Annotated in this window: 54 protein-coding genes, 3 tRNA genes and 1 other RNA gene; 38 read left to right on the top strand and 20 right to left on the bottom strand. The window is 66.0% G+C overall.

Annotated elements, in window-relative coordinates:
* Positions 1-111: 111 nt before the first annotated feature.
* Both Q0053_RS05350 and Q0053_RS05345 read right to left on the bottom strand, forming a co-directional pair.
* Positions 112-1,479 carry a DUF6538 domain-containing protein gene (locus Q0053_RS05350; RefSeq protein ID WP_298097058.1) on the bottom strand — a complete coding sequence of 456 codons (1,368 nt, stop codon included), beginning with the start codon at positions 1,477-1,479 and terminating at the stop codon, positions 112-114.
* 82 nt (positions 1,480-1,561) lie between these two features.
* Positions 1,562-1,635: transfer RNA gene (locus Q0053_RS05345), tRNA-Gln, on the bottom strand.
* A 156-nt stretch (positions 1,636-1,791) separates the two neighbouring features.
* On the opposite strand from Q0053_RS05345, the gene Q0053_RS05340 reads away from it, so the two are divergent.
* From Q0053_RS05340 to Q0053_RS05325, 4 genes are all read left to right on the top strand, one after another.
* A tRNA-Pro gene (locus Q0053_RS05340) sits at positions 1,792-1,868 on the top strand.
* 126 nt (positions 1,869-1,994) lie between these two features.
* Positions 1,995-3,041, top strand: coding sequence for an extracellular solute-binding protein (locus Q0053_RS05335; RefSeq protein ID WP_298097056.1), 1,047 nt, complete (start codon positions 1,995-1,997; stop codon positions 3,039-3,041).
* A gap of 26 nt (positions 3,042-3,067) precedes the next feature.
* The gene (locus Q0053_RS05330; protein WP_298097054.1) at positions 3,068-4,639 is read left to right on the top strand and encodes an iron ABC transporter permease; all 1,572 of its coding nucleotides are present in this window, start codon (positions 3,068-3,070) and stop codon (positions 4,637-4,639) included.
* Positions 4,636-5,670, top strand: coding sequence for an ABC transporter ATP-binding protein (locus Q0053_RS05325; protein ID WP_298097052.1), 1,035 nt, complete (start codon positions 4,636-4,638; stop codon positions 5,668-5,670). The genes Q0053_RS05330 and Q0053_RS05325 overlap by 4 nt, the downstream gene beginning before the upstream one ends.
* Here the strand turns inward: Q0053_RS05325 and ilvC are convergent.
* On the bottom strand, positions 5,667-6,692 hold the full coding sequence (gene ilvC, locus Q0053_RS05320) for a ketol-acid reductoisomerase (protein ID WP_298097049.1): 1,026 nt from the start codon (positions 6,690-6,692) through the stop codon (positions 5,667-5,669). The two genes, Q0053_RS05325 and ilvC, sit on opposite strands and share 4 nt — an antisense overlap.
* Between ilvC and Q0053_RS05315 the strand changes: the two genes are divergently transcribed.
* From Q0053_RS05315 to Q0053_RS05290, 6 genes are all read left to right on the top strand, one after another.
* Positions 6,691-7,242, top strand: a complete 552-nt coding sequence (locus tag Q0053_RS05315; RefSeq protein ID WP_298097047.1) for a DUF924 family protein — start codon at positions 6,691-6,693, stop codon at positions 7,240-7,242. The two genes, ilvC and Q0053_RS05315, sit on opposite strands and share 2 nt — an antisense overlap.
* A gap of 104 nt (positions 7,243-7,346) precedes the next feature.
* The gene (locus Q0053_RS05310; protein ID WP_298097044.1) at positions 7,347-8,204 is read left to right on the top strand and encodes a thymidylate synthase; all 858 of its coding nucleotides are present in this window, start codon (positions 7,347-7,349) and stop codon (positions 8,202-8,204) included.
* Positions 8,204-8,524 carry a phosphoribosyl-ATP pyrophosphohydrolase gene (locus Q0053_RS05305; protein WP_298097042.1) on the top strand — a complete coding sequence of 107 codons (321 nt, stop codon included), beginning with the start codon at positions 8,204-8,206 and terminating at the stop codon, positions 8,522-8,524. The genes Q0053_RS05310 and Q0053_RS05305 overlap by 1 nt, the downstream gene beginning before the upstream one ends.
* A 297-nt stretch (positions 8,525-8,821) precedes the next feature.
* The gene (locus Q0053_RS05300) at positions 8,822-9,094 is read left to right on the top strand and encodes a hypothetical protein (protein ID WP_298097040.1); all 273 of its coding nucleotides are present in this window, start codon (positions 8,822-8,824) and stop codon (positions 9,092-9,094) included.
* 358 nt (positions 9,095-9,452) lie between these two features.
* Entirely contained in the window at positions 9,453-9,968 is a 516-nt protein-coding gene (locus Q0053_RS05295) for a dihydrofolate reductase (RefSeq protein ID WP_298097037.1), read from the top strand.
* 2 nt (positions 9,969-9,970) lie between these two features.
* Complete coding sequence (locus Q0053_RS05290; RefSeq protein ID WP_298097034.1) at positions 9,971-10,291, top strand: YbjQ family protein; 321 nt, start codon at positions 9,971-9,973, stop codon at positions 10,289-10,291.
* Positions 10,292-10,362: 71 nt separating this feature from the next.
* Here the strand turns inward: Q0053_RS05290 and Q0053_RS05285 are convergent, their stop codons facing one another.
* Positions 10,363-11,460 carry an NADH:flavin oxidoreductase gene (locus tag Q0053_RS05285; protein ID WP_298097031.1) on the bottom strand — a complete coding sequence of 366 codons (1,098 nt, stop codon included), beginning with the start codon at positions 11,458-11,460 and terminating at the stop codon, positions 10,363-10,365.
* Between the two features lie 38 nt (positions 11,461-11,498).
* A complete protein-coding gene (locus Q0053_RS05280) occupies positions 11,499-12,602 on the bottom strand; it encodes an Mrp/NBP35 family ATP-binding protein (RefSeq protein WP_298097028.1) in 1,104 nt (367 codons plus the stop codon).
* A gap of 89 nt (positions 12,603-12,691) precedes the next feature.
* Here Q0053_RS05280 and miaA point away from each other — a divergent pair, with 89 nt between their 5' ends.
* From miaA to Q0053_RS05255, 5 genes are all read left to right on the top strand, one after another.
* The gene (gene miaA / locus Q0053_RS05275) at positions 12,692-13,561 is read left to right on the top strand and encodes a tRNA (adenosine(37)-N6)-dimethylallyltransferase MiaA (protein ID WP_298097025.1); all 870 of its coding nucleotides are present in this window, start codon (positions 12,692-12,694) and stop codon (positions 13,559-13,561) included.
* A 135-nt stretch (positions 13,562-13,696) separates the two neighbouring features.
* On the top strand, positions 13,697-14,290 hold the full coding sequence (locus Q0053_RS05270; RefSeq protein WP_298097022.1) for a hypothetical protein: 594 nt from the start codon (positions 13,697-13,699) through the stop codon (positions 14,288-14,290).
* Between the two features lie 21 nt (positions 14,291-14,311).
* Positions 14,312-14,679, top strand: a transfer-messenger RNA (tmRNA) gene (gene ssrA / locus Q0053_RS05265).
* A gap of 86 nt (positions 14,680-14,765) precedes the next feature.
* Positions 14,766-15,257 (top strand): SspB family protein, encoded by a 492-nt coding sequence (locus tag Q0053_RS05260; protein ID WP_298097019.1) that lies wholly within the window; start codon positions 14,766-14,768, stop codon positions 15,255-15,257.
* A gap of 61 nt (positions 15,258-15,318) precedes the next feature.
* Positions 15,319-16,080 (top strand): C13 family peptidase, encoded by a 762-nt coding sequence (locus tag Q0053_RS05255; RefSeq protein ID WP_298097016.1) that lies wholly within the window; start codon positions 15,319-15,321, stop codon positions 16,078-16,080.
* 10 nt (positions 16,081-16,090) lie between these two features.
* On the opposite strand, the gene Q0053_RS05250 is transcribed toward Q0053_RS05255, so the two are convergent.
* Entirely contained in the window at positions 16,091-16,459 is a 369-nt protein-coding gene (locus tag Q0053_RS05250) for a RusA family crossover junction endodeoxyribonuclease (protein WP_298097014.1), read from the bottom strand.
* 91 nt (positions 16,460-16,550) lie between these two features.
* On the opposite strand from Q0053_RS05250, the gene fumC reads away from it, so the two are divergent.
* A complete protein-coding gene (gene fumC / locus Q0053_RS05245; RefSeq protein WP_298097011.1) occupies positions 16,551-17,942 on the top strand; it encodes a class II fumarate hydratase in 1,392 nt (463 codons plus the stop codon).
* A 56-nt stretch (positions 17,943-17,998) separates the two neighbouring features.
* Here the strand turns inward: fumC and Q0053_RS05240 are convergent, their stop codons facing one another.
* Complete coding sequence (locus Q0053_RS05240; RefSeq protein ID WP_298097064.1) at positions 17,999-18,397, bottom strand: YccF domain-containing protein; 399 nt, start codon at positions 18,395-18,397, stop codon at positions 17,999-18,001.
* Between the two features lie 222 nt (positions 18,398-18,619).
* Between Q0053_RS05240 and Q0053_RS05235 the strand changes: the two genes are divergently transcribed.
* Both Q0053_RS05235 and Q0053_RS05230 read left to right on the top strand, forming a co-directional pair.
* Positions 18,620-18,796: a DUF4169 family protein gene (locus Q0053_RS05235; protein ID WP_298097008.1), complete on the top strand. Its 177-nt coding sequence runs from the start codon at positions 18,620-18,622 to the stop codon at positions 18,794-18,796.
* A gap of 2 nt (positions 18,797-18,798) precedes the next feature.
* Positions 18,799-18,963, top strand: a complete 165-nt coding sequence (locus Q0053_RS05230) for a hypothetical protein (protein ID WP_298097005.1) — start codon at positions 18,799-18,801, stop codon at positions 18,961-18,963.
* Here the strand turns inward: Q0053_RS05230 and Q0053_RS05225 are convergent.
* Entirely contained in the window at positions 18,960-19,898 is a 939-nt protein-coding gene (locus Q0053_RS05225) for an EamA family transporter (RefSeq protein WP_298097003.1), read from the bottom strand. The genes Q0053_RS05230 and Q0053_RS05225 overlap by 4 nt on opposite strands.
* Before the next feature lie 93 nt (positions 19,899-19,991).
* Entirely contained in the window at positions 19,992-20,747 is a 756-nt protein-coding gene (locus tag Q0053_RS05220) for a Coq4 family protein (RefSeq protein WP_298097001.1), read from the bottom strand.
* A gap of 112 nt (positions 20,748-20,859) precedes the next feature.
* Here Q0053_RS05220 and Q0053_RS05215 point away from each other — a divergent pair, with 112 nt between their 5' ends.
* Entirely contained in the window at positions 20,860-21,096 is a 237-nt protein-coding gene (locus Q0053_RS05215) for a ribbon-helix-helix domain-containing protein (protein WP_298096999.1), read from the top strand.
* Here Q0053_RS05215 and Q0053_RS05210 read toward each other — a convergent pair.
* Positions 21,071-21,427: a hypothetical protein gene (locus Q0053_RS05210; protein ID WP_298096997.1), complete on the bottom strand. Its 357-nt coding sequence runs from the start codon at positions 21,425-21,427 to the stop codon at positions 21,071-21,073. The two genes, Q0053_RS05215 and Q0053_RS05210, sit on opposite strands and share 26 nt — an antisense overlap.
* 41 nt (positions 21,428-21,468) lie before the next feature.
* Here Q0053_RS05210 and Q0053_RS05205 point away from each other — a divergent pair, with 41 nt between their 5' ends.
* The 4 genes from Q0053_RS05205 (at position 21,469) to Q0053_RS05190 (ending at position 27,687) form a co-directional block, all read left to right on the top strand.
* On the top strand, positions 21,469-23,814 hold the full coding sequence (locus tag Q0053_RS05205) for an ATP-dependent helicase (protein ID WP_298096996.1): 2,346 nt from the start codon (positions 21,469-21,471) through the stop codon (positions 23,812-23,814).
* Positions 23,815-23,863: 49 nt separating this feature from the next.
* On the top strand, positions 23,864-25,216 hold the full coding sequence (locus Q0053_RS05200; protein ID WP_298096994.1) for an O-antigen ligase: 1,353 nt from the start codon (positions 23,864-23,866) through the stop codon (positions 25,214-25,216).
* Between the two features lie 130 nt (positions 25,217-25,346).
* Entirely contained in the window at positions 25,347-27,281 is a 1,935-nt protein-coding gene (parE, locus tag Q0053_RS05195; RefSeq protein ID WP_298096992.1) for a DNA topoisomerase IV subunit B, read from the top strand.
* Between the two features lie 25 nt (positions 27,282-27,306).
* Positions 27,307-27,687 carry a GFA family protein gene (locus tag Q0053_RS05190; protein ID WP_298096991.1) on the top strand — a complete coding sequence of 127 codons (381 nt, stop codon included), beginning with the start codon at positions 27,307-27,309 and terminating at the stop codon, positions 27,685-27,687.
* Between the two features lie 7 nt (positions 27,688-27,694).
* On the opposite strand, the gene Q0053_RS05185 is transcribed toward Q0053_RS05190, so the two are convergent.
* The 4 genes from Q0053_RS05185 to Q0053_RS05170 form a co-directional block, all read right to left on the bottom strand.
* Positions 27,695-28,207, bottom strand: a complete 513-nt coding sequence (locus Q0053_RS05185) for a histidine phosphatase family protein (protein WP_298096989.1) — start codon at positions 28,205-28,207, stop codon at positions 27,695-27,697.
* Between the two features lie 56 nt (positions 28,208-28,263).
* Entirely contained in the window at positions 28,264-29,511 is a 1,248-nt protein-coding gene (locus tag Q0053_RS05180) for a glycosyltransferase (protein ID WP_298097061.1), read from the bottom strand.
* Positions 29,512-29,644: 133 nt separating this feature from the next.
* Positions 29,645-29,800 carry a hypothetical protein gene (locus tag Q0053_RS05175; protein WP_298096987.1) on the bottom strand — a complete coding sequence of 52 codons (156 nt, stop codon included), beginning with the start codon at positions 29,798-29,800 and terminating at the stop codon, positions 29,645-29,647.
* Between the two features lie 28 nt (positions 29,801-29,828).
* A complete protein-coding gene (locus Q0053_RS05170; protein WP_298096984.1) occupies positions 29,829-30,719 on the bottom strand; it encodes an SPFH domain-containing protein in 891 nt (296 codons plus the stop codon).
* A 200-nt stretch (positions 30,720-30,919) separates the two neighbouring features.
* On the opposite strand from Q0053_RS05170, the gene Q0053_RS05165 reads away from it, so the two are divergent.
* The 3 genes from Q0053_RS05165 to Q0053_RS05155 all read left to right on the top strand — a co-directional run bounded on the left by Q0053_RS05165 (position 30,920) and on the right by Q0053_RS05155 (position 34,555).
* A complete protein-coding gene (locus Q0053_RS05165; protein ID WP_298096982.1) occupies positions 30,920-34,105 on the top strand; it encodes an autotransporter outer membrane beta-barrel domain-containing protein in 3,186 nt (1,061 codons plus the stop codon).
* 31 nt (positions 34,106-34,136) lie between these two features.
* A tRNA-Val gene (locus Q0053_RS05160) sits at positions 34,137-34,213 on the top strand.
* 90 nt (positions 34,214-34,303) lie between these two features.
* Positions 34,304-34,555, top strand: a complete 252-nt coding sequence (locus Q0053_RS05155) for a hypothetical protein (protein ID WP_298096979.1) — start codon at positions 34,304-34,306, stop codon at positions 34,553-34,555.
* Between the two features lies 1 nt (position 34,556).
* Here the strand turns inward: Q0053_RS05155 and Q0053_RS05150 are convergent, their stop codons facing one another.
* Genes Q0053_RS05150 through queC form a run of 3 tightly spaced genes read right to left on the bottom strand, consistent with a single transcriptional unit; the run spans position 34,557 to position 36,270 of the window.
* Entirely contained in the window at positions 34,557-34,925 is a 369-nt protein-coding gene (locus Q0053_RS05150; protein WP_298096977.1) for a 6-carboxytetrahydropterin synthase, read from the bottom strand.
* Positions 34,922-35,557 carry a 7-carboxy-7-deazaguanine synthase gene (gene queE / locus Q0053_RS05145; RefSeq protein ID WP_298096974.1) on the bottom strand — a complete coding sequence of 212 codons (636 nt, stop codon included), beginning with the start codon at positions 35,555-35,557 and terminating at the stop codon, positions 34,922-34,924. Before queE ends, Q0053_RS05150 begins: the two co-directional genes overlap by 4 nt.
* The gene (gene queC / locus Q0053_RS05140) at positions 35,554-36,270 is read right to left on the bottom strand and encodes a 7-cyano-7-deazaguanine synthase QueC (RefSeq protein ID WP_298096971.1); all 717 of its coding nucleotides are present in this window, start codon (positions 36,268-36,270) and stop codon (positions 35,554-35,556) included. The genes queE and queC overlap by 4 nt, the downstream gene beginning before the upstream one ends.
* 191 nt (positions 36,271-36,461) lie before the next feature.
* Between queC and Q0053_RS05135 the strand changes: the two genes are divergently transcribed.
* From Q0053_RS05135 to Q0053_RS05105, 7 genes are all read left to right on the top strand, one after another.
* Complete coding sequence (locus Q0053_RS05135) at positions 36,462-38,090, top strand: response regulator (RefSeq protein WP_298096966.1); 1,629 nt, start codon at positions 36,462-36,464, stop codon at positions 38,088-38,090.
* Positions 38,091-38,150: 60 nt separating this feature from the next.
* A complete protein-coding gene (locus Q0053_RS05130; protein ID WP_298096963.1) occupies positions 38,151-38,624 on the top strand; it encodes a PaaI family thioesterase in 474 nt (157 codons plus the stop codon).
* Positions 38,621-39,019: a PaaI family thioesterase gene (locus tag Q0053_RS05125; protein ID WP_298096961.1), complete on the top strand. Its 399-nt coding sequence runs from the start codon at positions 38,621-38,623 to the stop codon at positions 39,017-39,019. The genes Q0053_RS05130 and Q0053_RS05125 overlap by 4 nt, the downstream gene beginning before the upstream one ends.
* A 64-nt stretch (positions 39,020-39,083) precedes the next feature.
* Complete coding sequence (locus Q0053_RS05120; protein WP_298096958.1) at positions 39,084-39,473, top strand: hypothetical protein; 390 nt, start codon at positions 39,084-39,086, stop codon at positions 39,471-39,473.
* Positions 39,474-39,505: 32 nt separating this feature from the next.
* Positions 39,506-39,859 carry a hypothetical protein gene (locus tag Q0053_RS05115; RefSeq protein ID WP_298096956.1) on the top strand — a complete coding sequence of 118 codons (354 nt, stop codon included), beginning with the start codon at positions 39,506-39,508 and terminating at the stop codon, positions 39,857-39,859.
* Between the two features lie 88 nt (positions 39,860-39,947).
* Complete coding sequence (locus tag Q0053_RS05110; protein ID WP_298096954.1) at positions 39,948-40,376, top strand: hypothetical protein; 429 nt, start codon at positions 39,948-39,950, stop codon at positions 40,374-40,376.
* Positions 40,377-40,454: 78 nt separating this feature from the next.
* Positions 40,455-41,090 (top strand): helix-turn-helix transcriptional regulator, encoded by a 636-nt coding sequence (locus tag Q0053_RS05105; protein ID WP_298096951.1) that lies wholly within the window; start codon positions 40,455-40,457, stop codon positions 41,088-41,090.
* 28 nt (positions 41,091-41,118) lie between these two features.
* On the opposite strand, the gene Q0053_RS05100 is transcribed toward Q0053_RS05105, so the two are convergent.
* On the bottom strand, positions 41,119-42,792 hold the full coding sequence (locus Q0053_RS05100; RefSeq protein WP_298096948.1) for a lysine--tRNA ligase: 1,674 nt from the start codon (positions 42,790-42,792) through the stop codon (positions 41,119-41,121).
* Between the two features lie 112 nt (positions 42,793-42,904).
* On the opposite strand from Q0053_RS05100, the gene Q0053_RS05095 reads away from it, so the two are divergent.
* The 3 genes from Q0053_RS05095 to tgt all read left to right on the top strand — a co-directional run bounded on the left by Q0053_RS05095 (position 42,905) and on the right by tgt (position 45,906).
* Positions 42,905-43,471: a hypothetical protein gene (locus Q0053_RS05095; RefSeq protein WP_298096946.1), complete on the top strand. Its 567-nt coding sequence runs from the start codon at positions 42,905-42,907 to the stop codon at positions 43,469-43,471.
* 83 nt (positions 43,472-43,554) lie between these two features.
* Positions 43,555-44,610: a tRNA preQ1(34) S-adenosylmethionine ribosyltransferase-isomerase QueA gene (gene queA, locus Q0053_RS05090; protein WP_298096943.1), complete on the top strand. Its 1,056-nt coding sequence runs from the start codon at positions 43,555-43,557 to the stop codon at positions 44,608-44,610.
* A 180-nt stretch (positions 44,611-44,790) separates the two neighbouring features.
* On the top strand, positions 44,791-45,906 hold the full coding sequence (gene tgt, locus Q0053_RS05085; protein ID WP_298096940.1) for a tRNA guanosine(34) transglycosylase Tgt: 1,116 nt from the start codon (positions 44,791-44,793) through the stop codon (positions 45,904-45,906).
* 172 nt (positions 45,907-46,078) lie between these two features.
* Here tgt and Q0053_RS05080 read toward each other — a convergent pair whose 3' ends face one another.
* Positions 46,079-46,627 (bottom strand): hypothetical protein, encoded by a 549-nt coding sequence (locus Q0053_RS05080; protein ID WP_298096937.1) that lies wholly within the window; start codon positions 46,625-46,627, stop codon positions 46,079-46,081.
* A 280-nt stretch (positions 46,628-46,907) separates the two neighbouring features.
* Here Q0053_RS05080 and Q0053_RS05075 point away from each other — a divergent pair, with 280 nt between their 5' ends.
* The gene (locus Q0053_RS05075; RefSeq protein ID WP_298096934.1) at positions 46,908-47,114 is read left to right on the top strand and encodes a hypothetical protein; all 207 of its coding nucleotides are present in this window, start codon (positions 46,908-46,910) and stop codon (positions 47,112-47,114) included.
* 141 nt (positions 47,115-47,255) lie between these two features.
* On the opposite strand, the gene Q0053_RS05070 is transcribed toward Q0053_RS05075, so the two are convergent.
* Positions 47,256-47,720, bottom strand: a complete 465-nt coding sequence (locus Q0053_RS05070; protein WP_298096932.1) for a hypothetical protein — start codon at positions 47,718-47,720, stop codon at positions 47,256-47,258.
* Positions 47,721-48,323: 603 nt separating this feature from the next.
* On the opposite strand from Q0053_RS05070, the gene Q0053_RS05065 reads away from it, so the two are divergent.
* Positions 48,324-48,968 (top strand): hypothetical protein (locus tag Q0053_RS05065; RefSeq protein ID WP_298097067.1); only part of this gene is annotated, 645 nt, incomplete at its 3' end.

Genomic DNA, 48,968 nt, shown 5'->3' with positions numbered 1-48,968 from the left:
CCTGCTCCCGCAGGATCCCGATGATCTGCTCTTCCGTGAACCTTGATCGCTTCATTCTGTCCGTCCTTTCGAGGGGCGGACTCTAGCTATTCTTGGAGGAGTTTCAGGGGGTCACGTCACCTCGCCTGACTCCACCCAGGCGAGGAAGCCGGTATTCTCCAAAGCGGTCGATATTGGGATGAGCCGCTTGGCTGCTCGGTTCTTTACGCGGTTGGCTCCGGTGAGAGGACGATCCCTGAGGTCGAAGGCCACTATCCCGTTCTCGCGGACGATCTCGGTCCGTTTAAGCGAGGCGAGTTCCTCCAAACGCATACCCGTAAAAAGGGCGGCGATCGGAAGCCAGTAGTGATCGTCGCGGATTACGACGTCGCCCGGTTGATCTCGATTACCGGCCAGCCGTCCCGAATGGCCGCGATAGAGCGGGGTGGCGAACATGACTTTGAGATCGGCTTCGTCGAACGCCACCCGCTCGCTCGCGATCTCGATTGATGGTTTCCTCATCATCGCTTCCGCCGGGTTATGGCTCAGAACTCGGCGGCTTACGGCGAAGGCGAACATCGCTTTGTAGACAGTCGTCCAAAGGTAGACAGTCCGCTCGTTGAGCAGCTTATGGGATTGCCCCTCATACTTTGCGATCAATGCCCCGAACCCGAGCTTGTCGTCCTCAGGCCGCTTCGAAAGCGGGAACCGCCGCAACTCGATCAGAAACCGGTCCAGTTGGAGGGGTTGAACGGACGCAATATCGACATCGCCCAGGAACTCGATCAGGCGGCGAATATAGCCCTTTTGCTTGGGCTCCAGGGGCTTCACCGCGTCCCAAGCGTCTCGAAGCTGGCTGATCGTCATCCCTGCTGTCGTTGTCGCCTGTGGGACCGGATTGGATTCAGGGGTGCCAAAGTGGTCAGGCCAACCGTCGATCAGCCCAAGTCCAAACCGCTCCCGCCAGTGATCGACGCTGAGGGCTGCGAGCGCGAACGGTTGGGCGAGGAAAGCTAAGGCGGGATGTTCGACGTCAGCAACGATCCCCTGCGAGCCCAAAGCCTGAACAAGGATCGCCCTCCAGCCATCCGCGTCCTCGAAGCGATTGGTCTGGAGGGCGGCTCGCTCTTGGCCGGAGAACAGGCGCGATGGGAGGTCGAGGCCGTTGATGGTCGCGTGGAAGTCTGCGTCGATTGTAGTGGTCCGCCAGCGTTCCAATGCCGCCATCGCATGGGCACGGCTGATCGGAACCCGCGCCGTCGAGACGATCTGCGGCGGTGCCATGGCCCTCCCGGCGGATAGTGCCGCGCTGATCCGGCCCTCAAGGTCTGCCAGGATGGGAACGGCCTTGGATCGAGCCTCAGAGCGATCAGTGGTGCGAAGGCTGATCCAGACTTGGGCCTTGCCCTCAAACGCAGAGCGGGCGCCCATGGGGACGTTCTGAACCACGTAAAAGGTCCCCTTGGACCCGCGCTGGCGGACGTTTTGCATCAGAGCCATGATTAGCAGTTTCCATAGCAGAGTGACCGAAAAACCCCGTGGGGTCAGTCAGATCACCGTGCTGGCTGAAACTGCTAATGGATGGCTGGGGAACTAGGACTCGAACCTAGAATGACGGTACCAAAAACCGGAGTGTTACCATTACACCATTCCCCAGCAGGTCCGGCGCGTCCGGGGCCGAGGCACCGGAAGGCGGTCGAGATACGCGAAGGCCGCAGGGGATGCAAGAACCGCCTTTGAGACTATTTTCGCAGACCTTGAAACGTTGCTTGCGGGCGGGAAAGGCCGTCGCTATAAGCCCCCTCCTCAAGTCGGAGTGTGGCTCAGCCTGGTAGAGCACTGCGTTCGGGACGCAGGGGTCGGAGGTTCGAATCCTCTCACTCCGACCATTTTCCCCAGACCCTCGTCAATGTGAGTAGCCAGCCCTTTCGGGCCGGGTGCGGCATTGCTACGCGCCCCTCTTGCGATTGCTTCGCAAGATCGTTAGGCCGAGGTCCGTTTCCGGGAGAAAACCCATGTCCCTGCGTCGTCCACTGCTGGCCGCAACCCTGATCGCCCTTGTCGTATCCGCCTGTGGCGAACCCAACCGGCAGACTCCCGGGGAACCGGCCGGAGAGCTGAATCTCTATACCGCCCGCCACTATGACGCGGACCTGCAGCTGTACCGGATGTTCGAGGAAAAGACGGGTATCCGCATCAACCGGATCGACGGCAAGCCGGACCAGCTGATGGCGCGGATGCAGACCGAGGGCAGCACCAGCCCGACCGATGTCTTCGTTGCGGCGGATGCCGGGGCGCTCTGGCGGGCCCAGGAAGCCGGTCTGCTCCAGCCCGTGACCTCCACCGCCCTGACGGCCGCCATCCCGGCCAATCTGCGTGATCCGCAGGGTCACTGGTTCGGACTGGCGCGGCGTGCCCGGGTCGTCGCCTATGACACGACAAAGGTCCGTCCGGACGAGGTCGATACCTATGAGGAGATCGTCTCGCCCCGTTTCCGCGGCAAGCTGTGCATCCGCTCGTCGGACAGCGTCTACAACCTGTCACTGGTCGGAGCCCTGATCGAGAGCTGGGGGCCCCAAAAGGCCGGCGATTGGGTCCGGGGTGTGGTGGCCAATATGGCCCGTCCGCCCGAGGGTGGCGACCGTGACCAGATCCGGGCCGTGGCGGCCGGGGTGTGCGAGATCACCGTCACCAACACCTACTACTATATCCGCATGGCCCATGGAGAGGATGCGGCCGACCGGGCCGTGACCCAACGGGTCAAGCTGGCCTTCCCGTCCTTGGGTGGAGCCGGGACCCATGTGAATGTCTCGGGCGGCGGGGTGGCGAAGCATGCGCCGAACCGGGCCAATGCCATCCGCTTCCTCGAATTCCTTGCGACGCCTGAGGCGCAGGCCATCTTCGCCACAGCCAACAATGAATTCACCGCGGCCAATGGTGTGGCCAATCCCGCACCGGTCGATGCCTATGCCGGCTTCCGGGCCAATCCCATGTCGGTCACCGTCTATGGCCGGCGGCAGGCGGAGGCGCAGTCGCTGATGACGACCGCCGGCTGGCGCTGACGAAGGGCTCAGTTCCGGTCAGGGCGATGCGGCGGGGAGCCCCCTCGCCGCTTGCCGTCCTGGGCCTGATGGCGGCCCTGATTGCCATCCTGCCCCTGGCCGGGGTGGTGGCGGTCTCGGCCTCCGGGGCGACCGCCGACATCGCAGGCCCGGACCTGGTCCGCTATGCCCTGACCTCGGCGGCCTTGGCCGGACTCGTGGCCGTGGTCACGGGGTTTGCCGGCACGCTCGCGGCCTGGCTGGTGGTGATGTACCGGTTTCCCGGGCACGGCATCCTGGCCTGGGCCCTTGCTCTGCCCTTTGCCATGCCGGCCTTTGCGATGGCCTATGCCTATGCCGATCTGTTTGACGTGGCGGGGCATCTCCGCGTCTGGATGCGGGCCACGGCCGGATTTGACCTGGCGATCGACCTGCGCAGCCTGCCCGGCGCGGCCTTTGTCCTGTCCTGTGCCTTCTACCCCTATGTCTATCTCGCCATGAGGGCGGCCTTTGTGACCCTGCCGCGTGAGGCGTTTGAGTCCGCCCGGCTTATGGGCTGTACGGCCCGGCAGGCCCTGATGCGGGTCGCCGTCCCCATGGCGCGTCCCGCCCTGGCTGCCGGGGTCGCGCTGGCGGTCATGGAGACGCTGGCGGACTATGGCGCGGTTCAGTTTCTGGACGTCCAGACCCTGACGACCGGCGTGGTCCGGGCCTGGTTCGTCTATGGCTCCCTCGCGTCGGCCGCCCTCTTCGCCCTGCCTCTGCTGGGGGTTGCGGCCTTGCTGCTCTGGATCGAACGCCGCAGCCGCCGGGGACGATCCTATAACGACGGCCGCGGGCGGGGGGCGTCCCTGCCGGTCACCCGACTGACGGGCGCGAGAGCGGTCGCTGCCACCGTCTATTGTCTGATGCTGGTGGGTCTCGGCCTGCTCCTGCCGATGGGTTGGCTGGTCTGGACCTCGCTGGATGTGGTTCCGGACTGGCCCCGCCTTGCCGCCGCCACGCGCAACAGTCTTGGGCTCGCCGTGGCTGGCGCGGTTGTGACCGTCATCCTGGCGTCCAGCCTGGCCCTGTCCGGACAACGGTTCCCGATCGCCACGCGGATGGCCAGCCTCGGCTATGCCACGCCCGGTGCCGTGATGGCGATCGGCCTGCTGATCCCGGCGGGATGGCTCTGGTCCGTGGTCCCGGGTGGCTCGGCCAATGTCGCCGCGGGGCTTTTGCTGCTGATCTATGCCTATGCCGCACGTCTGATGGCGGCGGCGCTCGAGCCGGTTGAGGCCGGACTGGCGCGGGTCACGCCTTCCATGACCCAGGCGGCCCGGACCCTCGGCGCTGATGCCATGGCCGCGGCCCTGCGGGTGCAGCTGCCGGTCGCGGCCCCCGCCCTGTTCACCGCAGGCCTGATTGTCCTGATCGATATCCTGAAGGAATTGCCGGCGACCCTGATCCTTCGACCGTTCAACTTCGACACCCTGGCGGTGATCTCTGACAACTATGCCCGGGATGAGCGACTGGCCAGTGCCGGCTGGCCCGCCCTGTTGCTGATTGCCCTCGCCCTTCCCGGCGTGATGTGGCTCAGCGGGCGGATCGCGCCGACCCGACCCGAGGCATCATGAACCGGACCCCTGAAACCCCTGTCCTGAGCGTCCAGTCCGTATCGCGGGCCTATGGGGCGCGTCAGGCTGTAGCCGAGGCCAGCTTGACCCTGCGGGCCGGGGAGATAACCGCCCTGCTGGGCGCGTCCGGCAGCGGCAAGAGCACCCTGCTGCGCCTGATCGCCGGTCTGGAGCCGGTCGACAGCGGTGAAATCCGGCTGGGCGAAACCCTGCTCTCGGGAACGGGCCGGACCCTTGCGCCGGAGCAGCGCGGGATCGGCCTCGTGTTCCAGGACTATGCCCTGTTTCCGCATCTGTCGGTGCTGGACAATGTCTGTTTCGGCCTCAAGGGCCTGCCCCGGGGCGAACAGCGGTCCCGCGCCGGAGCGGCCCTGGGTCGGGTCGAACTGGGGGAGCGCGCCTCGGCCTGGCCGCACTGGCTGTCCGGCGGTGAGCAGCAGCGCGTGGCCCTCGCCCGGGCCCTCGTCCGGGAACCCGAGGCCCTGCTGCTGGACGAGCCCTTCTCGGGCCTCGACGCCCACCTCAAGGCCGGGGTCCGCCGGGATCTCACACAGACCCTGCGGGCCGCCGGGACCGCCACCCTGATCGTCACTCACGACGCCGGCGAGGCGCTGATGATGGCGGACCAGCTGGTGCTGATGGAGGCCGGCCGGGTGATCCAGTCCGGCACCCCGGTCGACTGCTATCGGGACCCCGTCTCCGTGGCTGCGGCCCGGCTGCTGGGTGAGGTCAATGTGATCCCGGTCACGGTTGAAGGCGGGGCCGCCCGGACGCCCTGGGGTCCGCGTGTCGCCACGACTCTTGAAGACGGCCCGGCGAAGCTGCTGCTGCGGCCCCATGATCTGGGTCTTGCCGGCGGAGGGATACCGGCGCGGGTCATTGGCCGGGGCTTTGCCGGGGCGTACAGCCAGGTCGAGGTCCTGCTCGGCGAGCAGGTGCTGCAGCTTCATCTTTCAGGCCCGGCGCCCTCGGTCGGCGAGATGGTGTCGGTCCGTGCCGACATGGACCGGGCAAGGCTGGTCGCCCTCTAGTCCGCGCCATCGGCGGCGCGGGCCGCGACCGCGCCCAGATGCGCGCCGACCGCCTCGATCGTGCGAGCGGCCAAGGCCTTGCGCCGGGCCAGAAGGTCGGGCGAACCGGCGTCATAGTCGGCCATCAGCTTGCGCACGAAGTCACCGGACTGGACCTCCTCCAGCACCGTGTCCATGGCGGCCTGCGAGGCCTCTCCGATAATCCGCGGTCCGGTCAGATAGGCCCCGTATTCGGCGGTGTTGGAGATGCGGGTGAAGGCCCCGGCGACACCGCGCTCATACATCAGGTCGGTGACCAGCTTGACCTCATAGAAGCATTCGAACCAGGCCACCTCCGGCGGATAGCCGGCCTTGACCAGTTTCATGAAGGCCGCATCGACCAGTTCGGCCACGCCGCCGCAGAGCACCACCTGTTCGCCGAACAGGTCGCTCTCGCATTCGGCGGCGAAGGTGGTCTCGAGGATGCCCTTGCGACCACAGCCAAGGGCCGCCGCATAGGACAGGCCGAGGGCATGGGCTGTGCCGGTCGCATCCTGATGCACGCCGAACAGGCAGAAGACCCCCTCCCCGGCCTCATAGAGGTCCCGGATGCGCGGCCCGATGCCCTTGGGCGAGGCGAGGATGACATCGAGATCGGCGCGGGGCTCGACCAGGCCGAAGCGGACCGACAGGCCGTGGGCGAAGATCAGGGCGGCACCCGGTTTCATCGCCGGGGCCAGTTCGTTGGCCCAGAGGTCGCGGTGGGCCTCGTCCGAGACCATGACGGCGACCACATCAGCCGAGGCGGCGGCTTCGCCGGCGGTCAACACGGGAAAGCCGTCGGCCTCGGCCCTGGCGCGGGTGGCCGAGCCGGTCTTGAGACCGATCACGATATCGGAGACGCCGGAGTCGCGCAGGTTCAGCGCATGGGTCCGGCCCTGACTGCCGTAGCCTATGACGGCGACGCGCTTGCCGCGAATGATGGAAAGATCGCAGTCGCGGTCATGGAAGACGGGGAGCGGGGCGCTTAGGTTCTGACTCATGCACACAGACATAACGCCTTCCGACGTCATCGCCTTCTGGAAAGAAGCCGGACCATCGAAGTGGTTCGCCAGGGACGAGGCTTTCGATGCCCGGTTCCGCGAGCGGTTCGAGGCGGCGCACCATGCTGCTGCCCGGCGGGCGCTGGATTCCTGGGCGGAGACGGCGGAGGGCTCGCTGGCCCTGCTGATCCTGCTGGACCAGTTTCCGCGCAACGCCTTCCGCGGCACGGGCCATGCCTTCGCGACGGATCCGTTGGCACGGCTTTTCGCAGAGCGGGCGCTGGAGGCCGGGCACGACCTGCAGGTCGAGGGCGACATCCGGCGGTTCTTCTACCTGCCCCTCCAGCATTCGGAGGACCGCGCCGATCAGGCCCGGCAGGTCGAACTGTTCCAGACCCGGATGGAGCGTAAACCCGACGATCGCTGGGCCGAGCATCACCACGACATCATCGCCCGTTTCGGGCGCTTTCCGCATCGGAACCGGGCGCTGGGCCGGGAGACGACGCCGGAGGAGCAGGTATTTCTGGAGGCCGACGGGTTCAGGGGATGAGATCGCGCTCCTTGTCTCCCATTTCGGGGGAAGGAAGCGGAAAGGCTGTGGGCAAGCGAATCACCCGGCTGCCCGGACCTCCGAATCAGAGGCATTCTGGTCGGATGAACGCCGTCGCTTCCCTTGCTGACCTCCACGCCCGCACCGGAGCCGTCGCGGCCGATCATCCGGAGTGGCAGTATCTCAACCTGCTGCGCGACATCCTCGACAACGGCAGCCGGCGCGACGACCGGACGGGCACGGGCACGCTGGGCGTGTTCGGGCGGCAAATGCGGTTTGATCTGTCGAAGGGCTTCCCGGTCCTGACGACCAAGAAGCTGCACCTGCGGTCGATCATCGTCGAACTGCTGTGGTTCCTGCGCGGCGAGACCAATATCGGCTGGCTGAAGGACAACGGCGTCAGCATCTGGAACGAATGGGCCGACGCCGAGGGCGAGCTGGGGCCTGTCTATGGCAAACAGTGGCGCTCCTGGGCGGCACCGGACGGCCGGGTGATCGACCAGATCACGAAGCTGGTCGAGGGGCTGAAGACCAATCCCAACAGCCGCCGCCATATCGTGAGCGCCTGGAACCCCGCCGATGTCGATGACATGGCCCTGCCGCCCTGCCACTGCCTGTTCCAGTTCTTCGTCGCCGACGGGAAACTGAGCTGCCAGCTGTACCAGCGGTCGGCGGATGTGTTTCTGGGCGTGCCGTTCAACATCGCCTCCTATGCCCTGCTGACGATGATGGTGGCCCAGGTCTGCGGGCTGAAGCCGGGCGAGTTCGTCCACACCTTCGGCGACGCCCACCTGTATCTGAACCACATCGAACAGGCCGAGACCCAGCTGGCCCGCGCGCCCCTGCCCGCCCCGACCATGACGATCACGCCGAAGGACGACCTGTTCGCCTATACGCTCGAGGACTTCGTGCTTGAAGGGTATGAGCCTTGGCCGCATATCAAGGCGCCGGTCGCGGTTTGATGACCCTCGACCTCAAGGCCCTGCAGGCCGACGTCCTGCGCATCTCCGACATCTATGCGCGCGAGCATGGCATCGACCGCTCCGGCGACTGGGCCATCCTCAAGCTGCAGGAGGAGCTGGGCGAGCTGACCGCGGAACATCTGCGCATGAGCGGCCGGGCGCGGGGTGCGGCCGACGCCGGCAAGCTGGGCGATGAGGCGGCGGACGTGCTGGGCATGCTACTGATCTATTGCGACCGGGCGGGGATCGATCTTGAACAGGCCATGCAGCGGAAATGGCTGCACTGGCTGAAGACGGAGACCGCCGTTCCCCAAACTTGATTCAGCATCGCCTTAGACCCATTCTCGAATGGGCTAGGGGTGGCCTTAGCAAACGGGAGGGTGCCATGCTGAACAGGTTTTCGGTCGGGCTTATCGGCACAATGGTTCTGGCAGTTTGCGGTGCGGCGGTGCTGGGCCCGGCATCCTTCGGCCAGCCGGCGCAGGCCGCTGTCCTGATACCATCACCCGCAACTGGACAAGCCAGTCCTGCAAGCGTTTCCTCGCAACGAACCGCTGCGCAGTTGGTAGCCTTGTTTGATCGCTGGCGGACAGAGGAGCAGGCCGGTCGCATGACTCGTGACCAAATCCGACAGGCGATTCAGGCTCTACCTGCAGATGAGCAGCAGCAGATGCGAGATGCAGTGGCTAGGCGAGATGCAGAGCGTACGGCAACAGCAACGGCAGCCGCTCGCCGTTCAGAGGAAGATGCTGCTACAGCTTCGGCAGCCGCTCGCCGTGCAGAGGAAGAGCTTCGCCGTGCAGAGGAAGATGCTGCTACAGCTTCGGCAGCCGCTCGCCGTGCAGAGGAAGAGCTTCGCCGTGCATGGGAGCGTGCTGAAAGAGCTTTAGGCGGCCCTCGTCATTGAGGGGGTAGGTACGGCTATCGTCGTCATCGCCATACAGGGAGTGACAGGGCCACGGGTCAAGGAGCCTTTACGAGCATGGGAATCTATCCGATCCTTGCATTGATCCGCATCGGCAGGATCCATCTGACCTGAGTGTCGGGCAATCCGGACGGCAGCTTCGGCCCGTCCGGATTGCACGGCGGCAAGACCCTGAGCCAGGTCTGATTGTCCTTCGCAGCTGCCGCCTCGAGCTCGGTGCTCGGGCCGCTGCTGTTCCGGATCAAGATGCTGGAACCCGACGCCTGAGGCTGTAAGAACGGTCGGCGGTCGACCGGGCCGCCGCCTGTTTTTCCGAGGTCCGCTTGCCCCTGCCCCAACTCGTTCTGGTCGTCGCCCGCGCCCGCAATGGTGTCATCGGGTGTGACGGCGACCTGCCATGGCGGCTGCGCAGCGACCTGCAGCGGTTCAAGGCCATCACCCTGGGCAAGCCCTGCATCATGGGCCGCAAGACGTGGGAGAGCCTGCCGCTCAAGCCCCTGCCGGGCCGGCTGAACCTGGTGCTGTCGCGCGATGAATCCTTCACCGCGCGCGGGGCCGTGGTCTGCACGACGCTGGACGAAGCCGTCGAGATCGCGCGCGAGACCGCCGAGGAGGACGGGGTCGGGGAGATCTGCGTCATCGGCGGCGTGGCCCTGTTCGAAAAGGCCCTGCCGCGGGCGAAGCGGCTCTATCTAACCGAGGTCGAGGCGGCCCCTGACGGGGATGTGATGTTTCCGGCGTTCGACGAGGGGGCGTGGACGGAGGTATCCTCCGAGGCTCATCCGGCCGGCGAGAAGGACGACCACGGATTCGTCTTCCGGGTTCTCGAAAGGAAATGACCATGCTGATCGTGACCACCAATGACGCGCCCGGCTATCGGGTGGTGAGGACGCTGGGACTGGTGCGGGGCATCACCGTGCGGTCGCGAAACGCCATCAGCGACATGGTCGGCGGGCTGCAGTCGATGCTGGGCGGCCGGGTCGAGACCTATGTCAGACTGGCCGAGACCTCGCGCGCTGAGGCCCTTCAGGAAATGGTCGAACACGCCCAGGCCATGGGTGCTAATGCCGTGATCGGCATGCGCTATGAGGCCAATGAGATCATGGAAGGCGTCACCGAAGTGCTGGCCTATGGGACAGCGGTGGTGGTTGAGGGGTCTTAGGTCTTAGGGCTTAGGGCTTGAAGGAAGCTCTGATCCCTAAGCCCTAAGCCCTAAGCCCTAAGACCTATGACCTAGCTCAGCGTCATCATCGCCGAGCGTTCGAAATCCTTCAGCTCGTCCTGACGGCCGTCGCGGACCTTCACCACCCAGTTGGGATCGGCCAGAAGGGCGCGGCCGACGGCGATCAGGTCGAACTCCTCGCGCTCCATGCGCTGGATCAGGCCGTCCAGTGAGGCCGGACGGGACCCGGCTCCGCCAAAGGCGGCGATGAATTCGCCATCCAGCCCGACCGAGCCGACACTGATGGTCGGCTTGCCGGTGATGACCTTGGCCCAGCCCGCGAAATTCAGGTCCGAGCCTTCGAATTCCGGCTCCCAGAAGCGGCGCTGGGAACAGTGGAAGACATCGACGCCAGCATCAGACAGCGGCAGCAGCCATTCGGCCATTTCGTCGGGATTGAGGGCAATTTTCGCGTCGAAATCCTGCTGCTTCCACTGGGAAAGCCGGATGATCAGCGGAATGTCCGGCCCGAGGCCCTCGCGCACGGCCTTGACCACCTCGACCCCGAACCGGGCCCGCTCGGCGATCGAAGGGCCGCCCCAGCGGTCACCGCGGGCATTGAGGCCGCTCCAGTAGAACTGGTCGATCAGATAGCCGTGGGCCGAATGGATCTCGGCGGCATCGAAGCCCAGCTCACGCGAAGCCCGGGCGGAGGCACCGAAGGCGGCGATGGTGTCGGCGATGTCCTCTTCGGTCATCGGCTCATACTTCTGCTTGCCCGGGCCGGTCAGGCCCGAGGGGCTGTCGACCTTGCCCAGGGGTTCCCAGTCGGCGCCCTGACCGCGGGCGGCCCCGACATGCCAGAGCTGGGGCGCGATCAGGCCGCCGGCGGCGTGGACTTCCTCGACCACCTTCTTCCATTCCGGCAGGGCCTGGCCATGAAACACCGGCACCTTGGGGTCGTTCCGGGCGGCCGGCCGCTCGACGACGGTTCCCTCGGTGATGATCAGACCCACCTGCCCCTCGGCCCGGCGGCGATAGTAGCCCACCACATCCTCGGTCGGGATGCCACCCGGCGAGAAGGACCGGGTCATCGGGGCCATGACGATGCGGTTGGGCATCTTCAGGGACTTGACCTGGAACGGACGGAACAGGGTGTCGACGGACATGGGCGGCTCTCGCATGGCTGGAGCCCCCAAGGTGGCGGTCAGGGTTGCGTTTGAAAACCCTGAAGACCGAGTTTTTTTGCGACCTCTGCGGCAAAGCCCGCAAAACGTCCGGCGATGTCGCCGTCCGGATCGCTGACCACGACCGGGACACCGGCGTCGGCGCCCTCGCGGAGGGCCGCGTCGAGCGGCAGGTCCCCGAGGAAGGTGATGCCAAGCTGCAATGCCTCGGCCTCCGCGCCGCCGCGGCCGAAGACGGGGCCGGTCATGTTCTCGATCAGGCCGAGCGTGGGGATGTCGACCTTCCGGAACAGGGTGTGGGCGCGCCGGGCGTCGGCGAGGGCCACCTCCTGCGGGGTCGAGACAATGACGACCCCGTCCAGCGGGGTCTTCTGAACCAGGGTCAGCTGGACGTCGCCTGTGCCGGGCGGCAGGTCGACGACGAGCAGGTCGAGCGGCGCGTCCTCCATCCCCCAGCGGGTCTGGGTGAGCATCTGGGTCAGGGCCTGGGAGGCCATGGGACCGCGCCAGATCATGGCGTCCTCGGCCTTGGTCAGCAGGCCCACAGACATGGCCCTGAGGCCGTGGATGAAGTGCGGCTCCATCATGCCGTCGCGGTATTCCGGCTTGCCTGTCATGCCGAGCATGGTGGGCAGGGACGGGCCATAGACATCCGCGTCCAGCAGGCCGACCGAGAGGCCCTTCGCGGCGAAGGCAGCGGCGAGATTGACCGCGACGGTCGATTTGCCGACCCCGCCCTTGCCGCTGGCCACGGCCAGAACGCGGCGGACGTGGGCCGGCCGGTCGGTCGCGACCGGGGCTTTCGGCCGGCCCTGGTCGACGGCCTGGGGCGACAGGGAAGCCCGACGCACCGGTCTGGCGGCGGGTGCCGTTTCGGCGGTCAGAACCACGGAGACCCGCCCCATGCCCGGCATGGCCGAAAGAGCGGCCTCGGCAGCATCACGCACCGGCGCATAGAGGGCGGTGTCACCGGCGGCGACCTCCAGCACAAACCCGGCCCGGAGCCCCTCCGGCGCAGGCCCGACGACCAGGCCCTGGACCAGACCGGCGGCCGCGAGGCCCTGCCCGCTCCTGGGGTCGATCACGGTATCAAGGGCGGCGAGAACGGAAGCGCGGTCGGGCAAGGGCATGATCCTGACGGGTTGCCGGGTCGGGTTGCGCGTTCTATCGCCGAACGACCCTGCCTGTCCGGTCGAAAATCCGAGTCCGCGTCTTGTCCGAGCCCCTGATCACCCTGCTGGCCGGCCCGACCGCCTCGGGCAAGTCAAGGCGCGCTCTGGAGATAGCGGCCCGGACCGGGGCGGTGATCATCAATGCCGACAGCCAGCAACTGTATGCTGACCTTCGGGTGCTGAGCGCCCGGCCCTCGGTCGCGGAAGAGGCCTTGGCCGAGCACAGGCTTTACGGAGTCGCCGCTGCCATGGACCCCTGGTCGGTCGGGCGCTGGAGCCGGGCCGTCATGCCACAATTGGCCGAACTGGCGGCCGAGCGCCGGCCCGCGCTGCTGGTGGGCGGGACGGGGCTGTATTTCACCGCCCTGACCACAGGGCTGGCGGACATTCCGGATGTGCCACTCGCAGAACGGGACGCGGCGGGCGCGGTCTTCGACGCCGACGGCGAGGCGGCGTTCCGCGCCCGGCTGGCCGTGCTTGACCCCGAAGCCGAGGCAAGGATCGAGGCCGGAGATCGCCAGCGGTTGACCCGGGCCTGGGCTGTGGCCAGGCATACCGGGCGGGCCCTCAGCGACTGGACCGCCGATACCAGACCTTTGTTGCCCCCGGGTTCATGGACGGGTCAGGTGATCGAGCCGGACCGGGAGGCCCTGTACGCCCGCTGTGACCTGCGGGTGGCGCAGATGGTCGAGGCCGGGGCACTGGACGAGGTCCGGGCCCTGGTGGCGCGTGGGCTGGACCCTGCCCTGCCCGCCATGAAGGCGGTGGGCGTGCGCGAGTTCGCGGCTCATCTCGCGGGCGCGTGCACCCTGGCGGCAGCGGTTGAGGCCACACGCCAGGCGACCCGCAACTATGCCAAACGCCAGCTGACATGGTTCAGGAACCAGACGCCCGGATGGGCGCGGGTCTGACCCGTTGCTCGCGTCCGTGCGCAGGGACGCCGACCGGAACGGATGCTATGCAGGTGCCGGTGCGGGACTCGCATCTGCCAGAGTGACGTCGCCGGGGCCGATACCCGTTGCGGGCGTGGAACGACAGGAGCGCGCATGCCGAACCGGGTCGACGCCCTCATGAGCCAGATTCATGCGCTGGAGCATGATCTGGCGGCCGAAATCTCACGCCAGCGGTCGGGCTTCCGGTTCGGGCTGGAGCATGGTCGGGCCCGGTTCGAGGAAGAGGCGCGGCGCCGGCTCGAGGAACGCCGCACTCACCTGCTGAAATACATTTTCCGGGCACCGGTCCTGTACGTTCTGAGCGCCCCGGTGATCTATTCGCTGATGCTGCCGTTCGCCCTGGTCGATCTGTGGGTGTCGCTTTACCAGGCGATCTGTTTCCGCGTTTACGGCATCCCGCAGGTCCCGAGGGGCCGCTACATGATTTTCGACCGGACAGGCCTGCCCTATCTGAACGCCATCGAGAAACTGAACTGTGCCTATTGTTCCTATGTGAACGGCGTCATCGCCTATGTCCGAGAGGTGTCGGCCCGGACCGAACAATACTGGTGTCCCATCAAACATACGCGGCGGCTGATGGGGGCCCATGGCCGCTATGCCGGTTTCGGCGATTTCGGCGACGGCGAAGCCTATCATGAGGCTCTTGCGGCAGCGCGCCTGGCGCTGCGGAAGGCGGACGAGGACTGACCCCGGCGGGGCCGCACTTCGGACCTTGGAAGCCGGGTCCGGAAGCCCTATATTGGGGTTGCCGGGGCTTGCTCCGGATATGGCGATAAACGCGCTTGTAATAAGCGGACCGGACCCGGGTGCGATTCCCGGCGGCTCCACCATCTTCTCCCCGCGTTATCGGCGGAGGCATATGGGGCCGACTAGCATCGACGGACGTGTAAAGAAGACTGCTTTCGCCCGTCCTGGCCCACCGTATCGGGCCATTTTCTAACTGCGAACGATAACTTCGCTGGAGAAGTCGCTCTCGCCGCATAAGCGGTTCGGGTGATTTCGAACACTTAAGTCCTGGGGGATCAGTTCCCCAGGCGGGGCCTGTCGGGGAGCCTGCCAACAGAATCCCCGGCACTTTCAGCATCGTCGATTTCACCATCTTGGCGCCTTTCGCCCGCGCCCTCTCACCGCTATCAGTTCGCGCGAACAGCTGAGGCGACCCATGGCCGAAGAGACGCCCCCCGTCGACGAGATGAACTATGAGCAGCTGGCGCAGGACGCCAAGCGCGGCGTCATCCGCTCGGCGCTGGAACGGGCCGCCATGCCCGAAGGAATTCCGGGCGCGCACCATTTCTATGTGACGTTCATGACCCGCGCGCCGGGCGTCAGCGTGCCCCCGGACATCCTGGCCAAATACCCCGAAGAAATGACGGTCGTTCTGCAGCACCAGTACTGGGACCTGAAGGTCGAGCCGACGAGATTTTCGGTGATGCTGAAATTCGGCGGCATGCCCAAGGTGCTGGCCATGCCCTATACCGCCGTGACCCGCTTCTATGACCCGTCGGTGCAGTTCCTGCTGCAGTTTGAGCCGCCGGCCACGGTTGAAGACAGCGTCGTGGAGATCCCTGCATCAGAGCCCGGCCGCGCGCCGGCTCCCGAGGGTGATGACAACGGCCCGAAGGTCGTGTCGCTGGATCAGTTCCGGAAAAAGTAGGGTCTTTTCCTCCCGGCACCTTCCGCTAGTCTCGGTTTCGACTTGAGGCTGGGGGAAGCGCATGGGTCGAGGTCTGATCATTGTCCTGATGGCCATGTTTGGGTTCGCGGGGTCCGCCCTGGCCCAGACCGGGGCACCACCCAGCCGCTTTGGCAACTGGACTTCGGCCATCGTCGCAGCAGACTGGCGCGACGGAGCCGACCGGCCGATCCAGGCCTTTGACAATGCCCGCAGGGATCTGGTGAAGGGCTTCCTCGCCGCCGGCTTCTCACGCGCCAATATGGTGGACTACAGCCTCAGGCCCGACGTCCCCCAGCCCACCTCGGCCTCGGCTGTAGTCGACGGGATCACGGCCGCGGCGTCGCGGGGAACTGCCGGCTGTCTGCTTTATTTCACCTCGCACGGCGCGCCCAACGCCATGGTGTTCGGCGTGGCCCCGCGGATGACACCGGACATGATGGCCAATATCGTCCGATCGGCCTGCGGGACCCGGCCGACGGTGGTCATCGTCTCGGCCTGCTATTCCGGCATCTTCGTCAACGCCCTGGCAGCCCCCAACCGGATGGTTCTGACCGCCGCCAGTCGCGAGCGGACCTCGTTCGGCTGTGGGGCCGACGAGACCTATCCCTGGTTTGACGGCTGCATCATCGAGTCCCTGCCGACCGCGATCGACTTCCTGGACCTGGCCGCGCGGACAAGGGCCTGTGTGGCACGCAAGGAGGCCGCCCTGGGAGCCACGCCGCCGTCGGACCCGCAGATGTTTGTCGGGGCCGAGATGCAGATGCGACTGCCGACGCTGCGTTTTCAGCGCAGCAGTCCCTGAGGGGCCTGGATCAGGAACGCGGAAAGACCCGGATTGTAATCCGCTCGCGCTCGCCCTGGCGGCGTTCGACGAGGAGGCGCGCGACCTGGGCGTCGTCATGGAAAAGATAGCCCTTGATCGCATCCAGCAGGGCCTTCGCGAGATTGTCGAGGTCCATCCAGGGCGGATCGCCGACATGTTCCATCAGGATCTCGACCGTGTAGTCACCGTAGGAGGGGCGCGAGCTCCACTCCTTGCGCATGAACTCATAGACCAGCGGCTTGTAGTATTTGGCCTGGGTGGTCAGGCCGTCGATGGTCAGTTCGACCGTGTCGCCAACCTCGCGGGCACGGACCTTGCCCCGCCCCACCCATTGAGGCTCGACCCCGCCTGCCGTCATCCCGCCGTCCTCGCCTGAGCGCCTTGCCCGTCCGCACGCCCGTGCTACACCGCCGCGCATTCCTCCGCCACGTCCGATGAGCCCGCCCACGATGACCAAGACCCGCACCGAAACCGACACCTTCGGCCCCATTGAGGTCGCCTCGGACCGTTACTGGGGTGCCCAGGCGCAGCGGTCGCTGGGGAATTTCAAGATCGGCTGGGAGAAACAGCCCCTGCCGATCGTGCGGGCCCTGGGGATCGTCAAGCGCGCGGCGGCCGAGACCAATATGGCGCTGGGCAAGCTGGACACCACAATCGGCAACACCATTGTCGCGGCGGCCAATGAGGTGATCGAGGGCCGGCTGAACGACCATTTCCCGCTGGTGGTCTGGCAGACCGGTTCGGGCACCCAGTCCAACATGAACGCCAATGAGGTGATCTCGAACCGCGCCATCGAAATGCTGGGCGGAGAGATGGGCTCCAAGAAGCCGGTGCACCCGAACGACCACGTCAATATGAGCCAGTCGTCGAACGACACCTTCCCGACGGCCATGCACGTGGCCTGCGCCGAACAGGTGGTCAACGACCTGATCCCCGCGCTGAAGCATCTGCACGCGGCGCTGGACGCCAAGGCGAAGTCCTGGGCCCACATCATCAAGATCGGCCGGACCCATACCCAGGACGCCACGCCCCTGACCCTCGGCCAGGAGTTCGGCGGCTATGCCCAGCAGGTCGCCAACGGCATCGAGCGGATCGAGCAGACCCTGCCGAAGCTGATGGAGCTGGCCCAGGGCGGCACGGCCGTCGGCACCGGACTGAACGCGCCGATCGGTTTCGCCGAACAGGTCGCCGACCGCATCGCCGCCATCACCGGCCTGGCCTTCACCACGGCACCGAACAAGTTCGAGGCCCTCGCCGCCCATGACGCCATGGTGTTCAGCCACGGGGCCATCAACACGGTCGCGGCCAGCCTGTTCAAGATCGCCAACGACATCCGCTTCCTCGGCTCGGGCCCGCGCTCGGGCCTCGGTGAACTGGCCCTGCCGGAGAACGAGCCGGGCTCGTCGATCATGCCGGGCAAGGTCAATCCGACCCAGTCGGAAGCGCTGACCCAGGTGTGCGTGCAGGTGTTCGGCAACCACGCCGCCATCACCTTCGCCGGCTCGCAGGGTCATTTCGAGCTGAACGTCTTCAATCCGGTGATGGCCTACAACTTCCTGCAGTCGGTGCGGCTGATGGCCGACGCTGCGGTGTCGTTCACGGACAACTGCGTCGTCGGGATCGAGCCGCGCGAGGACAACATCAAGCGCGGACTGGACAACTCCCTGATGCTGGTGACGGCGCTGAACGGCAAGCTGGGCTATGACGCCTGTGCCAAGATCGCCAAGACCGCGCACAAGAACGGCACCACCCTGCGCGAGGAGGCCGTCGGCGGCGGCTATCTGACCGACGCGGAGTTCGACGAGGCCGTGCGGCCCGAGAAGATGATCTCGCCGGGGTGAGCTACCCGACTCCGGGAATCAACGCCGGCCTTCCTGCGGAGGCCGGCGTTTTTGATTCAGGGCTTGTCGCGGATCGTCCGGCCGATCGGGGCGAGGGCCAGCTTGGCCAGCTCCAGATCCTTCAGGGCGAAGGGGATGCCGATGATGGTGATGAACTCCGCCACGGCGATCAGCAGGTGCGACAGGGCGATGTACCAGCCGGCGAAGATGAACCAGATGATGTTGAGGACCAGGCCCAGCGGGCCCGTGCCGGCGTCCTGCTCGCCCAGTTCGTCGCGCCAGATGACCTCGCGGCCGAAGGGCCAGAAGGAATAGCTGGCGATCCGCCAGGCGGCGAAGGTCCATGGCAGGCCGACGATGGTCAGGGCCAGGATGGCACCGCCCAGCAGCCAGAGCAGGCCGGACAGCCAGCCTCCGAAGATGAACCAGAGAATGTTGAGGATCAGGCGGATCAAGGGCGTCATTCCGGTCGCGCCAGAAACCGGCGCAGGGTCCTGAATAGGGCGAACACAGCGGGTGCGACAGCCGCCGCCCCGTGAATTCGCGGTAAGGCAGCGGGTCCCGGTTGCGACCGCAGATCGGGTGGACCGGCATCGAAATGTTCGCGGACCTGACTCCGGCCCCGGATGCCGGTATCGTGGCCGGTGTCTGCCACGGTCGGCGGATCGGAGATCCGTATGGGCGAGATCGTCAATCTGAACCGGGTGCGAAAGGACCGGGCAAAGGCCGCGACGCGGGCGTCGGCGGTCGCCAACCGCGTCCTGCACGGCCGCTCCAAGGCCGAGCGGGCGCAGGCTGAAGCCGAGCGGGCACGCGCGGACCGTCTGCTGGACGGGTCGAAACTGGAGGACTGACCATGGACGACCCGCGTCAGGACCCCCGCATCAGACATGGCCTGATACCCGTCCTCGTGGCCATGCGGGTCACAGCCGAGCGCAAGCGTCGCGCGGAGGAAGCCGCAAGGAAGGCCGGGACCGCCTCAGACACGGCACCGAAAAAGAAGCGCGGCTGGTTCGGTTAGGCGGCGATCCGGGGCGCGCGGATCATCAACACCTGCCCTGACAGTACCAGCAACAGCCCCAAAAGGGCCGACCAGCCGAAATGCGCGCCCTCGAACAGCACCGAGACCAGCATGGCGACGGGCGGGGTCAGGGCCGAGACGTAGCTGGCCATGGCGTAGCCGATCACGCGGGCGATGGTGAAGTAGAGGCCGAAGGCGATCACCGAGCCGAAGAGGGCCAGGTAAAGCAGCGAGCCGATGTAGGTGAAGGTCGGGTCGATCGTGAACTCCACGCCCGTAACCAGGCCGTAAATCACCAACAGGCCCGTGCCATAGGCCATGGCCCAGGCGGTCGAGGGAATGGCCGCCGATCCCTGGACCTGACCCTTCCATGCGAAGAAATTGCCGAAGGCCGAAGCGACCACGGCGACCAGGGCGAGCCCTACGCCGAGGGCGGCCCGACGATCGAAACCGGTTCCCAGCACCTCACTACCCGAAAGCACCGCCACGCCGACAAGGCCGAGGATGGCTCCACCCCAGGAAACGGCTGCGGCCCGCTGACCCGCGGCGACCCGGAACAGGACCAGATTGATGAAGGTCAGGGAGGCGAAGGTCACGGCGACAATCGCGGACGCGACATGGCCTTCCGAGGCGTAGGTGAAGCTGTAGCTGATCGAGAAGGCGAAGGCCCCCTGGGCCAGGGCGGCGAGATGTTGGCCCCGCGTGAGCTTGAGGTTCTGCCGGAAGACCAGGCAACCGAGGAACAACACGGCGGAGGCGAGGCCGAAGCGCCAGACGATCGAGGCGATGGTCGCCACCGCCCCGAGCTGCAGGGTGATGGCGTACCAGGTCGTGCCCCAGATCATGGCGCAGACCAGCACCCCGCCGATCCCGAGCAGGGTAGTCCGCGACATCGGCTGGCGCGGAGCAGGATGATCGGAGGCGGGGGAACTCATTCACGCCCAGTGACGGATGCCGTCAGGCGGAGCAAGCAAAGTTTCAGCCTTCCGTGCGGTCCGCGACGAACGCGGGCCGCACGGGTCGGGTCCTCAGCCGCGAAGCTTGAGCCGGGCGCGCAGCTCGACCGGGACGCTCTCATAGACGGTCGCCGGGCGAATGTTCAGGCGCTCACGGACGGCCTCAAGCGGCTGTTCGAACAGGGCCTCATAGTCGAGCCCGGGCAGCCATCGCGCGGCCCGGCCATTGCGGTAGGCCTGCCAAACCGCACGGCGGGCCGGCACGGACGGCGCCTCGCGCTGCACCTCGCGGGCCGCGCCCCAGCCGATGAAGGCGAAGCCGAGATTGCGGGTCTGGGCATAGGAAAAGGACACCACGCAGGCCTCGCCAAGGGCGTCGGTCCCATAGCCGGTCAGGACATGCCAGACGTCGTGGACGTCCCGGATGCGGCGCGAGTACCAGATCACCGGATGCTGGGCGTCGACCAGCGGGGCAACCTTGCGGGCCTCATCGGCCAGACCTTCCGCCGTGAACCCCCGGGCTTCGCGGAATGCCCGGTAGGCCGCTCCCACGGACCCGGGCTCGAACCGTGACAGCCAGACGGGGTCGTCCAGCTTGTGGGCCAGTTCCTCGCGAAGGAAGGCCTGGCGGCCACCCTCGAGCGTTTTGAGCATGCGGTTGTAGCCGCGGCTGATCGAGCGCCCGGACAGGGCCCGCATTATTTCGAACACCTGGGTGGTGTCTTCCTTGTTGCGGATCAGTTTGCGGAAGGCGCGCAAAGCCCTGAGCGGCTCAAGACGCTGCGGGCGCAGACGGTCGAGCTTGTCGAAATCAACGGTGGCGGTCATGGGAGATGCCCTGTGCGGTGAGCGACTCTATATCGCTGAAAGTGCCCTGAGTGAACGGTGTTCATGTCACACCCCATGGCCGACAGGCCGCCGCCCGGACTATGGTTCCACGATGTTGAAGAAGCGCTCTGTCTCATTGTCCGGCCACGCCACCTCCGTGGCCCTGGAGGCCGAGTTCTGGGCGGTCCTGGATGGGATAGCGGCCACCGGCGGCCTGTCACAGGCGGGGCTGATGAAACGGATCGACGAACGACGCGGGCGCACGCCGCTGGCCTCGGCATGCCGGCTTCTGGCCCTTTCCTGGTCTACCGGCGATCGATCCTTCATCGAACCGGATGCGATCGATTGACACCTGACACGGGGGGCGCGGGTTCCGGCAGTCCGGGCTCCAATGGGACGACCTGCGGCCGCGTCGGCATCTTCGGCGGCCCGGGCCGTTCCATGCGCGGCAGGTCGATGTCTACGGAGACTTGCGGGCCGTCCGGGGTCCCGAACCCGCCGTTGGAAAAGACCACAAAGACGATGATCGCCAGCCCGGCAAGGATCCCGCCGAAGATGAAGGCCAGGCCGGCGTTGCCGCGGCGGGGTGCGTTGTTACTGTCGGACATGGTCATCTTTCCCGAGGCCTGGTGCCGGAGAAAACGGTAGCGATGCAGGGCGGTTCCGGCCGGGTGACGCATGCCCCGCTGACATCGGACGCCGTGCCCCTTATGTTCTCCCGATGAGTCTTCCCCCCGACCTCGGCCCGCCCCCTCCCCGCATCTCCGATCTGGCCCGTTCGCGGGGACCCGGTGGCGTCCCCGCGCCCGACGCTGACTATCTGGCCGGGCTGAATACCGAGCAGCGCGAGGCGGTCGAGACGGTCGACGGCCCGGTGCTGGTCCTCGCCGGCGCAGGCACGGGCAAGACACGGGTGCTGACCACGCGGCTTGCGCTCATTCTGGCGACCGGACGGGCGCGGCCCTGGGAGCTGCTGGTCGTCACCTTCACAAACAAGGCCGCACGCGAGATGCGCGAGCGGATCACGCATCTGATCGGGCCCTCGGCGGAAGGGCTGCGCTGGCTGGGTACCTTCCACTCGGTGGCGGCACAGATCCTGCGCAGGCATGCCGAACTGGTCGGGCTGAAGTCGACCTTCACCATCCTGGACACCGACGACCAGGAGCGGGTCTGCAAACAGGTGCTGGAGGCCGAGGGGCTGGACACCAAACGCTGGACGCCCAAATCGCTGAGCGGCCTGATCGACCACTGGAAGAACCGCGGCTGGACGCCGGACAAGCTGCCGCCGTCAGAAGATTTCGCCAACGGCAAGGGCCACGCCCTGTATGCCGCCTACCAGGCGCGCCTAGTCAGTCTGAACGCCTGCGACTTTGGCGATTTGCTGCTTCACAACCTGACCATCCTCGCAAAACATGCCGATATTGCAGAAGATTATCGTCGTCGATTTCGCTACATCCTGGTCGATGAATACCAGGACACAAATGTCGCCCAATACCTCTGGCTGCGGCTGCTGACGTCCTCGACCGGGAACGTTTGCTGCGTCGGGGACGACGACCAGTCGATCTATGGCTGGCGCGGGGCCGAGGTCGACAACATCCTTCGTTTCGAGCGGGATTTTGTCGGAGCGAAGGTCATAAGACTGGAGCGCAACTACCGATCAACGCAGCACATTCTGGGCGCAGCGTCGGGCCTGATTGCGGCCAATCGGGACCGTCTGGGCAAGACGCTCTGGACCGAGGATGCCAGCGGCGACAAGGTGCGCGTACGCGGGGTCTGGGACGGCGAAGCCGAGGCCCGGCTGGTCGCTGATGAGATCGAGACGGCACGCCGTGCCGGCACCCCCTATCAGGATATGGCGGTGCTGGTGCGGGCCTCCTTCCAGATGCGGGCCTTCGAGGAGCGGTTCGTGCTGCTGGCCGTACCCTACAAGGTGGTCGGCGGTCCGCGCTTCTTCGAACGCGCCGAGATCCGCGACGCCCATGCCTATCTGCGGCTGATCCTCTCCGAGGACGACGACCTTGCCTTCGAGCGGATCGTCAATGTGCCCAAGCGCGGCATCGGAGACACCTCGATCCAGAAGGTGCTGCAGATCGCGCGGCTGTCGGGGGTCTCCGCGATGAGCGCGGTACGCGACCTGATCGTCTCGGACGAACTGCAGGCGCGGACACGAACCGCCCTGTCCAACTTCGTACGCGACATCGACCGCTGGCGGACCTTCGCCCAGACCACGACCCACTGGGAGCTGACAGAAACCGTGCTGGAGGAGAGCGGCTACACCGACATGCAGAAGGCGGACCGGGCAACCGGGCAGACGCGGCTCGATAACCTCAAGGAACTGACCCAGTCGATGCAATCGTTCGAGACCCTGCCCGCCTATCTGGAGCATGTCTCGCTGGTGATGGATCTCGACCGCGGCGGGTCAGACGATGCGGTGCAGATCATGACCCTGCACGGGGCCAAGGGGCTGGAGTTTCCGCTGGTCTTCCTGCCGGGCTGGGAGGAAGGCGTCTTCCCCAGCCAGCGCAGCATCGACGAGAAGGGTGAAAAGGGTCTCGAGGAGGAGCGCCGCCTGGCCTATGTCGGCGTGACCCGGGCCAAGTCCGACGCGCGAATTTCATTCGCGGCCAACCGGCTGGTCTACGGCCGATGGACCTCGCAACTGCCCAGCCGGTTCGTCGACGAACTGCCCATGGCCCACGTCGAGGCCGAGAGCGACACCGGCTACTATGGCGTCACGCCCGGCATGAAGGACGCCAAATCCCGCTGGGACGAGATGCCGACCTTCGGGGCCGGCTATGCCTCACCGGGCTGGAAACGGGCACAGTCGTTCACGGCCGGCCGGGCTCCGGCCGCCAGGCCTGCCCGACATACGCTGATCGAGGGCGACGGCCGCCTGCTGGCCACGGCCGATCCGAAGGCCGGCGGGGACTGGTCGAAGGGCCAGCGCGTCTTCCACCAGAAATTCGGCTACGGCGCGGTCACGGCTATCGAGGGCAACAAGCTGCTGATCGATTTCGAAAAGGCGGGCGAGAAGAAGGTGATCGATACGTTTGTGGAGAAGGCATGATGAAGGCGTCCCCAACCCTTCGTTAAGCCCGTTGCCCGACCTTGGGCGCGTGCGCGAATCCCCTCCAGACGCGGTCCTGACCGAGCCGGCCCCCAGCATCTGGGAACGGCTCATATGCGGCGTGATCATCGCCATGCTGACCGGGGCCCTGATCGGGCCAGTGTTCGCGCCGACGCAGCTGGAGACGCCGATTCTGCGCCTGGTGTGGCTGCCCGCCTATGCGGCCATCATCGGCATGCTGATCTATCGCATCGACCGGCTGTGGCGGGCCTGGCCCGCAATGATCGCCATCGTCGCCCTGGTCGGGCTGGCCTTCGCCTCGCGCTACTGGTCGCTTGATTTCGCCACCACCATGCGCCGGGTGATCGCCCTGGCCATCAGTTGTGGGTTCGCCCTCTATCTCGGCGCGGTCTTCCGCGGGCCGCATCTTCCGCGCCTGCTGATGCAGACGACGCTGTTCATGGCGATCGGCAGTCTGGTGATGATCTTCGCCTTCCCCGCTATCGGCGTGCACCAGGCCGACAATGCCGGCCTCTGGCGCGGTCTCTGGTACGAGAAGAACCAGATGGGGGCCGTCATGGTCGTCGGCGCGACGGCTGCCGCGGCCTGCCTCGCCTCCCCTGACCCACGCCGGCTGATGCCGACGGCTGCGCTGGTCCTGTCCAGCGGACTTGTCCTGGCGACCCAGTCCAAGACCTCGCTGCTTTGCCTCCTGGTCGGTCTGGCCGTGATCGGCGGTTTCTGGAGCATGCGGCGCGGCGGCGCGGCCTTCTCGGTTGTGCTGGTCTGGACCGCCGTGGTGCTTGGCGGGCTGATCCTCTGGATCTGGGACACCCATTCCGTGGCCGTGCTCGAGGCCCTCGGCAAGGACCCGTCGCTGACCGGCCGGACCGAAATCTGGGACAGCCTGATGCGCAAGGTCGCCGACCGTCCATGGACCGGCTACGGCTACGGAGCCTTCTGGGGCCGGATCGGGGAATCAGCACCCGCAGACTGGGTGCGCAAGGAGACGGGCTGGATCGTGCCGTCGGCACACAACGGCTGGATCGATCTGCTGGTTCAGCTCGGCTGGCCGGGCACCTTGCTGGTCGGGGGCCTGCTGACCGGGACGGCGGTGACCGCCGTCCTGAGATCTTCAGGTTCGGGCGTGCGAGAGGGCTGGTGGGCGTTGAGCTACCTGGCCGCCTTCACGGCGCTGAGCTTCTCGGAAAGCATACTGATGGCGCACCAGGGGCTGCACTGGGTTCTGTTTATCGCCGTGTTGACGCGCGCCACCCTGCCGTCACCGTCGGCCGTCCCCGGGCCGCTTGTGGAGAAGCGCCGTCGGGCCTACCAGACCGGCTCCCGAATCGTCTCACAGTATGGATATGGGTCCCAACGCCGCGCCTTCCCTGTTCGATGATCTGCCCGAGCCGCAAGGCCCGGTGCCGACACCTGCGACCCCTCCGGCAGACCCCGCCCTGACACCACAGGCCGTGGCACCGCGGCCGGAGCCTGCCCCCCCACGTGCCCCTGCTTCCGCGGCTCCACCGATGTCCGGCGACTATTCGGCCTCCTCGATCGAGGTGCTGGAGGGTCTGGAGCCGGTCCGCAAACGTCCCGGCATGTATATCGGCGGCACCGATGAGCGGGCCCTGCACCACCTCTTCGCCGAGGTGCTGGACAACGCCATGGACGAGGCCGTGGCCCGCCATGCGAAACTGATTACGGTCGATCTCGACGCCGAGGGCTGGCTGTCGGTCAAGGACGACGGCCGCGGTATCCCCGTCGATCCCCACCCTAAACATCCGGGCAAGTCCGCACTGGAGGTGGTCATGACCGTCCTCCACTCGGGTGGCAAGTTTTCCGGCAAGGCCTATGAAACTTCCGGCGGTTTGCATGGCGTCGGTGTCTCGGTCGTCAACGCCCTGAGCGAGCGGCTGGATGTCACCGTGTGGCGTGACGGCCATGAATGGAGCCAGTCCTTCAGCCGCGGCCTGCCGCTGGGCTCGATTGTCCAGGTCGGGCCGTCGAAGAAGAAGGGCACGCTGATCCGCTTCAAGCCGGATGAGCAGATCTTCGGCGTCGGTGCAGCGTTCAAGCCGGCGCGCCTTTTCCGCATGGCCCGCTCCAAGGCCTATCTGTTCCGCGGTGTCGAAATCCGTTGGACCTGCGCCGCCGAGCGGATCACCGACCAGACGGCGGCCGAGGCGGTCTTCCACTTCCCCAACGGCCTGGCCGACGCCCTGGCCGAACGGATCGGCGAGCTGGAAACGGTAACGCCCGCCTTCGCCGGCCGGGTCGAACGCAAGGGCGAGGCCGGTGCGGTCGAATGGGCCGTGACCTGGAGCCCGATCGGCTTCGGCGAAGCGGACGGCTTCGTCTCTTCCTATTGCAACACCGTCTCGACCCCGGACGGGGGAACCCATGAAGCCGGGTTCCGGGCGGCGCTGGTCAAGGGGCTCAAGGCCTATGGCGAATTGACCAATGAAAAGCGCGCCGGACTGATCACCGCCGAGGACGTGATCGCCAACGCCGGCGCGCTTATCTCTGTGTTCGTGCGGAATCCGGAGTTTCAGGGCCAGACCAAGGACCGCCTCTCCTCACCCGACGCCCAGCGGCTGGTCGAACAGCTGATGCGCGATCCGCTGGACCACTGGCTGACCGAAAGCCCGAAACAGGCCAACACCCTGCTCGGCTTCGTCATCGAGCGGGCCGAGGACCGCCTCAAGCGGCGCAAGGACAAGGAGGTCCAGAGGGCCCAGGCGACGCGCAAACTTCGCCTGCCCGGCAAGCTGTCCGACTGTTCGCGCCAGACCGCCGAGGGAACCGAACTGTTCATCGTCGAGGGCGACTCGGCCGGCGGTTCGGCCAAACAGGCGCGTGACCGGATCACCCAGGCGATCCTGCCCCTGCGCGGCAAGATCCTGAACGTCGCCTCGGCCACGGCCGACAAGCTGCGGGCCAATATCGAACTGTCGGATCTGGCGCTGGCGCTCGGTGTGCAGCCGGGCAGCCGGTTCAATATCGAGGACCTGCGCTACGAGCGGATCGTCATCATGACCGACGCCGACGTGGACGGTGCCCATATTGCGGCGCTGCTGATCACCTTCTTCTATCGCTCCATGCCCGAGACCATCCGTCAGGGGCGGCTGTTCATGGCCCTGCCCCCGCTCTACCGGATCAGCGCCGGTCCCTTGAGCGAGTATGCGCGCGACGACGCCCACCGCGACGAACTGCTGGCGACGGTGTTCAAGGGCAAGAAGACCGAGATCGGGCGGTTCAAGGGCCTTGGCGAGATGATGGCCTCCCAGCTCAAGGAGACCACCATGGACCCGAAGAAGCGCACCCTGGCGCGGGTCACGGTGCCCGCCTCCGAGGACGAGATCGAGGACCTGGTCGAGCGGCTTATGGGCAAGAGAGCCGAGGCCCGCTTCCAGTTTATCCAGGACAACGCCCAGTTCGCGGTGGCCGATCTGGACGTTTGACACCCGCCGAAGAGGGAGTTCGAAGATGCACCGGGGATCCTGCCTCTGCGGAGCCGTCACATTCGAGGTCTTGGGCGAACTCCCCCCTCCCGATGCCTGCCACTGTTCCAACTGCCGCAAGCAGTCTGGGCATTTCTTCGCCTCGACGGACGTTCCGAAATCCTTGCTCCGGGTCGAAGGCGAAGGCCGGGTGGCCTGGTACCGATCCTCCGAGAAGGTGCGCCGCGGCTTCTGCGCGACCTGCGGCTCGACCCTGTTCTGGGATCCGGTCTTCCGGGACTGGATCGGAGTCGCCATGGGGGCTTTCGACACCCCGACGCAGACGACCCTTGGCGTGCACATCTTCGTCGCCGAGAAGGGCGACTATTACGAGATTGCCGACGGCCTGCCGCAAAAGCCGGGCTAAGCGGCCCTCAGCAGTTCGCCGGCACCCCGTACCGGGTGATCACCGCGGGCGAGTCGCCGTCATCCTCGACCGAGATCACGGTCATCCGGTCATATTCGCAGTCGGCCATCTCCGACGGACCGGTCTCGCCCAAGGCGCCGGCGATGAGCGGAATGGTATTGCTGTGCCCGACGACCAGAACGACGGCGTCATCAGGCAAGGCTCGAACACGGTCTGCCACCCTGCGAACGTGGGCCTCGGTCCCGCCCTCGAACGAGATCACCTCGGGATTGATGGCATGGGCCTCCGCAGCCGGACGAGCCGTCAGCACGGTGCGCTGGAGCGGCGAGGTCAGGACATGGGTCAGGTCGGCGTCGCCCAGCGCGACCGCCAGATCGAGCGCGCGACGCTGGCCCGCCTCTGAAAGGACCGGATCGGCACTGGCATCCACCTTCTCGGCGTGGCGAACCAGGATGACGGTCTGGGCCAGGGCCGGACCCGCGATCAGGAAGGCCACAGCGGCTGGCAGAAGGCGTTTCATGATCCCGTTCCCCGTTTCGACCCAGACTGGCGGGCGGCGCAGCAGCTGTCGAGCCGTCAGTGAGCCCTCGGGTTTCCGGACAGGGCAAAGGCCGGCTCGCCACTGACCTCGGCATAGACAGAGCCGAGGTCCTCAAAGACCCGGTTCCAGGCGAAGCGTTCGACGGTGCGGGCGCGCGCGGCGGCCCCCAGGGCCTCGATATCGCGGGCGAACAGCGCCTCAATGGCGGCCGCATAGTGACGTGGATCGGCGCTCTTCGCCAACTGCCCCACCGTGTCGTCGACCGTCTCTTTCACCCCGCCGGCATTGACCCCGACGACCGGACGACCGCAGGCCATGGCCTCGAGCACGATCAGTCCGAACGGCTCCTTGTCATTGGCATGCACGAAGGCATCGCAGCTGGCGATGATCCTGGCCACGGCCTTTGGATTGGCCTCGTAGGGGAGCGAGATGACCCGCTCCTCAGCCGGCATGCCGGCACCGGCACCGACCAGGATCAGATGATAGGGGTCCCCGAGGGCCTGAACGGCCTGGATCAGGACATCGATGTTCTTCTCGCGGGCCGGGCGACCGGCGAAACAGAGCAGGCGGGCGGACGCCGGCAGGTTCAGCTTTTTCAGCAGCCAGTCCCGGTCACCACGATCCGGCCGGAACGTGTCTATCTCCACGCCCAAAGGCCGGATGACGATGTTGCCGACCCCGGCCTCTTCCAGACGCCGGGCGATATACCGACTGGGCGAGACCACGCGGTCGAACTGGCCGAAAAGCCTGGCCCAACGCTTCTCGACCGGCTTCTTGGCCCATTCGCCAAAATGCAGGGCGGCGAGGCCCGCCGGGTCGGAGTGGCAGAAGCCCACAACCGGGCAACCGGCCCGCTGACCGGCCGCCAAGGCGCCCTGCCCCGGCGTATAGGGGTCGCCGGCCTCGATGATTGACGGGTTGAGCGAGGCGACCCAGGCCGCCCAGCGGCTGACCGAGGTGGGCCAGCGGTAGCCGTCGCCGAAGGGCAGTTTGGTGGCATGAAGCTGGACAATACCGTCGTCGCCCGCCTTGTGATGTGCGCCGGGCACCACCAGTGAATGGGCCACGCCCGGGCGGTTCGCCTCCAGCCAGGACTTCTTGGACAGGAGATAACGTTTCACGCCGCCCGATCGCGGGGCGTAGAGCATGGTGGTGTCGACGAGTCGGGGCCGACTGTCCTCGCCGGCCGCCTTGGTCGCCGCAAGGGTTTCCGAAACCTCCTCGTCCCAGCCCGGAAACAGGCGCAGCTCGCCTTCCTGTACCTCGAGTCCGGCGAGCGTCATCAACTCCCGCTCCGCCGCGCTGACGCTGGCGGATCCGACGCGCCGGACCCGTCTCTGGATGCGGCGAGCCTTGCGGACCTTTGACATGTGCGACTTCAACATCAGCGGCCCGTAACCCCCACGACGACGAAGCTCAAGCGCTGTCCGTCGGCGGAGCGTCTTCCGAGGGCGAAATGCCCCGTCTGGCGAGGGCTTCACGCAGCAGACATTCGACCTGGGCGTTGACCGAACGGAGCTCGGCGGCGGCCAATCGCTCGACCGCCGCCATCACGCCGGAAGAGGCGCGCATCAGAAAAGGCTTCCTGGGTCGGGCCATATCAGCCGTACAGGGTGCCCGTATTCACGACCGGTTGGGCCTCGCGGTCGGCGCACAGAACCACAAGCAGATTGGAGACCATGGCCGCCTTGCGGTCCTCGTCCAGATCAACGACGCCGCGCTGATTGAGGTCGGCAAGGGCGCTCTCGACCATACCGACGGCTCCCTTGACGATGAGGCGACGGGCAGAGAGCACCGCCTCGGCCTGCTGGCGCTTAAGCATGGCCCCGGCGATCTCCGGGGCATAGGCGAGGTGCGCCAGCCGCGCCTCGTCGATGGCCACGCCCGCAACGCTGACCCGACCCACCAGTTCCTCGCGGAGCCGGCCGGCCACGTCCTCGGCGTCGGCCCGCAAGGTCAGTTCGGGCACGTCCGTCTCATCGCCGTGGTCATAGGCATAGTGGGACGCGATATCGCGCAGGGCGGTATCCACCTGGATGTTCACAAACGCCTGATAGTCATCGACATCGAACAGGGCCTGGGCGGAATCCTGCACCCGCCAGACGACGTTGGCGGCAATCTCGATCGGACTGCCGCGCCGGTCATTCACCTTGAGCTTGTCGCTGGTCAGATTGCGAACCCGGAGGGAGATTTTCTTGCGGGTGTACCAGGGCAGGACCCAGCGCAGACCGGTCTTGCGGTCCGTGCCGCGATAGGACCCGAACAGCATGATCGCCATGCCCTCGTTGGGCTGGAGCGAGTAAAGGCCACAAACCAGCAACAGGCCGACAGCCGCTGCGGAAAGACCCGGGAACAGAAGCACGGCAGAGTCGGGGTTCTGGGCAATGATGATCGGCCCGGCGGCGAGAAGCAGCAACCCGATCAGCAGCATCAGAAGGCCGTTGGCGGAGTTGGCCGGGCTTTCCGTGGATCTTGAGTGTTCGTGGGACATCGTTCGCTCCGAAAGTCGATATGGAAGTGATATCATATCGATTGCGCAAAACGCAATATCGAAGCTTGCTGAATGCGCCCCGCCTGCGCGTTCGGCCTTGCATTCGCCTCAAATTCGAGAAACTTGAGGCAGTCCAGCACGGTCCCTGATAGAAGGCCGTCGGCGTCTCTGCGTGTGTCGTCCACAGGGGTTTGTACCGAATGCGTATTCTACTCGCGACCGCGGTTGCGATCGCCCCCCTGATGGCGGCTACCGGTGCCATGGCCGAGGTCGTGATCACGACTGTTCGGACCACGCCCATTACGACCTCGAACGCAGGCGGCACGGGCGTTGCCGACGATATCCGGATTTCCGGCAGCGGCGGCATCACGGTCGTGACCGGAACGGCCGTGATCGTGAACTCGAACCACGACTTCACGATGGAGGGCACAAGCTCGATCACGATGTCGCCGGCCGCCAACGGCGCGACGGCCGTGCTGGTGAACGCCGGCGTGACGTCCGATGTCACCATCGGCGCGACGATCCTTGTCGCAGACACGATCGAGAATTACACGGACTCGGACAGCGACGGCGATATCGATGGCCCCTGGGCGACCGGCTCGGACCGGTACGGTATCCGCTACGCGGCCGGCGCTCCGGTTACCGGTAACCTGACGGTGAGTTCGCTCGGCACCATCGGTGTCGACGGCAACAACTCCTACGCCATTTCGATCGAGTCCGGTCTGATCGGCAATATCCAGTCGCAAGGTGCCATCCGCGTTTATGGCGATAACTCCGTCGCCGTCCGGACACTGGGCACCGTCTCCGGCAATGTCTCCCTGCTGGGCTCCGTCACCGCGCGCGGCTTGAACACCTCCGCCGTGTCGATCGGCGGCAACGTCGGTGGCCGTCTCACCCTGCAAGGCGAAATCAACGCCACCGGTTACCGCTATACGACCCTTGGCAATGACACCTTTGTTTCACGACTTGACGCCGACGACCTGCTTCAGGGCGGCCCGGCGGTCCTCATTGCCGGCAGCGTGGCCGGCGGCGTGGTCGTCGACCGCCCCCCGACCGACACGAGCCCCACGAATACCGACGAGGACTCCGACGGGATTGCCGACAGCACTGAAGGCACCGGTAACATCAACAGCTATGGCGCTGCCCCCGGCATCATCGTGGCCTCGGCGACCCAGTCCATCACGCTCGGTGTCGTGGGCACGGGAGATAATGCCTATGGCTTCATCAACCGCGGCACGATCACGGGCCAGGGCGTCTATAAGGGCATAGCCGCAAATGGCGTGGTCTTCGGCGGCAATGCCGGCCGGACGGTGAGCATCACTGGCGGTGTTCGCAACCAGGGCACCGTGGCCGCTCTCGCCAACGGGGCGAGCGCCACCGCCTACCGCTTCGGCACCGGAGCCACGACCCCGCGGTTCGTCAACGACGGCAACATTACGGGCGGCGTCGCCAGCGATGTCGCCGCCAATGCCACGGCTATCCAGATCGACGCCGGAGCCTCGCTGCCCAGCTTTGTCAACAATGGCTCCATCCTGGCTTCGGCCGGCGGCGGCACAGCGAATGTGACCGCCATCAACGATCTCAGCGGCACCCTGGTCTCGATCACCAACAACCGTTCGCTCCAGGCCACCCTCAACGCGAATGTCGCCGGCGATGCGGTGACAGGCTCCACGACCGCCATCAATGTCGCCGCCAATACGACCGGCGTCACCATCATCCAGGCCGGCATCACGGCCACGCCCAGCGCGCAGGACCCGGACACGGACGGCGATGGCGTTCCTGACAGTGCTGAGCCGATCCTGGTCGGGGACATACGGCTCGGAGCCGGCGCAGACACGGTCGATATCCGCAACGGTATTGTTTTCGGTGACATCTATTTCGGCCGCGGGGCCGACACCCTGTCGATCTCCGGTGGGGCCATTGTCCGTTCGGCCCTGTCGGATATCGGTGGCGACCTTTCCATCAACGTCACCAACGGCACGCTTGATGCCCGCCAGGCGGCTGCGTTGAATGTGACCAGCCTGAACGTGGCCCGGGACGGCGACCTTATCATCACGGTCGATCCCGCCAACAGAAGGGCGGGCGGATTCAATGTGTCCGGGGCCGCGACCTTTGCCAACGGGGCCGGACTCGGCGTCCGGTTCACTTCACTTCTGGCAGAGTCCCAGCGGTTCACCCTGATCAACGCCGCAACCCTGAATTTCGGTTCGCTTGATCTGAGTTCCATCGAGGCAAACTCGCCCTATCTCTACATGGTCTCCGCCGGATCCAATGTGCCGGCGGGACAGGTGTTCGTCGATGTACGCCGACGCAGCGCTGCAGAGGCGGGGCTGATCCCCGTCGAGGCCGCGATGTTCGACTCCTTCTATTCGGCCATCGGCGGCGCCGGCGCGGCAGATATGCGCGGAACCTTCCTGGCCCAGACCGGGCGGGCGCAGTTCATCGACCTCTATGAGCAACTGCTTCCGGACCATGCCGGTGGCCCCCTGCTCTCCCTGTCATCGGGCGTCGATGCCGTGACGCGCGCCCTGACCGGCCGCAACGCTTCCGCTGCTCCCGGCGAAACCAGCGCCTGGGTTCAGGAAATCAATTTCTACGCCGACAAGGACAAGACCGACACCTACGGTTTCCGCTCGGAAGGGTTCGGCGTCGCCGGTGGCGTCGAGCGTGGCTCCGACCTTGGCGCAGTCGGCATTTCCCTGGCCTTCACCTCATCCGATCTTGAGGATCCGGAATCGGCAGCAGAGGAAGTGCTCTCGGCCAATCTTCTGGAGTTGGGCCTCTACTGGCGCGCGCAAGGCCAGTACTGGACGACCTGGGCGCGGGCAGCGGCCGGCTATGCATCCTTCCAGTCCGAGCGCCGCTTCGTCGGTGCGGGGCAGAACCTGTCCAATGAATCGGACTGGAACGGCTTCACCCTCGCGGCAGCCGGCGGCGTCTCCTACCAGCGTGAGTTCGGGCGTTTCAGCATCCGACCCGAAGCCTATGCCGAGTTCTTCTCCCTCAATGAGGAAGGCCACGTCGAAACGGGCGGTGGTGATGGCTTCGATCTGTCGATCGACGACCGCAATGGCCATCTGTTCTCGGCGACTGCGGCCATCAATGTCGGGATGTCGATGGGCGAGAACAGCTGGCTGCGCCCCGAAATGCGCGTCGGCTGGCGCCAGAACATCTCGGTCGATCCGGGTGAGACCATTGCCCGCTTCCGCTCCGGCGGTCCGGACTTCACGCTCGACGGCGGGTCGATCGAGGGCGGTGGCCCGATCGTCGGCCTGCGCCTGAACATCGGTAACGAACTGGGCATGCTGTCCATAAACGCCGATGCCGAGATGATTGAGGACTACATTCGCTACATGTTGTTCCTGCGTGCCAGCTTCCGGTTCTAAGGAACGGAAAGCCTGCGCGTTTCGTGAAGATGGGCGGCTAGCTCAGCTGGTCAGAGCACCTCGTTTACACCGAGGGGGTCGGGGGTTCGAACCCCTCGCCGCCCACCAGCCCTGCAGGCCCGGCCCGACCCGGGCCAGGCCGTCGCGCCTCGATCGTCAACCTCACCAGATGGCCCAGCGGATTCACAGGAAGGCAGTATGATCAGGACGATCAGAACCAGCGGGATCCTTGCCGCTGTAATCAGCGCGAGCCTGATGCTCCAGGGCTGTCTCGTAGGGGCGGTTGTCGGTACAGCCGGTGCCATCGTCGGCGGAGCAGCCCAGGCCACCGGAGCCGTGGTGGGTGCCGGCGTCGATGCCGTGACGACCTCGGATGAGGAGACCCGGGCCAAACGCGAACGTGAGCAGCGCCGTTGCGAACAGCGCCAGCGCCGGGGTCGCGACTGCTAGGCTAGAGCGTCAGGACGCAGCGTTCGTGGATCGTCGGCCTGGACACCATGATCCGGCTCAATCCGGGCCATTCCGGCCTCAGCCGGGCGGCGAACCAGAGACACAGGTTTTCCAGCGACGGGAGTTCCAATCCGGCATGCTCATTGAGCATGCCGTGATCCAGAGCCTCCGCAGCCTCTCTCAGGGCCCGGTCCAGGGCCCCCAGATCAGCGACCCAGCCATGCGCCGCATCCAGCGTTTCGCTGCAGACGGTCGCTTCGACCCGGAAGGAATGGCCATGGATGCGCCGGTAAGGACTCCCCTCCGGCTCGCTCGGAAAGTGGTGAGCCGCGTCGAAGGTTGCGGCCTTGGTAATCTCGAAAACGCTCATCTTACGCCGATGTATTTGTGAGTCTGGACGCTGAGCCGCCATTTCGGGTGGGTCAGGCAGTATTCGATGGCCGCTGCGGTGTTGGCCACCCGGTCAGGTCCGTCCATGGGCTGAAGCCAGAACCGATCGAACGAAAGGTGTTCGAAACGATCCGGCATGGCAGAGGGCTGGGGAAAGACCAGTTTGAGTTCCTGACCGCTCACCTGGAGCAGGGGGGCATCGGCCTTGGGGCTGACGCAGATCCAGTCAAGCCCAGCGGGCGCGGTCAGGGTTCCGTTGGTTTCCACGGCGATTTCGAAGCTCCGGGCATGGAGGGCAGCAATCAGCGGTCCGTCCAGTTGCAAAAGGGGCTCCCCACCGGTGCAGACGACCAGTTTCGGGTCCCCTGCCCGTCCCCGCCACAGCTCAGCGACCTGGTCTGCCAAGGCATCGGCAGTCGGGAATTTGCCGCCACCGTCGCCATCCACTCCGACGAAGTCAGTGTCGCAGAATGTGCAGACTGCGGTCGCGCGATCGCGCTCAAGCCCGCTCCAGAGATTGCAGCCGGCGAAACGGAGAAAAACGGCCGGCCGACCGGCCTGGCCGCCTTCGCCCTGCACGGTGAGGAAGACCTCCTTGGCCGAATAGGTCATGCGGCCATCCATTGGGCATGGCCGGCGGCGCGCAGTTCGCAGGCCGGGCAGTCTGCACAGCCATAGCCCCAGGCATGACGATGCTGCCGGTCGCCCCGATAGCAGGTGTGGGAGTGCTCCAGGATAAGATCGATCAGCGGTGCGCCGCCGATCTTTTCAGCCACGGCCCAGGTGTCGGCCTTGGTCAGGGTCATGAGGGGGGTCGCGATGACGATCGGCTTGTCGAGACCCAGGCTGAGCGCTGAGGCCATGGCGTCAATCGTGTCGCGGCGGCAGTCGGGGTAGCCGGAAAAGTCCGTCTCGCACATCCCCCCGACCAGCACCTCGAGATCCCGCCGGTCAGCCAAGGCGGCGGCGCAGGTCAGGAAAACCAGATTACGGCCGGGCACGAATGTTGTCGGCAGACCACGGGCATCCAGCGCGATTGCGCGGTCGGTCGTCAGGGCGCTTTCGGCGATCCGGCCATAGCCGGTCAGGTCGACCACATGGTCCGGCCCAAGCCGGTCAGCCCATTGCGGCAGCGCGGTCGCCATGCCGGCACGGACCTGCAGCCGGGCCTGCATTTCGACGAGATGACGCTGGCCATAGTCGAAGCCGACCGTCTCTACCCTCGGATATCGCTCCAGCGCCCAGGCCAGACAGGTCGCACTGTCCTGGCCGCCCGAGAAGAGCACGAGAGCCGATTGTGCGGGCGTGGGCAGGGAATCGCTCATGACAAACCTGCGGTCGGCCGGTTGGCCGCGCGCATGGACAAGGGAAACAGGCCGCAGGACGGCGGGCTCTCCTTCTACATCAGACCCGCGAGCAGAGCAAAAGCCGCCCGAAGATGAGAAAGTCAGCCTTAACCCTTCTGAAAACGCTTGTGATCTATGGTTCGGCTGTTCTTGTGGAGTTGCGGCCTGTCATGCCGACCATAGAAGTCCTGTCGGTGCGCGCCGAGGCGGTGTCGCCCGAGACAACCGGCATGGACGTGTTCGCACGTTTCGAACGCGAACCTGACACCCTGGTGATCCCGGTCGTCGAGAATGGACTCCCTGTCGGTCTGGTCGAACGCAGTGCCTTCCTGCTGAAACTCGCCAGCCCCCTGGGCCACGCCCAGTTCGGTCACCGACCGATCACTCATGCCATGGATCCCGAGCCGGCCGTGGTCGAGGGCGGCGTCAGTATCGACGCCTTCTGCGATGTCCTGAAAAAAGAAGGCCCGGCGGCCCTCATGCGCGGGTTCATCGTTACCCGTGATGGTCGGTATCATGGTGTCGGAACGGCTGCCTCCCTTCTCCAGGCGGTCAATGCGATCCAACGCCGGGAGAACCTCCAGCTGGTGGAACAGGTCCGCGACCTCTCGGACGCAAAGACCCAGACCGTTGCCTCCGCCCGGGCCAAGAACCAGTTTCTCGGCCTGATGGCGGATGAGTTGCGGATGCCGATGAACGGCGTCCTGGCCGTCGCTGATCTGCTGCGCCGCCAGCCGCTCAGCCCCCAGTCCCATGCCCATGTTGCGACCATCGTGGAGTCATCCGGAACGGTGCTGCGCGTTCTGGAGGATGCCCTTGACCTCGCACGCGCCGAGGCCGGCGAGCTCGAGCTGAGCCCGACAGCCACCCCCCTGCGCGCCTTGATGGATGACGTGCAGGCGGTCTGGGCACCTCGCGCCTCCCGTGACAACGTTACCCTTCTGGTCAGCTATGAGGGCGACACCGAAATGGCCGCTCTCGTGGACGGCACCCGGTTGACCCAGCTGTTCAACACCCTGATCGGCAACGCGCTGAGTTTCGCGCGGGACGGCGTCGTCGAGGCCGGCCTGAAGGCCGTCGCCGAAGGCAACCGCATTCGGCTGGAAGGCCGTATCCGGGACGACGGGGCCGGCGTTGAGCCCGATCGCATCCATACCGTTTTCGAGCCCTTCATGCTTGGGTCGGGACAGGGCGGCACGGGTCTGGGGCTCGCAATCTGCCGTCAGATCGTCGACTGCATGGGAGGACGTATCTGGGCTGAGAACAATCCCGGCCGCGGAACGACCTTCGCCTTCGATCTTGACGTCGAACGCACCGAAATCGAGGCGACCACAGCGACCGGTATCGAGCACCTCGATCGGGAGGGCGACCGCGCTGGATCCCCGCACATTCTGATCGTCGACGACAACGGTACCAACCGCGTGGTGGCCCAGGCCCTGTGCGAGATGTTCGGCTGCACCTCGGAGACCGCCGAAGATGGCGTTGAAGCCCTTGAGGCCGTTCAGCAGAGGCGTTTCGACCTGATCCTGATGGACATCAAGATGCCGCGGATGGACGGGGTCCAGGCAACCCGGGCCATCCGCGCATTGACGGGGCCCGCGCGCGACATCCCGATCGTGGCCCTCACCGCCAACGCCGACGCCGACGACGCCAGGAGATATCTGACCATCGGCATGGCGGCCGTCGTCGAAAAGCCGATCAAGCCAGACTGCCTGCGCCTCGCCATGAATCTGGCACTTGGACAGGCCACTGCCGGGGCCGCTCCGGAACAGCAAGGCAGGGACCGCTCGGCCGCCTGACCCGCCGGTTCCTGCACAAGCACCCTTGCACTCGTGTCCGGACGGACCGAGAAGCGGGTCATGCAGTCTCCGATCCTGGACATCCTCCCCCAGCTCGCCGCTGGAGCGGCGCACACCCATGCACTCGGGTTCGTTTACGACAGTCTGGACGGCGATCGCGTACGGATCCGCGCGCCCTGGCGGGAAGATCTGGTCGGCGACCCGGAGACCGGCGTCCTGTCGGGAGGTCTTGTCACCACATTGCTGGACCACGTCGGAGGGCTGGCGGTGTGGATCGCACTCGGAAAATTTGAATCGATCGCAACCCTCGACCTTCGCGTCGACTATATGCGGGCGGCCACAGCCCGCCGTGATCTGGTCGCCGAGGCCCGTTGCTACCACCTGACCCGGTCCGTCGCCTTCGTTCGGGCCTGGGCTTTCGAGGACAGTCCGGACGATCCCGTCGCAGCGGCCCAAAGCGCCTATATCCTGTCCTCGATGCGCAACCGCAGCCTCGGCTCCAATCTCAGGACCGACACGATGGGTGGTCAATGAGCGACCTTCTGGACCGCCTCCCCTATGCCCGGTTTCTGGGTCTGACGACCGCGAGCGAGGGACAGACACTGACCGTGACGATGCCGTTCGACGTCAAACTGGTCGGAAACCCGGTCCTGCCCGCCCTTCATGGCGGCTCGACCGCAGCCATGCTCGAATTGACCGCGGTCGCCCAGGTCGCCGCCCTGTACCCCCGGTTGCGGCTTCCGAGGCCAATCAATGTGACGGTGGCCTATCTGCGGTCAGGCCGACCCGTTGATGTCCATGCGCGCGCGCGCATCAGCAAGGCCGGGCGCAGGGTGGCGCACGTGCTGGCCGAGGCCTGGCAGGAAGACGAATCCCAGCCAATCGCCGCCCTCACCGCCCATTTCCTGATGGCCGAAGACGACCAATAGTTGCATTTCAGATATACCTGTGGTGGATATTCCCTGTGACACCCGGTCACAGGGAGGTACCAGCATGACCAGACTTGATGTCGGTGAAGCGCTTGCCGCTCGCCTCTTTGCCACTGAAGCCGCGATCGATCAGGCCCTGGCTTCAGCGGCATCTCTCGCGGCGGCTCTCCCAGCCGCGCGGATCGACGCATGGCTGTCCGCCACGGCGGGTCAGCGCGCCTTTACCGAGGCGGCCTCTACGATCAGCGCCCTGGCGAATGCGCGTGCCCATATCGTCCAGACCCACCATACCCTCGCAGCCCTTGCGCGCAGGCTGGGCCTGGACGACCTCGCGGTCGGCCCCCTCGACAAACCCGGGGACGGCGAGCCCATCGGCGGCGGAGGCGGCGATGGCCCCGCGCTCCGTCCGGACACAGTAAACAAAATCCTACCGATCACGACAGAAACATGTTAACTCCTTGGTCAGTTTTCATGCGGGAGGCTTACATGACCAACTCTGAAGTTATCACCAGCATCGCCGGCGACCTGAACACAGCCGAGCAGTCGTTGGACGCCGCCATCGCCCGGACCACCACGCTGATCCAGACCATGATCGGTGCCCGTACCGCGCTCAACCTTACGGCCGTCTCGGGTGCCGCTTCGCAGGCCCGTGCCATGGAGGCGATCGCCGCCCTGTCCGCCGCGCGCGACGCGCTCGTGGCCTGCCACGAAGAACTGGCCAAGGATCATCGCCGCCATGGCTTCGGTGTGTACGCGATCGGACACATGAACAAGCCGGCAGAAGCCGCCCTGAACAACAGCGACGATCAGGCCCGCGTCAGCCGCCTTCGCGCGGTTTAATTCGCTGTAACATTGCCAGCCGGTCATTCCGGTCTGCTCAGACTCGCTGCATTATCGCCCCCATGCCAAGAGGCATGGGGGCGGTTTTATGTTCGACACTCTGTCGACCCAGATCGGGGCTGGCCTTACTCTGCTGGTTGTCGCCTTTGCTTTCCTGAAGGGTGATGATCCAGAGCGTATTGCAGCCGGCGGATATGTCCTGTCCTGGTTCGCCTCCCTTTTGATTCAGGGTGACGGTTCCGTAACTGGCACGCAGTGGGGCTTGATGGCGCTCGACGCCATCATGCTCGCTGTCTTTATCGCCCTTGCTTGGAAGAGCGATCGCGCGTGGCCAGTGTGGACCGCCGCTCTGCAGTCGTTGACGGTCATGAGCCACGTCCTGACCCTGGTCGACATCCGCCCCCCGGTTTCAGCCTTCTATGCGGTGATCAATCTGGCGAGCACCGGCATTCTATTCACCATCGCCGTCGGGACCTTCTGGGCATGGCAGGAGCGCCGCGCCGCCGGTCTGGAATAGCGGTTTCGAGATTGAAAACCTAGGCATCTATTCCTACACTGGATCCAATTCGGCACCCTGTGAGCCGCGGCGGACCCCATGCCCCTTTCCCATAGCCAGCTCTGGAAGGCGATCGACAGCCTCGCCCGGCATGAGGGGCTCAGCGTCTCCGCCCTGGCACGGCGCGCGGGGCTGGACGCGACCAGTTTCAACCCTTCCAAACGGTTCGGACCCGGCGAGCCGCCGCGCCCGCGCTGGCCCTCGACCGAAAGCCTGACCCGCATTCTCGCGGCGACCGGGCTGTCGCTCGGAGAGTTCGCCGCCCTGGCCCAGGATGCGGTGGAACGACCGGCTGCCGTACCCCTGCTCGGCATGGCACAGGCCGGACAGGACGGCTATTTCGACGATGCGGGCCTGCCGGTCGGAGACGGCTGGGAACAGACCGACCTGCCCCGGCCGAAGGACAGTCTTCTGAGCCTGCGGATCGTCGGCGACTCCATGGATCCCCTGTACCGGGAGGGCGACCGGATCATCGTCGATCGGGAGGCGACCGAGGTGCGCAAGGGCGACCGGGTGGTGGTGCGCACCACAGGCGGCGAGACCCTGGCCAAGGAGATCGGGGCCTTGACGGCGCAGGTCGTGACCCTGACCTCCGTCAATCCGGCCTATGACGCCCGCACCCTGGCCCGGAACGAGATCGTCTGGATGGGCCGGATCCTCTGGGTCAGCCAGTAGACAAGGCCATGCCCGTCGCCCCCCGGGGTCAGGTCCCGGCCAGGCGGCCGTCCGCGCCTGCCTCGATCAGCTCGATCGTCTGCGGCAGGCCGTAGATGGCCGCGAAAGAGCCGAAGCGCGGCCCCTGCGACGCGCCCAGCAGAACCTCGTACAGCGCCCCGAACCAGCCGCGCAGGGGCTCGAAGGCGTGGTCCTTGCCGACCGCATAGACTTCGGTCTGGATCAGTTCGCCATCGGTCGTATCGGCCGGCAGGGCCTTGAGCCGCGTCGCGAGGTCCAGCAGGGCCGCCTTCTCCCGGTCGTCCGGCGGGCGATAGGACTTCGTCGGCTTCACGAAGTCCTCGTAATAGTTCAGCGCATGTCCCATCAGCCGGTCGAGCAGCGGCTCGCTGGCGGGTGTGGCCGACGGCAGGTATCGCGCGAAATAGGCCCAGAGCTGGGCCTTGTTCGAGGCGTTGGCCACGGCGACGAGGTTCAGCAGCAGGGCGAAGGACACCGGCGAGGTATGGGTCGGCGGTGACCCGGCGTGGATCGACCAGACGGCGTTGTCGATCTGTTTGGCCGGCTCCTGCGTCTTGTATGCCTCGATGAAGGCCAGGTAATCGTCGATGGCCCGCGGGATGACGTTGAAATGCAGGCTCTTGGCCGATTTCGGCGACTGGAACATGTACCAGCTCAGGGACTCCGGCGTGCCGTAACGCAGCCACTCGTCCATGGTCAGGCCATTGCCCTTGGACTTGGAGATCTTCTTGCCCTCGACGTCCAGGAAGAGCTCGTAGTTGAACCCCTCGGGCGGCGTGCCGCCGAGCGCCCGGCAGACCCTCGAGCTCTCGCGCACGCTCTCGATCAGGTCCTTGCCCGACATCTCGTAGTCGATGTCCAGGGCGGTCCAGCGCATGGCCCAGTCCGGCTTCCACTGCAGCTTCACATGGCCGCCGGTGACCGGAACTTCGGTGCGCCCGCCGGCCGGGTCGTCGAAGACGATGGTCCCCTTCTCCACATTGCGCTCCAGCGTGGGCACCTGCAGGACATGGCCGGTGACCGGGCTGACCGGCAGGAAGGGGGAATAGGTGGCGCGCCGCTCCTCGCCCAGCGTCGGAAGCATGATGGCCTGCACGGCATCGAACCGGTCCAGCAGGGTCAGCAGCGTCGCATCGAACCGGCCCGACCGGTACTGTTCGGTCGAGGACAGGAACTCATAGTCGAACCCGAAGCCGTCGAGGAAGGCGCGCAGGCGGGCGTTGTTGTGGGCCCCAAAGCTGTCGTGCGTCCCGAACGGGTCGCGCACCACAGTCAGGGGCTTGTGCAGGTCCTCGGTCAGCATCTCCGGATTGGGCACGCCCTCCGGAACCTTGCGCAGCCCGTCCATGTCGTCCGAGAAGGCGATCAGCCGCGTCGGCCAGTGGTCACCGGTCAGGGCGCGGAAGGCGTTGCGCACCATGGTCGTGCGCGCCACCTCGCCGAAGGTGCCCATATGCGGCAGGCCCGACGGGCCATAGCCGGTCTCGAAGATCACCGGCTTCCGCAGCGCCTCAAAGGTCGCAAGCGCCTCGTCCCCCTTGCCCGCGTCAAACAGCAGCTTCGCCGCATTGCGCTCGCCGTCGGAGAGCCGCTTCTTCAGCACATGGACGAGAAGATTGCGGGCCTGTTCGAACGGCCAGGATTTGGCGTCGCGCGCGAGGGTTTCGAGTTGCTGCAGCATGGGCGCGGTTTGGCGCGGATGGGGCGGTGGGTCAACGCCACGGATGCATTGACGCCCGTCGGGTTTGTCGGCGACTACGGTTGGTGGAAGCCGAGCTGGTTCGGGGATACTCATGAATTCGATCGGAAGGGTGATCGCCCTTGTTCTGGCAGCAGCGGTGATATGCGGCTCCCTTCCGTCGACCTCGTTCGCAGACCCGTTGCACAACCAGCAGACTGAGCCCGATGAGGGTCGCGAAATGTACAAAACCCTGCGGGACCAGATCTTTTCCGTTTCCTCAGCGGATCTGGGCCTGCCGCCCGGCACGACGCCCTATGGTGCCGTGATGGAGTTCGACGTCGACCGCGAGACGGTCACCGTCGTTGCCTACGCCACCGGCGACGCCAGCATCTACTTCAGCAACGGCGGCGGAATGATCGGCGGGGTCGGCCAACCTGAGATCGCTGAGGCCGCGAAGGCCTTTGTCGAAGCCACGCGAGCCGTCTCCGGATCGCTTTCGACAGCGGACGGATTCCCGCGCCCCGTGGCTGCCGAGGTGCGCTTCTATGTTCTGACAACCGAGGGCGTGCTCACAGTTGCAGCTTCAATAGAGGCCGTTGCCTCCGGCAGCGACACCCTCTCGAGCCTGTTCAACGCGGCCAACGGTGTGATCACCCAGTATCGCCTTCTAGGCCGGTAAGGCCCTCGCCTGCTGTCACCGTCGGTGCGACGGGAGCCTCTTGGCTTGACCCGCCCCCTCCCGCATGGCCATTGCCCCGCCTGATGAAGACCGCCGATTTCGACTTCGACCTGCCCGACAGCCATATCGCGCTCCGCCCCGCCGAGCCGAGGGATTCCGCGCGCCTGCTGGTCGTGAAGGACGGCACGCTGGAGGACCGGATCGTCCGCGATCTGCCGGACTTCCTGCGTCCCGGCGACGCCCTGGTGTTCAACGACACGCGGGTGATCCCGGCGCGACTGTCCGGCATCCGTGAGCGTGTCGGGCCGGAGGGCGAGACCCTGACCGTCGCCGTCGAGGCGACCCTGCATCATCGCGATGCACCCGATGTCTGGTCGGCCTTCATGAAGCCGGGCAAGCGTTTGAAGGCCGGCGACCGTGTCACCTTCCAGAGCCTGACCGCCACCGTCACGGCCAAGTCCGACGACGGCCTCGTCACACTGCGCTTCGACCTCGCAGGCCCCGCGCTCGATGACGCCATCCGGGCCGTCGGCGTCATGCCCCTGCCCCCCTATATCGCGGCCAAGCGACCCGAGGACGACCGTGACCTCTCGGACTACCAGACCATGTTCGCGCAGCTGGACGGGTCGGTCGCGGCACCCACGGCCGGCCTGCATTTCACCCCGGCCCTGATGGAGGCCCTGAAGGCGCGCGGCGTATCGACCCATGCCCTGACCCTGCATGTCGGTGCCGGGACCTTCCTGCCGGTCAAGGCCGACGACACGGCCGACCACAGGATGCACTCCGAATGGGGTGTGGTCTCCGCCGATACCGCCGCGGCCCTGAATGCCGTCCGCGCCGCCCGTGGCCGCATCGTCTGCGTCGGCACAACCAGTCTGCGGCTGCTCGAAAGCGCCACCACGCCGGAGGGCGAGGTACAGCCTTTCCAGGGCGATACCGCCATCTTCATCACCCCCGGCTACCGCTTCCGCGCTGTCGATGTGCTGATGACCAATTTCCATCTGCCGAAATCGACCCTGTTCATGCTGGTCAGCGCCTTTGCCGGGCTTGAGACGATGAAGGCGGCCTATGCCCATGCGGTGGCAGACGGATACCGGTTCTATTCCTATGGGGACGGGTCGTTGTTGTTCCGCGCATAAGCTTCCTTCTCCCAATGGGAGAAGGTGGCGCGCAGCGCCGGATGTGGGTCGGCGGGTTGATGCGGCGGAGCCGCCTCGAGGCGGTCGACCCACACCCTTTCGCGCAAGGACGACGGCTTCGCCGTCGTGCGCTCAAGCCCTCTCCCATCGGGAGAGGGGATCGGATAGACAGCCCCACCCATGCCCTTTCCCTTCGACATCACTGCCACCGAGGGTCGCGCCCGCACCGGGGTGCTGAAGACGCCGCGCGGCGATATCCGCACGCCGGCCTTCATGCCCGTCGGTACCGCCGCCACGGTCAAGGCGATGACGGTGGATCAGGTGGCCCAGACCGGCGCCGACATCCTCCTGGGCAACACCTATCACCTGATGCTGCGCCCCGGGCCGGAGCGGATGGAGCGGCTGGGCGGGCTGCACAAATTCATGGGCTGGACCAAACCCATCCTGACCGACAGCGGCGGCTTCCAGGTCATGTCCCTCGCCGGCATCTCGAAGGTGAAGGAGGAGGCCGTCACCTTCGCCAGCCATATCGACGGCTCGAAACACGTGCTCAGTCCCGAGCGGTCGATCGAGATCCAGGCCGACCGCATCGGGGCCGACATCTCCATGCAGCTGGACCAGTGTGTCAGCTGGCCCGCCGAGGAACCCGGCGCCCGTGCCGCCATGGAGCTGTCGGTGCGCTGGGGCGCCCGGTCCAAAGCGGCCTTCGGGACCCGCGAGACCCAGGCCCTGTTCGGCATCCAGCAGGGTTCGACCTTCGAAAACCTGCGCCGCGAGTCCTCGGACCGGCTGCAGGAGATCGGCTTTGACGGCTATGCCATCGGCGGCCTCGCGGTCGGCGAAGGCCATCAGGCCATGTGCGAGGTGCTGGACTATGCACCGGACATGCTGCCCGTCGATCGCCCGCGTTATCTGATGGGGGTCGGCAAGCCGGTCGACCTCGTCGAGGCGGTGTGGCGCGGGGTCGACATGTTCGACTGCGTCCTGCCCACCCGCGCCGGGCGTCACGGCCAGGCCTGGAACTGGGCCGGGCCGATCAATCTGAAGAATGCCCGCTTCGCCGAGGATCAGGACCCGCTGGAGCCCGACATCCCCTGCCCGGCCTCACAGGCCTATTCCAGGGCCTATCTGCATCATCTGATCCGCGCCGACGAGATTCTCGGCAAGGTGCTGCTGAGCTGGCACAACATCGCCTTCTTCCAGGCCCTGACGGCGGCCATGCGCGACGCCATCGCCCACGGCCGGTTCGAGGCCTTCCGGCGAGACTTCCACGCGCGGCACACGTCGAACGGTTAGGGTTTGGGGTGTGGGGTTTGGGGTGTGGGGTGTGGGGTTTGGGGTGTGGGGTGTGGGGTTTGGGGTGTGGGGTCAGGACGGTCGCGAGGATTTCGAGGACAGGCCGGGCACTAACCGTTCGGCGCTTTGGTCCCGGACTTGCCCCACACCCCACACCCCATACCCCAACCCCCTATCTCCGGGGCCTGAACCAGCCCGGAGCCGCCGGCGGGGCGCAGTTGCGCTGCATGCCCGTCCCCTTGAGGAAGGCACGGCGCATCCGTCCGGCCTGGATGGCAGACTGAACATGGCGGCTGTGCTGTTCGGCCCCGGACAGCTGCCGGATCCAGCTGCGACCGGGAATAAAGTCCGTCGTCGCCTCACGGATCGCGTCCAGCGCCGCGGCTGAGGCCGCATCGGCCGCCCGTTCGCTGAGAAAGGAGCCATCCGGCGATGGCGGCTCGTCCGTGTCCGGCCCGAGCGCCTCGTTCAGCCGGGCGATCTCGGCCCCGATGGTGGCACAGTGGTTCAGATTGCGCAGGTCATAGGGATTGGCCTCGGCCTGCAGCAGAACGGTCGGGATATAGGCCCGGCGCAGGTTGAGGTCGTCCAGGGGCGCGGTGGCCGCCGCCCCGACCCCGGCCCCGAACTGCCGGGCTCCGTCCATTGCCGAACGCCCCGCGTTGCAGGCGGCCAGCGGCAGTACGAGGGAAAGGACGACGGGAAGGACAGAGCGGCGCATTCGCCTTTCAATCATGCAAAACGCCCGGCTCAAAGCGCCACCCCGCACAAGAGGGGCCGCTCAATGCTGCCCGGCCTGTCGACGACCCGCTTCAAGCCTGGCCGGGTATCGGTGATCCAACTGTTTGACGCCTTGATCACCCGGCTGCGCTGCAAGCATCAGTACCGACACAGCCACAGCAAACCGGGTATCCCGGTCTGCAAATGCTGTCGCAAACGAAAGCCAACGCCCTGAGTGCGTGTGGACGTGGCTGGATGCTTCGCCCCGGACGCTGATCAGGATGGCCGCTATTCTCACGGCCCGGCCGGATGACCCCGGCGTGGCCCTGAACGTGGTCGCAACACCGAGTGCCGTCCTGTCGAAACTGGGCGCGACCCCGGTGGATAGCTCAAAGGTCGCGGCGCTGGCCCAGGTCGAGGACGACCCGCTGGATAGATTTTTCGGCGGGACGCACGAGACGCCCCCACGCCCGAATGCCGTTAGCTAGGCCGCCACTCCGCAGCAAGACGCTGGCCCTCGGCTACTTTGGCCGGTGTCATGACCGCCAGCATACATTCTCGGCGCCCGACCGCAGCGGCAAGTTCTTGTGCGGGATCACCGGCGTGCGGGCGGTGGCGCTGGGAAGCCCTCACTCGGCGGCGCGGTGAACGAACAGGATCTGGTAGCGGATCTGGATCAAGCGGAGATTGGTGCCGTCGCCGATGCCGCTGTTGCGATCGGTGCCGTCGCCGACGCCGCTGATGCGCAGGTGGTCGGTGGTTACGGTGGTGCAGCGGTTGTTGAACGCCTCAACCTCGCCCTGCCCCTGCAGGAACAGGCGGACTGGTGCCAATCTTGGGCACACCGTGATGGTCGCCGGATAGCCATGCCCCTGATACAGGGTCGTCGGCCCGGCCCTACCGCCGACTTCCTGATAGATCCAGCCGTTAACCTCGGGTGCGATGTCGCCGATGTAGTCGGCGGGCGGCCCCTCGCCCGGGGTCAGCTGCGCCCTTAGCACCCGGGTCTCGCCGGGGGTGGAGCTCCGCACCTGGGCCAGAGCCGCTGATGGAAGGGCCACGAGGGCGCAGGCGAGGATGGCGACGCGGATCATGACGTTTCCCTGTTTCAGACATGGCCTTTGGCCAAGGTCGCCCGGCTTGCCGGCGGCCGCAAGCTGTAAAGCGCGGGCTGTGAGAGCGTGCCGGGCTCGATCAGCAAGGTGTGACCGAGGCCCGGCGTATTGAGGCCGCTGGGACCGATCTGGGCTGACCAAGAGCCCGTCAAGATCATGTTACCTTGAAGGATAGCTAGGGCGAAAACCGCGGCCTGCGATGGGCCGGCCATGGGCCGAGTTTTCTAATATTTTCCCTGGCTTGGTGGTACGCCCTCTCGGGCTCGAACCGAGGACCCTCTGATTAAAAGTCCTAGGTCGGACGTTGATTTTTATGCGCTTTTCTCCCAACCAAAGGAAAAACGCCTCGTGCTGGATCAATACGTTACAGCGAAAACGCCAACTGAAATCGATACCTTTTGGCCAGACATTCTGGACTTCCCAGATCCACCGGAAACGCGAAACGCCGCCCCGGCTGGTCCCCGGAACGGCGTCGCAGTAGATAAGGAAGTCCGTCAACTTCAGTGGCAGTGTAGCAGCCGCCCGCGCGCTATCCCAGCGACATTCGATCCTTCCGAGTCGCCGCTTGATAGGCCTATTGTGGTGACCGAGTTCGCCGACGCCTCTGCCAAAGCGCAGAGTCGGAGGACGGTCACGCTCCGCAATCTTGCGAACCTGATCGAAGGGACGCGTGCGGACAGCAAAGCCGCCCTCCCTTGGCTTAAGCTCGCCACGTTCGGCGACATGCCAACAACAAAGGGCACGCTGCGTCACAACGCCAATCTGTTGTCGGTCGACGGGATCGAAGGCGATTATGATGCCGGCACTGTCTCACTCGATGAGGCCTGCAGCCGCTTGGCTGCGGCCGGCCTCGCTGCGCTGGTCTACACGACGCCTTCGCACACGCCTGCCGCTCCGCGGTGGCGCGTCCTATGCCCTCTGGCGTCTTCGGCAGATCCAGATGCCCGCGATGACCTCTGCGCCCGTGTAAACGGCGCGTTGGGCGGCATTCTCGCTCCAGAGTCCTTCACCGCCTCGCAGGCCTACTATTTCGGCGCGGTCGGTATCGGCGAGCATCACGCCGTTCGCTTGGTCGACGGTTCCGCCGTCGATGAACGCCCGGATCTGCCGGCGGCCTCAACTGATCGCCGCAACACACGCGGCGAAGGTCTCTGCTGGCGTTCGATAGAGCAAGGTCTTTCTGGGCCGTTCGTTGAGCTGGCGGGCGATGGCGCTGAGCTGGGCCTG

The sequence above is a fragment of the Brevundimonas sp. genome (assembly GCF_027487935.1).
Lineage (GTDB): Bacteria > Pseudomonadota > Alphaproteobacteria > Caulobacterales > Caulobacteraceae > Brevundimonas.
The sequence above is the reverse complement of the archived record's forward strand: the minus strand, read 5'-3'. Positions and strand labels throughout refer to the sequence as shown.

Excerpts from the sequence above, each read along its gene's own strand:
- Q0053_RS05315 (WP_298097047.1), top strand. The coding sequence starts at position 6,691 with ATGCACACAGACATAACGCCTTCCGACGTCATCGCCTTCTGGAAAGAA.
- Q0053_RS05210 (WP_298096997.1), bottom strand. The coding sequence starts at position 21,427 with ATGCGTCACCCGGCCGGAACCGCCCTGCATCGCTACCGTTTTCTCCGG.
- Q0053_RS05135 (WP_298096966.1), top strand. The coding sequence starts at position 36,462 with ATGCCGACCATAGAAGTCCTGTCGGTGCGCGCCGAGGCGGTGTCGCCC.
- Q0053_RS05250 (WP_298097014.1), bottom strand. The coding sequence starts at position 16,459 with ATGACGGCAGGCGGGGTCGAGCCTCAATGGGTGGGGCGGGGCAAGGTC.
- Q0053_RS05180 (WP_298097061.1), bottom strand. The coding sequence starts at position 29,511 with ATGACGCTCGCCGGACTCGAGGTACAGGAAGGCGAGCTGCGCCTGTTT.
- Q0053_RS05175 (WP_298096987.1), bottom strand. The coding sequence starts at position 29,800 with ATGCGCGCCTCTTCCGGCGTGATGGCGGCGGTCGAGCGATTGGCCGCC.
- Q0053_RS05235 (WP_298097008.1), top strand. The coding sequence starts at position 18,620 with ATGGGCGAGATCGTCAATCTGAACCGGGTGCGAAAGGACCGGGCAAAG.
- Q0053_RS05220 (WP_298097001.1), bottom strand. The coding sequence starts at position 20,747 with ATGACCGCCACCGTTGATTTCGACAAGCTCGACCGTCTGCGCCCGCAG.
- Q0053_RS05165 (WP_298096982.1), top strand. The coding sequence starts at position 30,920 with ATGCGTATTCTACTCGCGACCGCGGTTGCGATCGCCCCCCTGATGGCG.
- Q0053_RS05110 (WP_298096954.1), top strand. The coding sequence starts at position 39,948 with ATGTTCGACACTCTGTCGACCCAGATCGGGGCTGGCCTTACTCTGCTG.
- Q0053_RS05120 (WP_298096958.1), top strand. The coding sequence starts at position 39,084 with ATGACCAGACTTGATGTCGGTGAAGCGCTTGCCGCTCGCCTCTTTGCC.
- Q0053_RS05095 (WP_298096946.1), top strand. The coding sequence starts at position 42,905 with ATGAATTCGATCGGAAGGGTGATCGCCCTTGTTCTGGCAGCAGCGGTG.
- Q0053_RS05255 (WP_298097016.1), top strand. The coding sequence starts at position 15,319 with ATGGGTCGAGGTCTGATCATTGTCCTGATGGCCATGTTTGGGTTCGCG.
- Q0053_RS05290 (WP_298097034.1), top strand. The coding sequence starts at position 9,971 with ATGCTGATCGTGACCACCAATGACGCGCCCGGCTATCGGGTGGTGAGG.
- parE (WP_298096992.1), top strand. The coding sequence starts at position 25,347 with ATGTCCGGCGACTATTCGGCCTCCTCGATCGAGGTGCTGGAGGGTCTG.
- Q0053_RS05080 (WP_298096937.1), bottom strand. The coding sequence starts at position 46,627 with ATGCGCCGCTCTGTCCTTCCCGTCGTCCTTTCCCTCGTACTGCCGCTG.
- Q0053_RS05330 (WP_298097054.1), top strand. The coding sequence starts at position 3,068 with ATGCGGCGGGGAGCCCCCTCGCCGCTTGCCGTCCTGGGCCTGATGGCG.
- Q0053_RS05310 (WP_298097044.1), top strand. The coding sequence starts at position 7,347 with ATGAACGCCGTCGCTTCCCTTGCTGACCTCCACGCCCGCACCGGAGCC.
- Q0053_RS05325 (WP_298097052.1), top strand. The coding sequence starts at position 4,636 with ATGAACCGGACCCCTGAAACCCCTGTCCTGAGCGTCCAGTCCGTATCG.
- Q0053_RS05225 (WP_298097003.1), bottom strand. The coding sequence starts at position 19,898 with ATGAGTTCCCCCGCCTCCGATCATCCTGCTCCGCGCCAGCCGATGTCG.
- tgt (WP_298096940.1), top strand. The coding sequence starts at position 44,791 with ATGCCCTTTCCCTTCGACATCACTGCCACCGAGGGTCGCGCCCGCACC.
- Q0053_RS05205 (WP_298096996.1), top strand. The coding sequence starts at position 21,469 with ATGAGTCTTCCCCCCGACCTCGGCCCGCCCCCTCCCCGCATCTCCGAT.
- Q0053_RS05260 (WP_298097019.1), top strand. The coding sequence starts at position 14,766 with ATGGCCGAAGAGACGCCCCCCGTCGACGAGATGAACTATGAGCAGCTG.
- Q0053_RS05185 (WP_298096989.1), bottom strand. The coding sequence starts at position 28,207 with ATGAAACGCCTTCTGCCAGCCGCTGTGGCCTTCCTGATCGCGGGTCCG.
- queE (WP_298096974.1), bottom strand. The coding sequence starts at position 35,557 with ATGACCTATTCGGCCAAGGAGGTCTTCCTCACCGTGCAGGGCGAAGGC.
- Q0053_RS05305 (WP_298097042.1), top strand. The coding sequence starts at position 8,204 with ATGACCCTCGACCTCAAGGCCCTGCAGGCCGACGTCCTGCGCATCTCC.
- Q0053_RS05190 (WP_298096991.1), top strand. The coding sequence starts at position 27,307 with ATGCACCGGGGATCCTGCCTCTGCGGAGCCGTCACATTCGAGGTCTTG.
- Q0053_RS05230 (WP_298097005.1), top strand. The coding sequence starts at position 18,799 with ATGGACGACCCGCGTCAGGACCCCCGCATCAGACATGGCCTGATACCC.
- queC (WP_298096971.1), bottom strand. The coding sequence starts at position 36,270 with ATGAGCGATTCCCTGCCCACGCCCGCACAATCGGCTCTCGTGCTCTTC.
- Q0053_RS05350 (WP_298097058.1), bottom strand. The coding sequence starts at position 1,479 with ATGGCTCTGATGCAAAACGTCCGCCAGCGCGGGTCCAAGGGGACCTTT.
- Q0053_RS05270 (WP_298097022.1), top strand. The coding sequence starts at position 13,697 with ATGCCGAACCGGGTCGACGCCCTCATGAGCCAGATTCATGCGCTGGAG.
- Q0053_RS05115 (WP_298096956.1), top strand. The coding sequence starts at position 39,506 with ATGACCAACTCTGAAGTTATCACCAGCATCGCCGGCGACCTGAACACA.
- Q0053_RS05150 (WP_298096977.1), bottom strand. The coding sequence starts at position 34,925 with ATGAGCGTTTTCGAGATTACCAAGGCCGCAACCTTCGACGCGGCTCAC.
- Q0053_RS05215 (WP_298096999.1), top strand. The coding sequence starts at position 20,860 with ATGTTGAAGAAGCGCTCTGTCTCATTGTCCGGCCACGCCACCTCCGTG.
- Q0053_RS05170 (WP_298096984.1), bottom strand. The coding sequence starts at position 30,719 with ATGTCCCACGAACACTCAAGATCCACGGAAAGCCCGGCCAACTCCGCC.
- fumC (WP_298097011.1), top strand. The coding sequence starts at position 16,551 with ATGACCAAGACCCGCACCGAAACCGACACCTTCGGCCCCATTGAGGTC.
- Q0053_RS05070 (WP_298096932.1), bottom strand. The coding sequence starts at position 47,720 with ATGATCCGCGTCGCCATCCTCGCCTGCGCCCTCGTGGCCCTTCCATCA.
- Q0053_RS05125 (WP_298096961.1), top strand. The coding sequence starts at position 38,621 with ATGAGCGACCTTCTGGACCGCCTCCCCTATGCCCGGTTTCTGGGTCTG.
- Q0053_RS05100 (WP_298096948.1), bottom strand. The coding sequence starts at position 42,792 with ATGCTGCAGCAACTCGAAACCCTCGCGCGCGACGCCAAATCCTGGCCG.
- Q0053_RS05105 (WP_298096951.1), top strand. The coding sequence starts at position 40,455 with ATGCCCCTTTCCCATAGCCAGCTCTGGAAGGCGATCGACAGCCTCGCC.
- Q0053_RS05285 (WP_298097031.1), bottom strand. The coding sequence starts at position 11,460 with ATGTCCGTCGACACCCTGTTCCGTCCGTTCCAGGTCAAGTCCCTGAAG.
- queA (WP_298096943.1), top strand. The coding sequence starts at position 43,555 with ATGAAGACCGCCGATTTCGACTTCGACCTGCCCGACAGCCATATCGCG.
- Q0053_RS05335 (WP_298097056.1), top strand. The coding sequence starts at position 1,995 with ATGTCCCTGCGTCGTCCACTGCTGGCCGCAACCCTGATCGCCCTTGTC.
- Q0053_RS05075 (WP_298096934.1), top strand. The coding sequence starts at position 46,908 with ATGGCCGCTATTCTCACGGCCCGGCCGGATGACCCCGGCGTGGCCCTG.
- Q0053_RS05130 (WP_298096963.1), top strand. The coding sequence starts at position 38,151 with ATGCAGTCTCCGATCCTGGACATCCTCCCCCAGCTCGCCGCTGGAGCG.
- ilvC (WP_298097049.1), bottom strand. The coding sequence starts at position 6,692 with ATGAGTCAGAACCTAAGCGCCCCGCTCCCCGTCTTCCATGACCGCGAC.
- Q0053_RS05155 (WP_298096979.1), top strand. The coding sequence starts at position 34,304 with ATGATCAGGACGATCAGAACCAGCGGGATCCTTGCCGCTGTAATCAGC.